53 protein-coding genes and 2 pseudogenes (1 of these 55 only partly in view) are annotated in these 56,790 nt (G+C 70.6%); 39 read left to right on the forward strand and 16 right to left on the reverse strand.

Annotated features, from left to right (window positions below; translation table 11 throughout):
• The 4 genes and pseudogenes from EOT10_RS38175 to EOT10_RS38195 form a co-directional block, all read right to left on the reverse strand.
• Positions 1-401: pseudogene (locus tag EOT10_RS38175) on the reverse strand (hypothetical protein); the annotation flags it as partial.
• Positions 392-1,738, reverse strand: a complete 1,347-nt coding sequence (locus tag EOT10_RS38180; RefSeq protein WP_127832979.1) for a DUF58 domain-containing protein — start codon at positions 1,736-1,738, stop codon at positions 392-394. The gene EOT10_RS38180 and the pseudogene EOT10_RS38175, both read right to left, overlap by 10 nt.
• A 188-nt stretch (positions 1,739-1,926) precedes the next feature.
• The gene (locus EOT10_RS38190; protein ID WP_431313366.1) at positions 1,927-2,982 is read right to left on the reverse strand and encodes an AAA family ATPase; all 1,056 of its coding nucleotides are present in this window, start codon (positions 2,980-2,982) and stop codon (positions 1,927-1,929) included.
• 281 nt (positions 2,983-3,263) lie between these two features.
• The gene (locus EOT10_RS38195) at positions 3,264-3,875 is read right to left on the reverse strand and encodes a beta-class carbonic anhydrase (protein WP_189492661.1); all 612 of its coding nucleotides are present in this window, start codon (positions 3,873-3,875) and stop codon (positions 3,264-3,266) included.
• 284 nt (positions 3,876-4,159) lie between these two features.
• On the opposite strand from EOT10_RS38195, the gene rsmH reads away from it, so the two are divergent.
• The 16 genes from rsmH (at position 4,160) to EOT10_RS38275 (ending at position 21,998) form a co-directional block, all read left to right on the forward strand.
• The gene (rsmH, locus tag EOT10_RS38200; protein WP_127832982.1) at positions 4,160-5,119 is read left to right on the forward strand and encodes a 16S rRNA (cytosine(1402)-N(4))-methyltransferase RsmH; all 960 of its coding nucleotides are present in this window, start codon (positions 4,160-4,162) and stop codon (positions 5,117-5,119) included.
• A 25-nt stretch (positions 5,120-5,144) separates the two neighbouring features.
• Positions 5,145-5,702: a cell division protein FtsL gene (ftsL, locus tag EOT10_RS38205; RefSeq protein ID WP_127832983.1), complete on the forward strand. Its 558-nt coding sequence runs from the start codon at positions 5,145-5,147 to the stop codon at positions 5,700-5,702.
• A 4-nt stretch (positions 5,703-5,706) separates the two neighbouring features.
• On the forward strand, positions 5,707-7,698 hold the full coding sequence (locus tag EOT10_RS38210) for a peptidoglycan D,D-transpeptidase FtsI family protein (RefSeq protein ID WP_127832984.1): 1,992 nt from the start codon (positions 5,707-5,709) through the stop codon (positions 7,696-7,698).
• A 31-nt stretch (positions 7,699-7,729) separates the two neighbouring features.
• A complete protein-coding gene (locus tag EOT10_RS38215; protein ID WP_127832985.1) occupies positions 7,730-9,394 on the forward strand; it encodes a UDP-N-acetylmuramoyl-L-alanyl-D-glutamate--2,6-diaminopimelate ligase in 1,665 nt (554 codons plus the stop codon).
• 4 nt (positions 9,395-9,398) lie between these two features.
• A complete protein-coding gene (locus EOT10_RS38220; RefSeq protein WP_127832986.1) occupies positions 9,399-10,814 on the forward strand; it encodes a UDP-N-acetylmuramoyl-tripeptide--D-alanyl-D-alanine ligase in 1,416 nt (471 codons plus the stop codon).
• Entirely contained in the window at positions 10,811-11,884 is a 1,074-nt protein-coding gene (mraY, locus tag EOT10_RS38225) for a phospho-N-acetylmuramoyl-pentapeptide-transferase (RefSeq protein WP_127832987.1), read from the forward strand. The genes EOT10_RS38220 and mraY overlap by 4 nt, the downstream gene beginning before the upstream one ends.
• Positions 11,866-13,305 (forward strand): UDP-N-acetylmuramoyl-L-alanine--D-glutamate ligase, encoded by a 1,440-nt coding sequence (gene murD, locus EOT10_RS38230; protein WP_127832988.1) that lies wholly within the window; start codon positions 11,866-11,868, stop codon positions 13,303-13,305. The genes mraY and murD overlap by 19 nt, the downstream gene beginning before the upstream one ends.
• Before the next feature lie 86 nt (positions 13,306-13,391).
• Positions 13,392-14,708, forward strand: a complete 1,317-nt coding sequence (gene ftsW / locus EOT10_RS38235) for a putative lipid II flippase FtsW (RefSeq protein ID WP_127832989.1) — start codon at positions 13,392-13,394, stop codon at positions 14,706-14,708.
• Positions 14,709-14,714: 6 nt separating this feature from the next.
• Positions 14,715-15,803: an undecaprenyldiphospho-muramoylpentapeptide beta-N-acetylglucosaminyltransferase gene (murG, locus tag EOT10_RS38240; protein ID WP_127832990.1), complete on the forward strand. Its 1,089-nt coding sequence runs from the start codon at positions 14,715-14,717 to the stop codon at positions 15,801-15,803.
• Between the two features lie 53 nt (positions 15,804-15,856).
• On the forward strand, positions 15,857-16,663 hold the full coding sequence (locus EOT10_RS38245) for a cell division protein FtsQ/DivIB (RefSeq protein WP_127832991.1): 807 nt from the start codon (positions 15,857-15,859) through the stop codon (positions 16,661-16,663).
• A gap of 285 nt (positions 16,664-16,948) precedes the next feature.
• Positions 16,949-18,160, forward strand: a complete 1,212-nt coding sequence (gene ftsZ / locus EOT10_RS38250; protein ID WP_127832992.1) for a cell division protein FtsZ — start codon at positions 16,949-16,951, stop codon at positions 18,158-18,160.
• Positions 18,161-18,169: 9 nt separating this feature from the next.
• Positions 18,170-18,901, forward strand: a complete 732-nt coding sequence (gene pgeF, locus EOT10_RS38255) for a peptidoglycan editing factor PgeF (protein ID WP_127832993.1) — start codon at positions 18,170-18,172, stop codon at positions 18,899-18,901.
• A 6-nt stretch (positions 18,902-18,907) separates the two neighbouring features.
• Entirely contained in the window at positions 18,908-19,627 is a 720-nt protein-coding gene (locus EOT10_RS38260; protein WP_127832994.1) for a YggS family pyridoxal phosphate-dependent enzyme, read from the forward strand.
• 127 nt (positions 19,628-19,754) lie between these two features.
• Entirely contained in the window at positions 19,755-20,393 is a 639-nt protein-coding gene (locus EOT10_RS38265) for a cell division protein SepF (RefSeq protein ID WP_127832995.1), read from the forward strand.
• 74 nt (positions 20,394-20,467) lie between these two features.
• On the forward strand, positions 20,468-20,752 hold the full coding sequence (locus tag EOT10_RS38270; RefSeq protein WP_127832996.1) for a YggT family protein: 285 nt from the start codon (positions 20,468-20,470) through the stop codon (positions 20,750-20,752).
• 46 nt (positions 20,753-20,798) lie between these two features.
• Positions 20,799-21,998: a DivIVA domain-containing protein gene (locus EOT10_RS38275; RefSeq protein ID WP_127832997.1), complete on the forward strand. Its 1,200-nt coding sequence runs from the start codon at positions 20,799-20,801 to the stop codon at positions 21,996-21,998.
• 239 nt (positions 21,999-22,237) lie between these two features.
• Here the strand turns inward: EOT10_RS38275 and ileS are convergent, their stop codons facing one another.
• Positions 22,238-25,366, reverse strand: a complete 3,129-nt coding sequence (gene ileS, locus EOT10_RS38280; RefSeq protein ID WP_127832998.1) for an isoleucine--tRNA ligase — start codon at positions 25,364-25,366, stop codon at positions 22,238-22,240.
• A 382-nt stretch (positions 25,367-25,748) separates the two neighbouring features.
• A complete protein-coding gene (locus tag EOT10_RS38290) occupies positions 25,749-25,940 on the reverse strand; it encodes a DUF1059 domain-containing protein (protein ID WP_127833062.1) in 192 nt (63 codons plus the stop codon).
• A 250-nt stretch (positions 25,941-26,190) separates the two neighbouring features.
• Here EOT10_RS38290 and EOT10_RS38295 point away from each other — a divergent pair, with 250 nt between their 5' ends.
• The 6 genes from EOT10_RS38295 to EOT10_RS38320 all read left to right on the forward strand — a co-directional run bounded on the left by EOT10_RS38295 (position 26,191) and on the right by EOT10_RS38320 (position 31,903).
• Positions 26,191-27,366, forward strand: a complete 1,176-nt coding sequence (locus tag EOT10_RS38295; RefSeq protein WP_127832999.1) for a TraR/DksA family transcriptional regulator — start codon at positions 26,191-26,193, stop codon at positions 27,364-27,366.
• Positions 27,367-27,514: 148 nt separating this feature from the next.
• Positions 27,515-28,105, forward strand: coding sequence for a signal peptidase II (lspA, locus tag EOT10_RS38300; RefSeq protein ID WP_127833000.1), 591 nt, complete (start codon positions 27,515-27,517; stop codon positions 28,103-28,105).
• Between the two features lie 40 nt (positions 28,106-28,145).
• Positions 28,146-29,087, forward strand: coding sequence for an RluA family pseudouridine synthase (locus EOT10_RS38305; RefSeq protein WP_127833001.1), 942 nt, complete (start codon positions 28,146-28,148; stop codon positions 29,085-29,087).
• A gap of 2 nt (positions 29,088-29,089) precedes the next feature.
• Positions 29,090-29,587, forward strand: coding sequence for a GNAT family N-acetyltransferase (locus tag EOT10_RS38310; RefSeq protein ID WP_127833002.1), 498 nt, complete (start codon positions 29,090-29,092; stop codon positions 29,585-29,587).
• A gap of 121 nt (positions 29,588-29,708) precedes the next feature.
• A complete protein-coding gene (locus tag EOT10_RS38315) occupies positions 29,709-31,298 on the forward strand; it encodes a Na+/H+ antiporter (protein WP_127833003.1) in 1,590 nt (529 codons plus the stop codon).
• A 35-nt stretch (positions 31,299-31,333) separates the two neighbouring features.
• Positions 31,334-31,903 (forward strand): dienelactone hydrolase family protein, encoded by a 570-nt coding sequence (locus EOT10_RS38320; RefSeq protein WP_127833004.1) that lies wholly within the window; start codon positions 31,334-31,336, stop codon positions 31,901-31,903.
• Positions 31,904-31,906: 3 nt separating this feature from the next.
• Here the strand turns inward: EOT10_RS38320 and EOT10_RS38325 are convergent, their stop codons facing one another.
• The 4 genes from EOT10_RS38325 to EOT10_RS38340 all read right to left on the reverse strand — a co-directional run bounded on the left by EOT10_RS38325 (position 31,907) and on the right by EOT10_RS38340 (position 36,268).
• On the reverse strand, positions 31,907-32,905 hold the full coding sequence (locus EOT10_RS38325; protein ID WP_127833005.1) for a zinc metalloprotease: 999 nt from the start codon (positions 32,903-32,905) through the stop codon (positions 31,907-31,909).
• A gap of 376 nt (positions 32,906-33,281) precedes the next feature.
• Positions 33,282-34,100 (reverse strand): thioredoxin domain-containing protein, encoded by an 819-nt coding sequence (locus EOT10_RS38330; RefSeq protein WP_127833006.1) that lies wholly within the window; start codon positions 34,098-34,100, stop codon positions 33,282-33,284.
• 60 nt (positions 34,101-34,160) lie between these two features.
• The gene (locus EOT10_RS38335; protein WP_127833007.1) at positions 34,161-34,847 is read right to left on the reverse strand and encodes a hypothetical protein; all 687 of its coding nucleotides are present in this window, start codon (positions 34,845-34,847) and stop codon (positions 34,161-34,163) included.
• Positions 34,848-34,942: 95 nt separating this feature from the next.
• On the reverse strand, positions 34,943-36,268 hold the full coding sequence (locus EOT10_RS38340; protein WP_127833008.1) for a DUF2252 domain-containing protein: 1,326 nt from the start codon (positions 36,266-36,268) through the stop codon (positions 34,943-34,945).
• Positions 36,269-36,474: 206 nt separating this feature from the next.
• On the opposite strand from EOT10_RS38340, the gene dnaE reads away from it, so the two are divergent.
• Positions 36,475-40,017, forward strand: a complete 3,543-nt coding sequence (dnaE, locus tag EOT10_RS38345; RefSeq protein ID WP_127833009.1) for a DNA polymerase III subunit alpha — start codon at positions 36,475-36,477, stop codon at positions 40,015-40,017.
• A 103-nt stretch (positions 40,018-40,120) separates the two neighbouring features.
• On the opposite strand, the gene EOT10_RS38350 is transcribed toward dnaE, so the two are convergent.
• On the reverse strand, positions 40,121-40,300 hold the full coding sequence (locus EOT10_RS38350) for a hypothetical protein (RefSeq protein WP_127833010.1): 180 nt from the start codon (positions 40,298-40,300) through the stop codon (positions 40,121-40,123).
• A 265-nt stretch (positions 40,301-40,565) separates the two neighbouring features.
• On the opposite strand from EOT10_RS38350, the gene EOT10_RS38355 reads away from it, so the two are divergent.
• From EOT10_RS38355 to EOT10_RS38370, 4 genes are all read left to right on the forward strand, one after another.
• Positions 40,566-41,888: an NYN domain-containing protein gene (locus EOT10_RS38355; protein ID WP_127833063.1), complete on the forward strand. Its 1,323-nt coding sequence runs from the start codon at positions 40,566-40,568 to the stop codon at positions 41,886-41,888.
• 380 nt (positions 41,889-42,268) lie between these two features.
• A complete protein-coding gene (locus EOT10_RS38360; RefSeq protein WP_127833064.1) occupies positions 42,269-43,240 on the forward strand; it encodes an ABC transporter ATP-binding protein in 972 nt (323 codons plus the stop codon).
• A 22-nt stretch (positions 43,241-43,262) separates the two neighbouring features.
• Entirely contained in the window at positions 43,263-44,087 is an 825-nt protein-coding gene (locus EOT10_RS38365; protein ID WP_127833011.1) for an ABC transporter permease, read from the forward strand.
• 34 nt (positions 44,088-44,121) lie between these two features.
• Complete coding sequence (locus EOT10_RS38370; RefSeq protein ID WP_127833012.1) at positions 44,122-44,748, forward strand: DUF2567 domain-containing protein; 627 nt, start codon at positions 44,122-44,124, stop codon at positions 44,746-44,748.
• 6 nt (positions 44,749-44,754) lie between these two features.
• Here EOT10_RS38370 and ybaK read toward each other — a convergent pair whose 3' ends face one another.
• From ybaK to EOT10_RS38390, 4 genes are all read right to left on the reverse strand, one after another.
• Positions 44,755-45,258, reverse strand: coding sequence for a Cys-tRNA(Pro) deacylase (gene ybaK / locus EOT10_RS38375; RefSeq protein ID WP_127833013.1), 504 nt, complete (start codon positions 45,256-45,258; stop codon positions 44,755-44,757).
• Positions 45,259-45,294: 36 nt separating this feature from the next.
• Positions 45,295-46,068 (reverse strand): LON peptidase substrate-binding domain-containing protein, encoded by a 774-nt coding sequence (locus EOT10_RS38380; RefSeq protein WP_127833014.1) that lies wholly within the window; start codon positions 46,066-46,068, stop codon positions 45,295-45,297.
• An 11-nt stretch (positions 46,069-46,079) separates the two neighbouring features.
• Complete coding sequence (locus EOT10_RS38385) at positions 46,080-47,075, reverse strand: hypothetical protein (RefSeq protein WP_189492671.1); 996 nt, start codon at positions 47,073-47,075, stop codon at positions 46,080-46,082.
• Between the two features lie 140 nt (positions 47,076-47,215).
• Positions 47,216-48,796: an oxidoreductase gene (locus tag EOT10_RS38390; protein WP_127833016.1), complete on the reverse strand. Its 1,581-nt coding sequence runs from the start codon at positions 48,794-48,796 to the stop codon at positions 47,216-47,218.
• Between the two features lie 216 nt (positions 48,797-49,012).
• Between EOT10_RS38390 and hisD the strand changes: the two genes are divergently transcribed.
• From hisD to EOT10_RS38430, 10 genes and pseudogenes are all read left to right on the forward strand, one after another.
• Positions 49,013-50,335 (forward strand): histidinol dehydrogenase, encoded by a 1,323-nt coding sequence (hisD, locus tag EOT10_RS38395; protein ID WP_127833017.1) that lies wholly within the window; start codon positions 49,013-49,015, stop codon positions 50,333-50,335.
• Positions 50,332-51,438, forward strand: coding sequence for a histidinol-phosphate transaminase (locus EOT10_RS38400; RefSeq protein WP_223281464.1), 1,107 nt, complete (start codon positions 50,332-50,334; stop codon positions 51,436-51,438). The genes hisD and EOT10_RS38400 overlap by 4 nt, the downstream gene beginning before the upstream one ends.
• Positions 51,435-52,028: an imidazoleglycerol-phosphate dehydratase HisB gene (gene hisB / locus EOT10_RS38405; RefSeq protein WP_127833019.1), complete on the forward strand. Its 594-nt coding sequence runs from the start codon at positions 51,435-51,437 to the stop codon at positions 52,026-52,028. Before EOT10_RS38400 ends, hisB begins: the two co-directional genes overlap by 4 nt.
• Before the next feature lie 4 nt (positions 52,029-52,032).
• Positions 52,033-52,197 (forward strand): hypothetical protein, encoded by a 165-nt coding sequence (locus EOT10_RS41575; RefSeq protein WP_189492667.1) that lies wholly within the window; start codon positions 52,033-52,035, stop codon positions 52,195-52,197.
• Positions 52,198-52,216: 19 nt separating this feature from the next.
• The gene (gene hisH, locus EOT10_RS38410) at positions 52,217-52,861 is read left to right on the forward strand and encodes an imidazole glycerol phosphate synthase subunit HisH (protein ID WP_127833020.1); all 645 of its coding nucleotides are present in this window, start codon (positions 52,217-52,219) and stop codon (positions 52,859-52,861) included.
• Entirely contained in the window at positions 52,861-53,592 is a 732-nt protein-coding gene (gene priA, locus EOT10_RS38415) for a bifunctional 1-(5-phosphoribosyl)-5-((5-phosphoribosylamino)methylideneamino)imidazole-4-carboxamide isomerase/phosphoribosylanthranilate isomerase PriA (RefSeq protein ID WP_127833021.1), read from the forward strand. Before hisH ends, priA begins: the two co-directional genes overlap by 1 nt.
• Positions 53,589-53,999 (forward strand): RidA family protein, encoded by a 411-nt coding sequence (locus EOT10_RS38420; RefSeq protein WP_127833022.1) that lies wholly within the window; start codon positions 53,589-53,591, stop codon positions 53,997-53,999. Before priA ends, EOT10_RS38420 begins: the two co-directional genes overlap by 4 nt.
• Positions 53,996-54,751, forward strand: coding sequence for an imidazole glycerol phosphate synthase subunit HisF (gene hisF / locus EOT10_RS38425; protein ID WP_127833023.1), 756 nt, complete (start codon positions 53,996-53,998; stop codon positions 54,749-54,751). Before EOT10_RS38420 ends, hisF begins: the two co-directional genes overlap by 4 nt.
• A 63-nt stretch (positions 54,752-54,814) precedes the next feature.
• On the forward strand, positions 54,815-54,973 hold the full coding sequence (locus EOT10_RS41580) for a hypothetical protein (RefSeq protein ID WP_189492676.1): 159 nt from the start codon (positions 54,815-54,817) through the stop codon (positions 54,971-54,973).
• A pseudogene (locus EOT10_RS38430) lies at positions 54,901-55,466 on the forward strand (MFS transporter); the annotation flags it as partial. The gene EOT10_RS41580 and the pseudogene EOT10_RS38430, both read left to right, overlap by 73 nt.
• Before the next feature lie 74 nt (positions 55,467-55,540).
• Here the strand turns inward: EOT10_RS38430 and EOT10_RS38435 are convergent.
• Positions 55,541-56,176, reverse strand: a complete 636-nt coding sequence (locus EOT10_RS38435) for a TIGR03085 family metal-binding protein (RefSeq protein WP_127833024.1) — start codon at positions 56,174-56,176, stop codon at positions 55,541-55,543.
• An 83-nt stretch (positions 56,177-56,259) separates the two neighbouring features.
• On the opposite strand from EOT10_RS38435, the gene hisI reads away from it, so the two are divergent.
• Both hisI and EOT10_RS38445 read left to right on the forward strand, forming a co-directional pair.
• Positions 56,260-56,634 (forward strand): phosphoribosyl-AMP cyclohydrolase, encoded by a 375-nt coding sequence (gene hisI, locus EOT10_RS38440; RefSeq protein WP_127833025.1) that lies wholly within the window; start codon positions 56,260-56,262, stop codon positions 56,632-56,634.
• A 74-nt stretch (positions 56,635-56,708) separates the two neighbouring features.
• Positions 56,709-56,790: the start of an anthranilate synthase component I gene (locus tag EOT10_RS38445; RefSeq protein WP_127833026.1), read on the forward strand. It continues 1,400 nt past the right edge of the window; 82 of the gene's 1,482 nt are visible here — the first part of the coding sequence; its start codon is at positions 56,709-56,711; its stop codon lies off the right edge, out of view.

The following is a 56,790-nucleotide window of genomic DNA, read 5'->3' on the forward strand; positions in this document are numbered from 1 at the left end:
TGGGTGGGCACGACTGCCCAGGGACCCGCGCCCCGCTCACGGCCCGCGCTCGTGCCCGCGCCGGCGCGGTGCCCCGCGGCCGGGTCAGCGTCCACGGCCACATCGGCGGCGACGCCTACGTGGGTGGCCACGCCCGCCCAGGGACCCGCGCCCCGCTCATGGCCTGCGCACGCGCCCGCGCCCGCCCCAGCGCGGTGTCCCGCGCCCGGGGCATCGTCCACAGGCACGCCGGCGGCTACGGCCACATCGGCGGCGACGGCCACGCGGGCGGCCGCCCCGGCGCCCGCGCCCCGGTGGTCGCCCGCGTTCCGGTCGCCGCCCGTGCCCCGGTCGCCGTCCGTGCCCACCGCCACGCCCGCCCTGGTGCCCTCGCGCTCGGCGTCCCGGTCTCTCAACTCCACCCCGGCGCCCCCGGCCCGCTCCCCGTGCCGTCGGCTGTTCGGTGGTGGTCGGCGTTCTGCCACAGGGTGGTCAGGGACGCGCCGGGTGGGACCGCCAGGGCCGACCAGCCCGCCTCGCGCAGCATCCGCAGGCGCTCCTCGCCGCGTTCCGAGGGGGCGCCGAAGGCCCACGTCTCCCTGTCGAGCACGAAGGCCACCGCACCGCCGCTGCGCTGCCGCATCTTCGCGGCGACCGCCGTCTGCTCCTCGTCGAGGTCGCCGAAGAAGGCCACCAGAAGCCCTTCGTTGCCGCCGCGGAGCACGTCGTACGCGCGCGAGAGCCCCGGGCCGTCCGAGTGGTCCACGACCGCGAGGGTGTCCATCATCAGTCCGGCCGCGTCCGCAGACTCCTGGCTCGCGCCCGCGAAACCGTCGGCCCCCTCGCCCGGCACCGAGTTCCCCGTGTCGGTCAACAGGCGTACGGAGAAGCCCCGTTCGAGCATGTGGAACAGTGCCGACGCCGTGCCCGAGACGGCCCACTCGAAGGCCGAGTCGGGGCCCGCGCCCTGGAAGGCGGCGCGCCGGGTGTCGAGGAGCACCGTGCAGCGGGCCCGCTGCGGCTGCTCCTCGCGGCGCACCATCAGCTCGCCGTAGCGCGCGGTCGAGCGCCAGTGCACGCGGCGCAGGTCGTCGCCGTACCGGTACCCGCGCGGGATCACGTCGTCCTCGCCGGCCAGGGCGAGCGAGCGGTTCCGCCCGTCGCCGTACCCCTTGGCCTCGCCGGTCAGGCGCACCGCGGGCAGCGCCTCCACGCGCGGGACGACCGTGAGGGTGTCGTACGCGGCGAAGGAGCGGGTCAGCTCGCACATGCCGAAGGGGTCCGTCAGACGCAGCTGGAGCGGGCCGAGAGGATAGCGGCCGCGCAGGTCGGAGCGCACCCGGTACGACACCTCCCGGCGGCCGCCTGCCTCCACCCGGTCGAGGACGAAGCGGGGGCGCGGCCCGAGTACGTACGGCACCCGGTCCTGGAGCATGAGCAGGCCCGTGGGGAGCCGCGAGACGTTGTCCATCCGCAGCTGGACGCGGGCCTCGCTGCCGGCGGGCACGCGCGCGGGGGAGAGGCGCCGGCTGGCCGTGACCCGGTAGCGGGTGCGGTAGAGGACGAACGTGCAGACCAGCGGCAGTACGGCGAGCAGCAGCCCGACCCGCAGCAGATCGCTCTGCCCGAGGACGTACGCGCAGATAGCCGCCGCGACCCCGGCCGCCAGGAACGAGCGTCCCCGGGTGGTGAGCCCCGAGAGCGCGACCCGGAGGCCGCCCTTGTCACCGCCCCCGAAGCCACCCCCGGCGCCACCCAAGCCACTCCCGGAGCTGCCCCCGGCGCCACCCAAGCCACCCCCGGAGCTGCCCCCGGAGCCCCCTCCGAAGCCACCCAGGCCACCCCCGAAGCCACCCAAGCCGCCCCCAGGGACGCCCCCGAAGCCACCCCCAGGGCCGCCCCCCAAGCCACCCCCGAAGCCGCCCCCGAAGCCACCCCCGGAGGACATCACACCCTCCGGGCGCCGGGCGGCTGCTGGCCGTACATCGGGGATCCGTGGCCGGAGGCGGACGGCACCGCCGTGTGCTGGAGGATCTCCAGGACGACCTGCTCGGACGTGCGCCGGTTCAACTGGGCCTGCGCCGTGGGCAGCAGACGGTGCGCGAGGACCTGCACGGCGAGTGCCTGCACGTCGTCGGGCAGCGCGTACTCGCGCCCGCTGAGTGCCGCGGACGCCTTCGCCGCGCGCAGCAGATGCAGCGTGGCGCGCGGCGAGGCGCCGAGTCTGAGGTCGGGGTGGCTGCGCGTGGCGGCGACCAGGTCGACCGCGTACCGCCGCACCGAGTCGGCCACATGGACCGCGCGGACCGCGTCGACGAGCTTCACGATGTCGTGCGCGTGCGCCACCGGCTGGAGGTCGTCGAGGGGCGAGGCCCCGCCGTGGATGTCGAGCATCTGCAGCTCGGCCTCCGGGCTCGGGTAGCCGATCGACACCCGGGCCATGAAGCGGTCGCGCTGCGCCTCGGGCAGCGGGTACGTGCCCTCCATCTCGACCGGGTTCTGCGTGGCCACCACCATGAAGGGGCTGGGCAGCTCGTACGTCTGTCCGTCGATGGTGACCTGGCGCTCCTCCATGGACTCCAGGAGCGCGGACTGGGTCTTCGGGGACGCGCGGTTGATCTCGTCGCCGATCACGATCTGCGCGAAGATCGCGCCCGGCTTGAACTCGAAGTCCCGGCGCTGCTGGTCCCAGATGGAGACACCGGTGATGTCGGAGGGCAGCAGATCGGGCGTGAACTGGATGCGGCGCACCGAGCAGTCGATCGACTTGGCGAGCGCCTTCGCCAGCATGGTCTTCCCGACGCCCGGCACGTCCTCGATGAGCAGATGCCCCTCGGCCAGGAGCACCGTCAGCGCGAGCCGTACGACCTCCGGCTTGCCCTCGATCACACCCTCCACCGACCTGCGGACACGCTCCACAGTGGTGGTCAGATCATCCCCCACTCTCGACTGCGCTCGAGCGGAGGCACCCCCATGGCTCGCTCGATCGTCATAGGTCGTCACCCGGCCCTCCTCGGCCCGTACTTTCCGGGCCGACGCCTGCTTGCTGCGGACCGGCCCACCCCGAAACACGGACACCGCGCGCGACGGGTTCCGCCGTCGCGCGAGGTGCCACTCCGCATTCTTGTTGCCGTTACCGGTTCGTGTCACTCGACTGTGGACAACTGTCAGCGATATGTCGGGTCTTACGGCCTTTTGTTACGCACGTCAGGCTGTTACAGCGTCAGGCGTGCGTCACGCACGGCAGGCACGCGTCACCCGCGTCAGGGCACGCGTCACCCGCGTCAGGCGGGATCGATCTCCCGAAGCAGGCCGGTCGTCACGTCGAAGACGAATCCGCGCACATCCTCGGTGTGCAGCATGAACGGGGAGGTCCGGACGCGCTGCATCGACTGGCGCACGTCCTGGTCGACGTCGCGGAACGCCTCGACGGCCCAGGCGGGGCGCTGGCCGACCTCCATCTCCAGCTCGTGACGGAACTCCTCGGTGATGCTCTCCAGACCGCAGCCGGTGTGGTGGATGAGGACCACGCTGCGGGTGCCGAGCGCCCGCTGGCTGATGGTGAGCGAGCGGATGACGTCGTCGGTGACGACGCCGCCCGCGTTGCGGATGGTGTGGCAGTCGCCCAGCTCGAGGCCGAGGGCGTCGTGCAGGTCGAGGCGGGCATCCATACAGGCCACGACGGCGACACGCAGGACAGGGCGGGCGTCCATGCCGGGGTCGGCGAACGCGGCGGCGTAGCGCTGGTTCGCCTCGACGAGACGATCGGTCACGGTGCCGTCGACGGTTATGGCGCCTTCGGACTCAGCGGGGCGGGATGCGGAAGTCGTCATAGCTATGACGGTAATGGTCACCGCTGCGACAAGCCCGCTGTGAGAGGGGACAAAGAACGTCATCGGGGCTTGTTGTGAGGTAACCCACAGGGCTCACGTCTCCTCACCCGGCCGGGTGATTTCTCCTGGTCCGCAGCTTCGGACAGAGGCGGCGCGCGACGCGCAGGCCGGTTGGTTGACCGGGCGACACCGTGGACTAAAGTGACGCGGAAACCCCAGGAAACACCGAAGATCCCGGCACTTCACCGGACTCTTCACCACGCGCGCGACGTGCACGCGGGCATCGGCCTCTCCAACCGCTCGCGGCCGGCTGACGCCCCGCACCGCGCCGGAACTGAGAGGGCCCCTTGAGCCAGACCCGACATGTCCCGGTGATGCTCCAGCGCTGCCTGGACCTGTTGGCCCCGGCCCTCGCCGAGCCGGGCGCGGTCGTGGTCGACTGCACGCTCGGCCTCGGCGGGCACAGCGAGGCCCTCCTGTCCACGTTCCCCTCGTGCCGCCTCGTCGCGCTCGACCGCGACAAGGAGGCCCTGCGCCTGTCCGGCGAGCGCCTCGCCCCGTTCGGCGACCGCGCCACCCTCGTGCACGCCGTCTACGACGAGCTGCCCGAGGTCCTCGACCGGCTCGGCATCGCGCGCGTGCAGGGCGTCCTCTTCGACCTGGGCGTCTCCTCCATGCAGCTCGACGAGGCCGACCGCGGCTTCGCCTACGCGCAGGACGCGCCGCTCGACATGCGCATGGACCAGACGACCGGCATGAGCGCCGCCGAGGTCCTCAACACGTACCCCCCGGGCGAGCTGGTCCGGATCCTGCGCGCGTACGGCGAGGAGAAGCAGGCCAAGCGGATCGTGTCGGCGATCGTGCGGGAGCGCGAGAAGGAGCCGTTCAGCAACAGCGCCCGGCTCGTGGAGCTGATCCGCGACGCCCTGCCGCAGGCCGCCAAGCGCACCGGTGGCAACCCCGCCAAGCGCACCTTCCAGGCCCTGCGCATCGAGGTGAACGGCGAGCTCAGCGTCCTGGAGCGGGCGATTCCGGCCGCCGTGGGGGCGCTCGCCGTCGGGGGACGTATCGCCGTCCTCTCCTACCACTCGCTCGAGGACCGGCTCGTCAAGCAGGTCTTCGCGGCCGGCGCCGCGACCACGGCGCCGCCCGGCCTCCCGGTCGTCCCCGAGCGCTACCAGCCACGCCTCAAGCTGCTCACGCGCGGCGCCGAGCTCCCCACCGAGGAAGAGGTCGCCGAGAACCGCCGGGCGGCCCCGGCACGGCTGCGGGGTGCACAGCGCATCCGCGAGGAGGTCTCCGGGTGAGTCCCAGGCGCGCGAGGAGGGGTCGATGAGTCCCAGGGGCGAACTACGGGGGAGGGCCGCGCGACTCGCGCGGCTGCTGCCCTCGGGTCCCGGCGGCGGCAGCCAGGCCGCCCGCACACCGTTCGTGCTCCTCGTCGTGCTGCTGCTCGCCGGCGGCCTGATCACCCTCCTGATGCTCAACTCGGCGCTCAACGAAGGGTCGTTCAGGCTGAACGACCTCAAGAAGCAGACGACCGGCCTCACCGAGGACGAGCAGGCCCTCCAGCGCGACGTCGACGCCTACGCGGCCCCCGACGCCCTCCAGCGCCGCGCCCGCGAGCTCGGCATGGTCCCGGGCGGCGACCCGGCCTTCCTCAACCCGGACGGCACCGTCCGCGGCGTCCCCGGCGAGGCGGCCGCCCCCGTGGTACAGCAGCCCCCGCCCCCGCCCGCCACCACGCCGCCCGCCACCACGCCGCCGGGCCAGAGCGCCTCACCGACGGCCGCGACGAGCCCGTCCGCGACTCCCAAGACCACGCCGAGCCCCTCGGCGACCCCCACGTCCTCGCAGGTGAAACCCGCACCCTCGACCTCCGGCAGGTGACGGAATGAAGGACAGGCAGCCCGAGCCCCCGCGACGCCGGGTCCCAGGCCCTTCGAGGCCCGCGAGGAACGGCCGCCCGGCCGCCCCCCGGCGCCCCGCCCCCGGCCCCGGCGCGCGCCGCCCCCGCCCCGCCCCCGCCAAGGCGCCCGCCGCCCTCCGTCTCGGCAGCCCGCGCCCCCGCCTGCGCATGGTCAGCCTCGGCCTCACCCTCATCCTCATCGCCTTCGTCGTCCGCCTGCTCCAGGTCCAGGCCGTCGACGCCAGCACCTACGCCGCCAGGGCCGAGCAGCACCGGTACGTCGAGCACGTCCTCGCGGCGGAGCGCGGCGGGATCACGGACCGCAGCGGGGTCGCGCTCGCCACCAGCGTGGACGCGTACGACATCACCGCCGACCCCACGATGTTCCGGCCCGCGGACACCGCCCCCACCAAGAGCTCCCCGGCGCCGGTCGTGCCGAACGACGCGCCCGAGCAGGCCGCGGCGCTCCTCGCCCCGATCCTCGGCCTGGACGCCGACGTGGTCGCGAAGAAGCTGAGGACCCCCAAGACGCGCTACGTGCTGTTGGCCCGCCGCCAGACCCCCCAGGTCTGGAAGCAGATCAAGGACCTCAAGACCACGCTCGCGGAGCGGGCCGGCAGGGAGAAGACGGCGAGCGTCATCGCCGGCGTCTTCGCCGACCCCAGCAGCAAGCGCGTGTACCCGAACGGCGATCTGGCCGCCGGGATACTGGGCTGGGTCAACGCCGACGGCAAGGGCGGCGGCGGCGTCGAGCAGCAGCTCAACAAGGACCTGGCGGGCAAGCCCGGCAAGATCAGGTACGCCCAGTCCGGCGGCCGCCAGGTGCCCACGGCCGGCAGTAACGAGCAGCCCGCGGTGCCCGGTTCGGACGTCGAGCTCACCATCGACCGCGACATCCAGTGGGCCGCGCAGAAGGCCATCACCGACCAGGTGAAGAAGTCCGGGGCCGACCGCGGCTATGTGATGGTGCAGGACACCAGGACCGGCGAGGTCCTCGCCATGGCCAACGCGCCCGGCTTCGACCCCAACGACCTCTCCCAGGCCAACTCCACCGCCCTCGGCAACGCCGCGCTCCAGGACGCGTACGAGCCCGGCTCCACCGCGAAGATCATGTCGATGGCCGCCGTCATCGAGGAGCACGCCGCCACCCCCGACACCCACGTCACGGTGCCCAACCGGCTGCACCGCGGCGACCGGCTCTTCCAGGACGACGTCGACCACCCCACCTGGCACCTCACGCTGAACGGCGTGCTCGCCAAGTCCAGCAACATCGGCACCATCCTCGCCACGGGCCAGCTCGGTAAGACCCAGCCCCAGGCCAACCGGGTCCTCTACTCCTATCTGCACAAGTTCGGCATCGGCAGCCCCACCGGCCTCGGCTTCCCCGGCGAGACCTCGGGCATCCTCGCCCCCGCCGCCAAGTGGTCCACCTCGCAGCAGTACACGATCCCTTTCGGCCAGGGCTTCTCCATCAACGCGATGCAGGCGGCGTCCGTCTACTCGACCATCGCCAACGGCGGCGTACGCGTGGAGCCCACGCTCGTACGCGGCACCAAGGGACCCGACGGCAGGTTCACCCCGGCCCCCAGGCCCAAGGAGAACCGGGTCGTCAGCGCCAAGACGGCGAAGACGATCGCCCAGATGCTCGAATCCGTCGTGGACGACGAGGAGGGCACCGGCGCCAAGGCGCGCATCCCCGGCTACCGCGTCGCCGGCAAGACCGGCACTGCCAACCGCGTGGATCCGGCCACCGGCAGGTACAAGGGCTACACCTCGTCGTTCGCCGGATTCGCCCCCGCCGACCAGCCGCGCATCACCGTCTACTGCGCGATCCAGAACGCCACCAAGGGCAGCTACTTCGGCGGACAGATCTGCGGCCCCATCTACAAGCAGGTCATGGAGTTCGCCCTCAAGACGCTCCAGGTGCCGCCCACCGGGGCGGAGCCCGCCCGGCTGCCCGTCAGTTTCCAGCCCTGACCCGAGCCCCGAGAGTGACCAGGTACCGCCCGTGACAACGATCACCCCCGACCCCGGGAACCAGCCCGCGCCACGCCCCTCGCTTCGCTCCATGGGGGGTGCGCCCGGTACGCTCACCGCCGTGCCACACGCTGATCAGTCCCACATCACCCAGAAGGGCGGACCCGTGACCTACCCGGGACCGCCGCGGCCGGTGCAGGTCACCGCGACGCGACTTGCCGACCTCGCCGATCAGCTGGGTGTCCCCGCGCCCCAGGGGTCCGCGGCGGACACGGGGAGCACCGGCATCACGCACGATTCCCGCGCCGTCCGCCCCGGTGACATCTACGCCGCCCTGCCCGGCGCCCGCTTCCACGGTGCCGACTTCGCCGCGCAGGCCGCGAGCCTCGGCGCCGTCGCCGCCCTCACCGACCCGTCCGGCGCCGAGCGTGTCGCGGCGGCGGGCCTGCCCGCCCTCGTGGTGGAGGACCCGCGCGGCAGGATGGGCGAGCTGGCGGCCACGATCTACGGCCACCCCGGCCGCGACCTGCTCCAGATCGGCATCACCGGCACCTCCGGCAAGACCACGACCGCCTACCTCATCGAGGGCGGCCTGCGCACGCTCCACAGCACCGGCCTCATCGGCACCGTCGAGATGCGCATCGGCGACGAGCGCATCAAGTCCGAGCGCACCACCCCCGAGGCCACCGACCTGCAGGCCCTGTTCGCGGTGATGCGCGAGCGCGGCGTGGACGCGGTCGCCATGGAGGTCTCCAGCCACGCCCTCGTGCTCGGCCGCGTCGACGGCTGCGTCTTCGACGTGGCGGTCTTCAACAACCTCAGCCCGGAACACATGGAGTTCCACTCCGACATGGAGGACTACTTCCGGGCCAAGGCGCAGCTGTTCACGAAAGCGCGCAGCAAACAGGGCGTCGTGAACTACGACGACGAGTACGGCCGCCGGCTCGCCGGACAGTCGGAAGTACCCGTCGTCACCTTCTCCGCCGAGGGCCACCCCGACGCCGACTGGCGCGCCGAGGACGTCGAGGTCGGCCCGTTCGACTCCACGTTCGTGGCCGTCGGCCCCAAGGGCGAGCGGATCACCGCCAAGTCCCCCCTCGCCGGCCCGTTCAACGTGGCCAACGCGCTCGCCGCGATCGTCTCCCTCGCCGTCGCGGGCGTCGACCCGCAGACGGCCGCCGACGGCGTCGCCGCCGTACCGGGCGTCCCCGGCCGCCTGGAGCGCGTCGACGCCGGCCAGCCCTACCTCGCGGTCGTCGACTACGCCCACAAGACCGACGCCGTCGAGTCCGTGCTGCGCGCCCTGCGCAAGGTCACCGAGAACAAGCTGCACATCGTGCTCGGCTGCGGCGGCGACCGCGACGTCACCAAGCGCATGCCGATGGGCGCGGCCGCCGCCCGGCTCGCCGACACCGCCGTACTGACGTCGGACAACCCCCGCTCCGAGGACCCCCTCGCGATCCTCGCCACGATGCTCGCGGGCGCCGCCGAGGTGCCGGCCCACGAGCGCGGCGAGGTCCAGGTCTTCGAGGACAGGGCGGCCGCCATCGCCGCCGTCGTCGCCCGCGCACAGCCCGGCGACACCGTCCTCGTCGCCGGAAAGGGCCACGAGCAGGGCCAGGACATCGCCGGGGTGGTGCGTCCCTTCGACGACCGCCTGGTGCTTCGCGAAGCTATCCAGCAAACCCAGGGATGAAGTTGTGATCGCCCTCTCCCTCGCCGAGATCGCCAGAGTCGTCGGCGGGCAGACGTACGACATACCGGATCCGTCGGTCCAGGTGACCGGACCGGTCGTCATCGACTCCCGGAAGGTCACGGACGGCAGCCTGTTCGCCGCCTTCGCCGGCGAGCGCGTCGACGGCCATGACTACGCGGCCGACGTGATCGCCGCCGGAGCCGCGGCCGTGCTCGCCTCGCGCCCGGTGGGGGTGCCCGCCATCGTTGTCGACGACGTGCAGGCCGCCCTCGGCGCGCTGGCGCGTACCGTCGTCGAACGGCTCGGCGCCACCCTCGTCGCCCTCACCGGCTCCGCGGGCAAGACCAGCACCAAGGACCTGATCGCCCAGGTCCTGCGCCGCAAGGCACCCACGGTCTTCACCCCGGGCTCGTTCAACAACGAGATCGGCCTGCCGCTCACCGCGCTCAGCGCCACCGACGAGACCCGCTACCTCGTCCTCGAGATGGGTGCCCGGGGCCTCGGCCACATCCGGTACCTCACGGACCTGACCCCGCCGAAGATCGGCGTCGTCCTCAACGTCGGCACCGCGCACATCGGCGAGTTCGGCGGCCGCGAGCAGATCGCCGAGGCGAAGGGCGAACTCGTCGAGGCGCTGCCCGCGGCGGAGGACGGGGGCACCGCGATCCTCAACGCGGACGACCCCCTGGTCCGCGCGATGACCTCCCGCACGAAGGCGAAGGTGCTGCTCTTCGGAGAGGCCGCCGACGCCGACGTACGTGCCGAGAATGTCCGTCTCACGGAGAACGGACAGCCTTCCTTCAGCCTTCGCACACCCACCGGGTGCAGTGACGTGACCTTGCGCCTGTACGGTGAGCACCACGTGTCGAACGCGCTCGCCGCGGCCGCCGTCGCCCATGACCTTGGCATGTCCGTGGAGGAGATCGCCCTCGCGCTCTCCGAGGCGGGCACCCTGTCCCGCTGGCGTATGGAGGTCACCGAGCGCCCGGACGGCGTGACGGTCGTCAACGACGCCTACAACGCGAACCCCGAGTCCATGCGAGCCGCCCTGCGCGCGCTCGCGGCGATGGGACGGGGACGCCGTACATGGGCGGTGCTCGGTCAGATGGCCGAGCTCGGGGACGAGGCGCTGGCCGAGCACGACGCGGTCGGACGGCTCGCCGTCCGGCTCAACGTCAGCAAGCTCGTGGCAGTCGGGGGCAGGGAAGCTTCCTGGCTGCGACTGGGCGCCTATAACGAGGGTTCGTGGGGTGAGGAGTCGGTGCACGTGTCCGACGCACAGGCGGCTGTCGACCTGTTGCGCAGCGAGCTGCGCCCGGGAGACGTCGTGCTCGTGAAGGCCTCCAGGTCGGTGGGCCTGGAGAGCGTGGCACAGGCGCTGCTCGACAGCGGCATCGACGCCGGGGCTGATGCCCGATGATGAAGCAGATCCTCTTCGCGGGCGTGATCGGGCTCTTCCTGACCCTGATCGGGACGCCCCTGCTGATCAAGCTGCTTGCGCGCAAGGGTTACGGCCAGTACATCCGTGACGACGGCCCGCGCGAGCACCACGCCAAGCGCGGTACGCCGACGATGGGTGGTATCGCCTTCATCCTGGCGACGCTGATCGCGTACTTCATGAGCAAGATCATCACCGGCGCCTCGCCGACCCTCTCGGGTCTGCTGGTGCTCGGCCTGATGAGCGGCATGGGTCTGGTCGGCTTCCTCGACGACTACATCAAGATCGTCAAGCGCCGTTCGCTCGGCCTGCGGGCCAAGGCGAAGATGGCCGGACAGCTGACCGTCGGCATCGCCTTCGCGGTGCTCTCGCTCCAGTTCGCCGACAACCGCGGCAACACCCCGGCCTCCACGAAGCTCTCCTTCGTCCAGGACTTCGGCTGGACGATCGGCCCGGTCCTGTTCGTGGTCTGGGCGCTGTTCATGATCCTCGCGATGTCGAACGGCGTGAACCTCACGGACGGCCTCGACGGCCTCGCCACCGGCGCCTCCGTGATGGTCTTCGGCGCGTACACCTTCATCGGTGTCTGGCAGTTCCAGGAGTCCTGCGCCAACGCGCAGACCCTCACCAACCCCGCCGCCTGTTTCGAGGTCAGAGACCCACTCGACCTAGCGGTGGTCGCGTCCGCCCTGATGGGCGCCTGCTTCGGCTTCCTGTGGTGGAACACCTCACCCGCCAAGATCTTCATGGGTGACACCGGTTCGCTCGCCCTCGGCGGCGCCCTCGTGGGCCTGGCGATCTGCTCCCGCACGGAGTTCCTGCTCGCCCTGCTCGGCGGCCTCTTCGTCCTGATCACCATGTCCGTGGTCATTCAGGTCGGCGCGTTCCGCCTCACCGGCAGGCGCGTCTTCCGGATGGCACCGCTGCATCACCACTTCGAACTCAAGGGGTGGTCCGAAATCCTTGTGGTGGTCCGCTTCTGGATCATCCAGGGCATGTGCGTGATCGTCGGCCTCGGTCTCTTCTACGCGGGATGGGCAGCGGACAAGTGACACCTGTGTCCCCCTGGCAGGGCATGAACATCACCGTCGCCGGTCTCGGCGTGAGCGGCGTCAGCGCCGCCCGCGCCCTGGCCGGCCTCGGCGCTTCGGTCACCGTCGTGGACGGCGGCGACAGCGAGACGCACCGCGCCAAGGCCGCCGAACTCGCCGGAATCGGCGTCGTGGCCCGCCTCGGGGACGCCGAGACCCTCCCCGACGGCACCGAACTCGTCGTCACGTCGCCGGGCTGGAAGCCCTCGTCACCGCTCTTCGCGGCGGCGGCCGAGGCGGGCGTCGACGTCGTCGGGGACGTCGAGATCGCCTGGCGCCTGCGCGGCCCCGACGCCGCGCCCTGGCTCGCGATCACCGGCACCAACGGCAAGACCACGACTACGCAGATGCTTGCGTCGATCCTGCGCGCGGCCGGTCTGCGCACCGCCGCCGTCGGCAACATCGGCACCCCGATCATCGACGTGATCCTCGAAGGCGACGACGCCTACGACGTGCTCGCCGTCGAGCTCTCCTCGTACCAGCTGCACTGGGCGCCGTCCCTGCGCGCCCACTCCGCGGCCGTCCTCAACCTGGCGCCCGACCACCTCGACTGGCACGGCTCCATGGAGGCGTACGCCGCCGACAAGGGCCGTATCTACGAGGGCAATCAGGTCGCCTGCGTCTACAACGTCGCGGACCCGGCGACCGAGGACCTCGTCCGCGAGGCCGACGTCGAAGAGGGCGCGCGCGCCATCGGCTTCACCCTCGGCACCCCCGGCCCCTCCCAACTGGGCGTCGTGGACGGCATCCTGGTCGACCGGGCCTTCGTCGACAACCGCCAGAAGAACGCCCAGGAGCTGGCCGAGGTCGCGGACGTCGACCCGCCCGCCCCGCACAACATCGCCAACGCCCTCGCGGCCGCCGCCCTCGCCCGCGCCTACGGCGTCAAGCCCGCCGCCGTACGCGACGGACTGCGCGCGTTCACCCCCGACGCGCACCGCATCGCGCACGTCGCGGACGTCGACGGGGTCGCGTACATCGACGACTCCAAGGCGACCAACACCCATGCCGCGGAAGCCTCTTTGGCCGCCTACGAGTCGATCGTGTGGATGGCCGGCGGGCTCGCCAAGGGCGCCACGTTCGACGAGCTGGTGAGCAGGTCGGCGAAGCGGCTGCGCGGCGTCGTCCTGTTCGGCCAGGACCGCGCGCTGATCCGCGAAGCCCTGGCGCGACACGCCCCGCAGGTCCCGGTGGTCGACCTCGACCGGACCGACACTGGGGCGATGTCGCAGGCGGTCCGGGAGGCCGCGAGGCTCGCCCGGCCGGGGGACACCGTGCTGATGGCACCGGCCTGCGCGTCGATGGACATGTTCACCAACTACAACAAGCGTGGCGACGCGTTCGCGGAAGCGGTCCGCGAGCTCGGCCGCGCGGGCGTCTGACGGGGCCTTCGGGTGCCCGGTGACGCCGGGCACCCTCGGGAGGGGATCGTGGCAGCGTCATCGTCGTACAGCGGTGGGGTGCGCTGATGCCCGCCGGCAGCGCACGGGCGGCCCGTCGGCCGGCGACGCCGCGCACTCCGAAGAAGAACGCGGCCCGGCCGCCCCGGGTCAGCCCCGCGCGGCGGCTCTGCACCCAGGCCCGCCGCGCCTGGGACCGCCCTCTCACCGCGTACTACCTGATCCTCGGCTCCAGCCTCCTGATCACCGTCCTCGGCCTCGTGATGGTGTACTCCGCCTCGATGATCACGGCGCTGCAGAACGGGCTGCCCAGCTCGTACTACTTCCGCAAGCAGTTCCTCGCGGCGACCATCGGCGGGATCATGATGTGCGCCGCGATGCGCATGCCCGTGAAGCTGCACCGCGCGCTCGCCTACCCGCTGCTCGCCGTCAGCGTCTTCCTGATGGTCCTCGTGCAGGTGCCGGGGATAGGAGTCTCCATCGGGGGCAACCAGAACTGGATCTCGCTGGGCGGCCCCTTCATGCTCCAGCCCAGCGAGTTCGGGAAGCTGGCCCTCGTCCTGTGGGGCGCCGACCTGATGGCGCGCAAACACGACAAGCGGCTGCTCACCCAGTGGAAACACATGCTGGTGCCGCTCGTCCCGGTGGCGTTCCTGCTGCTCGGACTCATCATGCTCGGCGGCGACATGGGCACCGCGATCCTTCTCACAGCGATCCTCTTCGGCCTGCTCTGGCTGGCCGGGGCGCCCACGCGGCTGTTCGCCGGTGTGCTCTCCGTCGCGGGCACCATCGGCTTCTTCCTGATCAGAACCAGCCCGAACCGCATGGCCCGCATGTCCTGCCTCGGCTCCACCGACGCGGGCCCGGACGACATCTGCTGGCAGGGACTGCACGGCATCTACGCCCTCGCCTCGGGCGGATTCTTCGGATCCGGGCTCGGCGCGAGTGTGGAAAAATGGGGCCAACTCCCCGAAGCGCACACCGACTTCATCTTCGCCATCACCGGTGAGGAACTGGGCCTGGCGGGGACGCTGTCGGTGCTCGCCCTGTACGCGGCTCTAGGCTATGCGGGTATCCGCGTGGCCGGACGCACGGAGGACCCCTTCGTGAGGTACGCCGCGGGTGGCGTGACCACCTGGATCACGGCCCAGGCCGTGGTCAACCTCGGTGCGGTGCTCGGTCTCCTGCCGATCGCCGGTGTCCCGCTCCCGCTGTTCTCGTACGGGGGGTCGGCGTTGCTTCCGACCATGTTCGCCGTGGGACTTCTGATCGCCTTCGCGCGGGACGAACCCGCGGCGCGGGCGGCCCTGGCCATGCGGCAGCCTCGGATGAGATGGAACACGATGCGACGGCGCGCCTCGGCGCGTACGTCCGGAGAGCGGTGAATTTCGGTGCATGTCGTACTCGCCGGCGGGGGGACCGCCGGCCACATCGAGCCCGCGCTCGCCCTCGCGGACGCCCTGCGCAGGCAGGACCCGACCGTGGGCATCACGGCCCTCGGTACGGAGAAGGGGCTCGAGACGCGGCTCGTACCCGAGCGCGGATACGAACTCGCGCTGATCCCCGCCGTACCGCTGCCCCGCAAGCCCACCCCTGAACTGATCACCGTCCCGGGCCGGCTGCGCGGCACCATCAAGGCGGCCGAGCAGATCCTGGAGCGCACCAAGGCGGACTGCGTCGTCGGCTTCGGCGGCTACGTCGCCCTGCCCGGCTACCTCGCCGCCAAGCGCCTCGGGGTGCCGATCGTCGTCCACGAGGCCAACGCCCGTCCCGGACTCGCCAACAAGATCGGCTCCCGGTACGCGGCGGGCGTCGCCGTCTCCACGCCCGACAGCAAGCTGCGCGGCTCCCGCTACATCGGCATCCCGCTGCGCCGCACCATCGCCACCCTCGACCGGGCCCGCGTACGGCCCGAGGCGCGCGCCGCCTTCGGCCTCGACGCGAACCTGCCGACGCTGCTCGTCTCCGGCGGCTCACAGGGCGCCCGCCGCCTCAACGAGGTCGTCCAGCGAGTCGCCCCGCTGCTCCAGCGGTCCGGCATCCAGATCCTGCACGTCGTCGGCCCGAAGAACGAACTGCCGCACGTCCAGCAGATGCCGGGGATGCCCCCGTACATCCCGGTACCGTACGTGGACCGGATGGACCTCGCGTACGCCGCGGCCGACATGATGCTCTGCCGCGCGGGCGCGATGACCGTCGCCGAACTCTCCGCCGTCGGGCTCCCCGCCGCCTACGTCCCGCTGCCCATCGGCAACGGCGAACAGCGGCTGAACGCCCAGCCGGTGGTCAAGGCCGGCGGCGGCCTCCTCGTCGACGACGCGGAACTGACGCCCGAGTGGATCACGGGCAACGTCCTGCCCGTGCTCGGCGACCCGCACCGGCTGTACGAGATGTCCCGCGCGGCCTCCGAGTTCGGCCGCCGGGACGCCGACGAGCTGCTCGTCGGCATGGTGTACGAGGCGATCCAGTCCCGCCGTTAGCCCCTGTGGCTTCACGGCGCGGCAGTGACAGAAGGCAGGAGTGTGGCCGGGCGATGACGGTGGACGCCAGCGAGCGGAAGAAGTCGAAGTCCGGCCCGCCCCGGCCCCCTAGGGGCCGTCGCCTCCGGCTGCCGCGCCCGCTCACTCTGATCCTCTCCGGGATCGCCCTTCTCCTGCTCGGCGCGGGCACCGTCTGGCTCCTGTACGGCTCGCAGTGGCTGCGGGCGGAGCGCGTCACGACCTCGGGGACCGAGGTGCTGACACCGGCTCAGGTGCGCGCGGCGGCGGCCGTTCCTGTCGGCGCACCGATGATTTCCGTCGACACGGATGCCATTGCGGACCGACTTCGCCGGAAATTGCCCCGTATCGACTCGGTTGATGTCGCGCGTTCCTGGCTGCACGGAATCGCATTGAAAGTGACCGAGCGCAAGCCGGTGCTCATTGTCAAAAACGGCGAAAGCGTCTCGAATTCGGGCAAGTTCGTCGAAGTGGACGCCAAGGGTGTCCGATTCGCCACCGTGTCGAAGGCGCCGCAGGGCGTTCCCCGACTGGAATTGACGCCGGATCAGTCGGGCGCCGCCGCAAGCCTGCGGCGCTTCGGAACCGACGCCCTGGTGCGCGAGGCGGTCCGGGTCGCGGGCGACCTGCCCCGGGCCGTGGCCCGCGACACCCGCGCCATCAAGGTCCGTTCGTACGACTCCGTCTCGCTGGACCTGAGCGGCGGCCGGACCGTCGCGTGGGGAAGCGGTGAGAAGGGCGGCACGAAGGCGACCACACTCGTCGCCCTGATGAAAGCCGCCCCGAAGGCGCGGCACTTCGACGTGAGCGTCCCCACCGCCCCTGCATCATCAGGGAGTTGACGCGCATCAGCGCAGGCCAGCACCCTGGTTGGGCACCGCTATGGCTGATCACATAGGGTGAAAAGAAAAACGGGAGGTTCGGCGTGTTCGTTGAACGCGCGCCACTTGTCGACTTAGTGTCCTGTTCGGAAGAGTCCAGGGAACAGACACACTGGTAACCCTAAACTTCAGCGTTAGGGTTCGGGTCGGCAGACAAGTAGTCCGGGCCGCCCCAATTCGGCATCAGTCGTCGCACCGTACCCATGCGAGGCGACGACACGTAACTCGAGGCGAGAGGCCTTCGACGTGGCAGCACCGCAGAACTACCTCGCAGTCATCAAAGTCATCGGTGTCGGCGGCGGTGGTGTCAATGCCATCAACCGGATGATCGAGGTCGGTCTCAAGGGCGTCGAGTTCATCGCCATCAACACCGACGCGCAAGCCCTGTTGATGAGCGACGCGGACGTCAAGCTCGACGTCGGCCGTGAACTCACCCGCGGACTCGGCGCCGGAGCCAATCCGGCCGTCGGACGCAAGGCGGCGGAAGACCACCGCGAGGAGATCGAGGAGGTCCTCAAGGGGGCCGACATGGTCTTCGTCACCGCCGGCGAAGGCGGCGGCACCGGCACCGGCGGCGCACCTGTCGTCGCCAACATCGCGCGCTCGCTGGGCGCCCTGACGATCGGTGTGGTCACCCGGCCGTTCACCTTCGAGGGCCGGCGCCGCGCGAACCAGGCGGAGGACGGCATCGCCGAGCTCCGCGAAGAGGTCGACACCCTCATCGTCATCCCCAACGACCGGCTCCTGTCCATCTCGGACCGGCAGGTCTCCGTCCTCGACGCCTTCAAGTCGGCGGACCAGGTCCTGCTCTCCGGTGTCCAGGGCATCACCGACCTGATCACCACGCCCGGCCTGATCAACCTCGACTTCGCCGACGTCAAGTCGGTCATGTCCGAGGCCGGTTCGGCCCTCATGGGCATCGGCTCGGCCCGCGGCGACGACCGCGCGGTGGCCGCCGCGGAGATGGCGATCTCCTCGCCGCTCCTCGAGGCGTCCATCGACGGCGCCCGTGGCGTGCTGCTCTCCATCTCCGGCGGCTCCGACCTCGGTCTCTTCGAGATCAACGAGGCGGCACAGCTGGTGAGTGAGGCCGCGCACCCCGAGGCCAACATCATCTTCGGTGCCGTCATCGACGACGCCCTGGGCGACGAGGTGCGGGTCACGGTCATCGCGGCCGGCTTCGACGGCGGACAGCCGCCGTCCAAGCGGGACAACGTCATCGGCGGCGCGACCGCCAAGCGCGAGGAGCCGGCGCCGCGAGCCCCGGAGGCCCGCCCGACGTTCGGCAGCCTCGGCAGCGTCACCCCGCGCGAAGAGCCGCAGATCCCGGAGCCCGTCGAGGTCGCCCCGGTGAACGAGATCCCGTCCACCCCGGTCGCCCCGCCGCACGTTCCGCCGGCCCGTCCCTACCAGGACAGCCAGGCCGAAGAGCTCGACGTGCCGGACTTCCTGAAGTGACCTCCTGAAGTGATAGGACAGCGCGACCACGTCAGCGGCGCCCACTTCGCCTTCACCGACCGGTGGGGCGGGGTGAGCGCCGCTCCGTACGAGGAGCTCAACCTCGGCGGCGCGGTCGGTGACGACCCGGCCGCCGTCCACGCCAACCGCCGGCTCGCGGCGGAGTCCCTCGGTCTCGACCCGGCCCACGTGGTCTGGATGAACCAGGTGCACGGCCCCGACGTCGCGGTGGTCGACGGGCCTTGGGATCCGGCCGCCGGCATCCCGTCCGTCGACGGACTCGTCACCGCGCGGCGCGGACTCGCTCTCGCGGTGCTCACCGCGGACTGCACCCCGGTCCTGCTCGCCGACCCCGTCGCGGGAGTCGTCGCCGCCGCCCACGCCGGACGCCCCGGCATGGTCGCCGGAGTCGTTCCCGCCACGGTCGGGGCGATGGTGAAGCTCGGCGCCGACCCCGCCCGGATCGTGGCCCGTACCGGACCCGCCGTGTGCGGGAAGTGCTACGAGGTCCCGGACGGGATGCGCGCCGAGGTGGCCGCCGCGGAACCCGCGGCGTACGCCGAAACCAGCTGGGGCACCCCCGCCGTCGACGTGACCGCCGGAGTGCACGACCAGTTGGAGCGGCTCGGGGTGAAGGACCGGCGGCAGTCGCCGGTGTGCACCCTGGAGTCGCACGACCACTTCTCGTACCGCCGCGACCGCACCACCGGTCGGCTCGCAGGCTATGTCTGGCTGGACTGATGGGACATGACGGACCGTAAGGCTCAACTCGCAGCAAATCTGGCGCAGGTGGAGGACCGTATCGCTTCGGCGTGCGTGGCCGCCGGCCGTGAGCGCGAGGAAGTGACCCTGATCGTGGTCACCAAGACGTATCCCGCGAGCGATGTGCGGATCTTGTCGGAACTCGGTGTGCGTGATGTCGCCGAGAACCGCGACCAGGACGCGGCGCCGAAGGCGGCGGAATGCGCGGATCTGCCGCTCCGGTGGCACTTTGTCGGTCAGTTGCAGACCAACAAGGTGCGCTCCGTGGTCGGTTATGCCGATCTCGTGCAATCCGTCGACCGGTCGAAACTTGTCACGTCACTGTCGGCGGCGGCGGTGCGGGCCGAGCGTGAGGTCGGCTGCCTGATCCAGGTCGCGCTCGACGCCGAGGAGAACGGGCGGGGTGAGCGCGGTGGCGTCGGACCGGGCGGGATCGAGGAGTTGGCCGCACTCGTGGCGGACGCCCCCGGGCTGCGTATCGACGGACTGATGACGGTCGCGCCGCTCACCGGCCCGTACGCGGGCCGCCAACGGGCGGCGTTCGAGCGGCTGATGGATTTGTCGACTGACCTGCGCCGGGCTCATCCGGCTGCGAACATGGTGTCAGCAGGGATGAGTGCGGACCTCGAAGAGGCCGTGGCGGCCGGAGCGACACATGTGCGCGTCGGTACGGCGGTACTCGGAGTCCGACCCAGGCTCGGGTAACGTCGCCAAGAAGTCGGACCACAGCAGAAAATATGGTCATTCTCGCTGATGGGCGGGGAGATCGCGTGGATCGCAGGCACTTTGGTTGACGTCAGCCGATCCACCACAGAGCGGAGGACTCAGAGCAATGGCCGGCGCGATGCGCAAGATGGCGGTCTACCTCGGCCTCGTGGAGGACGATGGGTACGACGGCCGCGGGTTCGACCCCGACGACGACTTCGAGCCCGAGCTGGACCCCGAACCCGAGCGGGACCGCAGGCGGCACGAATCGTCGCATCAGTCGCACAACACTCATCAGCCACATCAGTCCCAACGGGACGAATCGGTACGAGTAGTACAGCCCCCCGCCCAGCGTGAACCGGCGCCGCTGCCCGCGGAATCCGGACGTCCGGCGCGAATCGCCCCCGTGGCATCCATCACACCTGAACGCCAGAGCCTGGAGAAGAACGCACCGGTGATCATGCCCAAGGTTGTGTCCGAGCGGGAGCCCTACCGCATCACGACGCTGCACCCGCGGACGTACAACGAGGCCCGTACCATCGGGGAACACTTCCGTGAGGGCACTCCGGTGATCATGAATCTGACGGAGATGGACGACACCGACGCGAAGCGACTTGTCGACTTTGCCGCCGGTCTCGTCTTCGGGCTTCACGGCAGCATTGAGCGGGTGACGCAGAAGGTGTTCCTGTTGTCGCCTGCTAACGTCGATGTCACGGCGGAGGACAAGGCCCGCATCGCAGAGGGCGGGTTCTTCAACCAGAGCTGAGACGCAGCACCGGTGAAGTGCCGGTGCAGTACTGGTCACGAGGCACGAGACACAGGGGAGAGGGAACCGCGGACATGCGCGTGTTTTTGGATGTTGTCTACATCGCGCTGATGTGCTTCCTCATCGTGCTGATTTTCCGGCTGGTCATGGACTACGTCTTCCAGTTCGCCCGCTCGTGGCAGCCCGGCAAGGCGATGGTGGTCGTACTTGAGGCCACCTACACTGTCACCGATCCACCGCTCAAGCTTCTGCGGCGGTTCATTCCGCCGCTGCGTCTCGGGGGCGTGGCGCTCGACCTGTCCTTCTTCGTACTGATGATCATCGTCTACATCCTGATCTCCGTCGTGAGCCGGCTGTGAACGATACGGTCTTGCCGAATGCCGACGACTACGTTGAGGTGAAGAGATGCCGTTGACCCCCGAGGACGTGCGGAACAAGCAGTTCACGACCGTCCGCCTCCGAGAAGGCTATGACGAGGACGAGGTCGATGCCTTCCTCGACGAGGTCGAAGGCGAACTGACTCGCCTTCTCCGAGAGAACGAGGACCTGCGCGCGAAGCTCGCCGCAGCCACGCGCGCCGCCGCGCAGAACCAGCAGCAGGGCGGCATGCGCAAGCCTCCGGAACCCCAGGACCAGCGCGGTCCGGGCGCTCCGGTGCCCGCCGCAATATCGGGCCCGCAGCCGGTGCAGCCGCAGCAGCAGATGGGTGGCCCCATGGGCGGCCCGCCGCAGCTGCCGAGCGGAGCGCCCCAGCTGCCCGCAGGCCCCGGCGGACACGGTCCGCAGGGTCCCGGTCCGCAGGGTCCCGGCCCGATGGGCCAGGGTCCGATGGGCCAGGGTCACCCGGGTCAGAACCAGCTCGGTCCGGGCCAGGGTCAGATGGGCCAGGGTCAGATGGGCCAGGGCCAGATGCAGCCGCAGCAGATGGGCGGCCCGATGGGCGGTCCCATGGGTGGCCCCATGGGCGGTCACGGTCCGCAGATGCCGCAGCCCGGTCAGGGCCCCGGTGGCGACAGCGCCGCCCGTGTCCTGTCTCTCGCGCAGCAGACCGCCGACCAGGCGATCGCGGAGGCCCGTTCCGAGGCCAACAAGATCGTCGGCGAGGCCCGCAGCCGCGCCGAGGGTCTCGAGCGTGACGCCCGTGCCAAGGCCGACGCCCTGGAGCGGGACGCGCAGGAGAAGCACCGCGTCGCGATGGGCTCCCTGGAGTCCGCCCGCGCCACGCTCGAGCGCAAGGTCGAGGACCTGCGCGGCTTCGAGCGCGAGTACCGCACGCGCCTGAAGTCGTACCTCGAGTCGCAGCTGCGTCAGCTGGAGACCCAGGCCGACGACTCGCTGGCTCCCCCGCGGACCCCGGCGACCGCGTCGCTGCCGCCGTCCCCCGCGCCTTCCATGGCGTCGGCCGGTGCGGGTGCCCCGTCCTACGGCGGCAACCAGACCATGGGCGGCAACCAGCCGGCGGCCGGTCCGTCCTACGGCGGCCAGCAGCAGATGTCGCCGGCGATGACCCAGCCGATGGCGCCGGTGCGGCCGCAGGGTCCCGCGCCGATGCAGCAGGCCCCGTCGCCGATGCGCGGGTTCCTCATCGACGAGGACGACAACTGACGGGCATGACCACGCCTTAGGCGTCGGCAGCGTTCAGGGCAGGGCCCCCGGATCTCCGGGGGCCCTGCCCTTTTGCGTGGGGCGAAGTGTGAGGCGAACTGCGGGGCGGAGTGTGGGGGGGCGAGCTGCGGGGAGTGGCGCCGGGTCGGTGCAGAAACGTTCATCTGTACGGAGGGACGAAACGCCGAAGGCCCGGTCCCGCCAAGATTCTTTGGCGGGACCGGGCCTTGTGACGTTGGTTACGCCTTGCGGAGGCGGAACGTCAGGGCGAGCGGCTCGTCCGTGAACGTGTCGCCGTAGCTGTCGTCCGCCTCGCCCTGGGCGAAGTCCGTGGCGAGGACCTCGTCCGCGATCAGCGTGGCGTGCTCGGCGAGGGCCGAGACGACCGCCGGCTCCGTGGACGCCCAGCGCAGCGCGATCCGGTCCGCGACGTCCAGACCGCTGTTCTTACGGGCCTCCTGGATCAGGCGGATCGCGTCACGGGCCAGACCCGCCTGACGCAGCTCCTCCGTGATCTCCAGGTCGAGCGCGACCGTCGCGCCGGAGTCCGAGGCGACGGACCAGCCCTCGCGCGGGGTCTCCGTGATGATGACCTCGTCGGGCGCCAGCGTGACCTTCTCGCCGTCGACCTCGACCGACGCCGTGCCCTCGCGCAGGGCCAGGGAGAGCGCGGCCGCGTCGGCCTCGGCGACGGCCTTGGCGACTGCCTGTACGCCCTTGCCGAACCGCTTGCCGAGGGCCCGGAAGTTGGCCTTGGCCGTCGTGTCGACCAGCGAGCCGCCGACCTCGGAGAGCGACGCCAGCGAGGAGACGTTGAGCTCCTCGGTGATCTGGGCGTGCAGCTCCGGGTTGAGCGTCTCGAAGCCCGCCGCCGCGACCAGGGCGCGGGACAGCGGCTGACGCGTCTTGACGCCCGACTCCGCGCGCGTGGCGCGGCCCAGCTCGACGAGACGGCGCACGAGGACCATCTGCCGCGACAGCTCCGGGTCGATGGCGTCGAGGTCGGCCTCCGGCCACGAGGACAGGTGGACCGACTCGGGCGCGTCCGGCGCGACCGGGACGACCAGGTCCTGCCAGACCCGCTCCGTGATGAACGGCGTCAGCGGCGCCATCAGGCGCGTGACCGTCTCCACGACCTCGTGCAGGGTGCGCAGGGCCGCCTTGTCGCCCTGCCAGAAGCGGCGGCGCGAGCGGCGCACGTACCAGTTCGACAGGTCGTCGACGAACGAGGAGAGCAGCTTGCCGGCGCGCTGGGTGTCGTACGCCTCCAGAGCCTTCGTCACCTGGTCGGTGAGCGCGTGCAGTTCGGAGAGCAGCCAGCGGTCGAGCAGGGTGCGGTCGGCGGGCGCCGGGTCCGCCTCGCTCGGCGACCAGTCCGACGTCCGGGCGTACAGGGCCTGGAAGGCGACCGTGTTCCAGTACGTCAGGAGCGTCTTGCGGACGACCTCCTGGATCGTGCCGTGGCCGACGCGGCGCGCGGCCCACGGGGAGCCGCCGGCGGCCATGAACCAGCGCACCGCGTCCGCGCCGTGCTGGTCCATCAGCGGGATCGGCTGCAGGATGTTGCCCAGGTGCTTGGACATCTTGCGGCCGTCCTCGGCGAGGATGTGGCCGAGGCACACGACGTTCTCGTAGCTCGACTTGTCGAAGACGAGCGTGCCGACCGCCATGAGCGTGTAGAACCACCCACGCGTCTGGTCGATGGCCTCCGAGATGAACTGCGCCGGGTACCGGCTCTCGAAGAGCTCCTTGTTCTTGTACGGGTAGCCCCACTGCGCGAACGGCATCGAACCCGAGTCGTACCAGGCGTCGATGACCTCGGGCACGCGCGTGGCGGTCTTCGCGCACTGCGGGCACGCGAAGGTGACGTCGTCGATGAACGGGCGGTGCGGGTCGAGGTCCGACTGGTCGGTGCCGGTCAGCTCGCCGAGCTCGGCCAGCGAGCCGACACAGGTGAGATGGTCGTCCTCGCAGCGCCACAGCGGCAGCGGGGTGCCCCAGTAACGGCTGCGGGACAGCGCCCAGTCGATGTTGTTGTTCAGCCAGTCGCCGAAGCGGCCGTGCTTCACGTTCTCCGGGAACCAGTTGGTGTTCTCGTTCTCCTGGAGCAGGCGGTCCTTGATCTCCGTCGTGCGGATGTACCAGGACGGCTGCGCGTAGTAGAGCAGCGCCGTGTGGCAGCGCCAGCAGTGCGGATAGCTGTGCTCGTACGGGACGTGACGGAAGAGCAGGCCGCGGTCCTTGAGGTCCTCGGTGAGCTTTTCGTCCGCCTTCTTGAAGAAGACGCCGCCGACGAGCGGGACCTCCTCCTCGAAGGTGCCGTCGGGACGGACCGGGTTCACGACCGGCAGACCGTACGCCTTGCAGACCTTGAGGTCGTCCTCACCGAACGCGGGGGACTGGTGGACGAGGCCGGTGCCGTCCTCGGTCGTGACGTACTCGGCGTTCACCACGTAGTGGGCGGGTTCCGGGAACTCGACGAGCTCGAACGGGCGTTGGTAGTTCCAGCGCTCCATCTCGGCGCCGGTGAAGGACGCGCCGGTCGTCTCCCAGCCCTCACCGAGGGCCTTCTCGACGAGCGGCTCGGCGACGACGACCTTCTCCTCGCCGTTCGTCGCGACGACGTACCGGACGTCGGGGTGCGCGGCGACCGCGGTGTTCGAGACGAGCGTCCAGGGGGTGGTCGTCCACACGAGGAGCGCGGCCTCGCCGGCCAGCGGACCGGAGGTGAGCGGGAAGCGGACGTAGACCGAGGGGTCGACGACCGTCTCGTAGCCCTGCGCCAGCTCGTGGTCCGACAGGCCCGTGCCGCAGCGCGGGCACCAGGGGGCGACGCGGTGGTCCTGGGTCAGCAGGCCCTTGTTGAAGATCTCCTTCAGCGACCACCAGACCGACTCGATGTACTCGGGGTCCATCGTGCGGTACGGGTCGTTGAGGTCGGTCCAGTAACCCATGCGGGTCGTGAGCTCTTCGAAGGCGTCGGTGTGCCGGGTCACGGACTCGCGGCACTTGGCGTTGAACTCGGCGATGCCGAACGCCTCGATGTCCTTCTTGCCGTTGAAGCCGAGCTCCTTCTCGACGGCGAGCTCCACGGGCAGGCCGTGGCAGTCCCAGCCGGCCTTGCGGGCCACGTGGTAGCCGCGCATGGTGCGGAAGCGCGGGAAGACGTCCTTGAAGACGCGGGCCTCGATGTGGTGGGCGCCCGGCATGCCGTTGGCCGTGGGCGGGCCTTCATAGAACACCCACTCGGGGCGTCCTTCGGACTGCTCCAAGCTCTTGGCAAAGATCTTCTGCTCGCGCCAGAACTCGAGCACGGCGTGCTCGAGGGCGGGCAGGTCGACCTGGGCGGGCACCTGGCGGTACGTCATCGATCTTCCTCCGGCGGACACTGTTTCTTCCGTCTCCGTCGGAGGGACGAGAGCTTCGTCTGTGACCTACGCCGTGTACGGCGCGCTCCCGCGGTACCACCCTCCTTGGCCCTCCGGTGCGTCTGCTGCTCCGGTGAGCCCCCTCATTGGGGTCGCGATGCCGGTTCTACTCGCCCCGCGTGCGGGGATTTCTTCCGGCGGCTCCGGGGTGATCTTCACGTCGCGCTCGCCCCCGGGCTTCCACCGTCCCCGGGTCGCTCTGGGCTGCGTACGCCGCTACTCGGCCCCATCCATGCTGCTCGCTCCGCCCAGTGTACGGGGCCTGGGTGGACGCGGCCGACCGGTTTAGCGGCGGGCTGGAGAAGGGCCGAGGCGGTGGTCCTCAGGCGTGCGCGGGGATCTCGTCCTTGAGCATGCCCCGGATCTGGCTCCGCAGCTCAGGGCCGTCGGTGTGCCCGTGGACGGATACGGCGTGCTCGGCGGCGGCGCGGACCACCTCTTCCTCTTCGCCGGTGATGGCGAGGGTGCAGTTGGTCTCGCTCGGGAAATCACGGCAGTCGGCGACTTTTCGCATCGTCATGCACCTTCTCTGCTCCGCCCCCATTTTATGACCCGAATGGCGACACGGGGCCCGGCGGATCCTGGCGCGGGGGTCCCGGCGGATTACCGGGCGGGGAGCTGGGCACAACGCTTGCAGGTCCGCCGCGTGGGACGTGCGGGGCGGGCGCATCGGGAGGTGTGCCCCGTTGCCGCGGGTCAGAAGTCGATTTATCGTCCCAGCACGATTCGCGAGCAAGATCACAGTATGTGAAGGGGCCGCGGCCATGGTGGCGAAGAAGAGGGCGCCGGGGGTGCGAGAGGCATCCGCCGGCGTGAAGGCCGCGTTCGACGAGAAGCCCGTCGCCGGACGGGCCGGAAGGAAGAACACCACGACGAAAGCGGCCACGAAGAAGGCGAACGCTGTGGGTACGAAGACGCCGGCTACGAAGACGCCGGCTACGAAGACGGTGGCTACGAAGGCGGCGGCTACGAAGACGGTGGCTACGAAGGCGGCGGCTACGAAGGCGGTGGCTACGAAGACGGCGACTAAGAAGGAGACGAGTAAGAAGGCGACGGCTACGAACGCAACGGTTACGAAGACCACCACTACGAAGGCGACGGCTAAGAAGGCGGCGACCAAGGCCACCGCTAAGAAGGGGGCGACCAAGGCCAGCACCACGAAGGCCACCGCTACGAAGAGTGCCGCCAAGAGTGCGGGTACGAAGAAGGCGGCGAAGGCCGTGAAGGCGGCGCCCGCCAAGGCCACGGCGGAGCCCACGGAGTCCACCCACGCCGCCGAGAAGCGAGCCGCCGACAAGAGCGCCACCGGCAAGAGCGCGGCTGGGAAGGCAGGCACCAAGAAGGCCGCGGTCAAGAAAGCCGCAGGTCACAGGGCTGGGCGCAAGACCGCGGAGAAGAAGGCGGCCGCGTCCGCGGCCGATGGCGCGGCGTCGGCCGCGGAGACGACGGGAGCCACGACTGTGGTTGCGAAGAAGACCCCCGGCACGGCCACGGCGAAGCAGTCCCGCGCGGTGCCGAAGGCGAGGGTCGCGGCCGTGGAGCCGGGCGAGCTCGCGGTACGGCCGGGTGAGGATCCCTGGACCCCGGCGGAGGTCGACGAGGCGCGGGCCGAGCTGCAGAGCGAGGCGCTGCGCCTGAACAGCGAGATCGAGTCGTCGGAGAAGTCGCTCGTCGGGCTCATGAGGGACTCGGGGGACGGGGCCGGCGACGACGAGGCGGACACCGGCAGCAAGAACATCACGCGGGAGCACGAGCTGTCGCTCGCGGCGAACGCCCGCGAGATGCTCCAGCAGACCGAGCGCGCCCTCGAAAGGCTCGACGCGGGGACGTACGGGATCTGCGAGAACTGCGGGAACCCGATCGGCAAGGCGCGGATGCAGGCCTTCCCGCGGGCGACCCTGTGCGTCGAGTGCAAGCAGAAGCAGGAGCGCCGCTACTGACCCCCGGCACGAGGTGCCCGGCGCGGGACGTCCCCCGGCGCGAGACGCCCCCGATGAGAGGTGCCCCGCAGTCGCTCCTGGGCTGCTGGGGGCGCACGTGTGTGCCGTACTCTCGTCCTCAGTCAGGTACCTAGGTTGAGGGACTCACGTGGCAGAGGCGGAGCGCGTCATCGGTACGCCGGACACCCCGGATGCGGGGGCAGACGAGCCGGAGCAGGCTGAGCGGGCCGAGCAGGCCCAGGAGCGGCCCAAGGGCAAGCGGAAGATCGCCGTGCTGTTCGCGGTGGCCGCCTTCGCGTACGCCCTCGACCTGGTCAGCAAGATGATCGTGGTCGCCCGGCTCGAACACCACGAGCCGATCAAGGTCATCGGCGACTGGCTGCGGCTCGAGGCGATCAGGAACCCGGGCGCCGCGTTCGGGGTCGGCGAGGCCTTCACGATCATCTTCACCGTGATCGCCGCGGCCGTCATCGTCGTGATCGCCCGCCTGGCGCGAAAGCTCTACAGCCTGCCCTGGGCGATCGCCCTGGGACTGCTCCTCGGCGGGGCGCTGGGCAATCTCACGGACCGGATCTTCCGTTCGCCCGGCGTCTTCGAAGGTGCTGTGGTCGACTTCATCGCGCCCAAGGGCTTCGCCGTCTTCAACCTCGCGGACTCGGCGATCGTGTGCGGCGGCATCCTGATCGTGCTCCTCTCGTTCAAGGGCCTGGACCCGGACGGAACGGTGCACAAGGACTGACGCGGTCGGGAGTGTCGGCGGGCTCCTGCATACTCAATGGGTGAGCACGATTCCCGAGATCCGAACCCTGCCCGTGCCGGACGGCCTGGAGGGCGAGCGTGTGGACGCCGCCATCTCCCGCATGTTCGGCTTCTCCCGTACCAAGGCGGCCGAGCTGGCCGCGGCGGGAAAGGTCGCGGTGGACGGCTCGGTCGTCGGGAAGTCCGAGCGGGTGCACGGCGGTGCCTGGCTCGAGGTGGAGATGCCGCAGGCGCCCGCCCCGGTGCAGGTCGTCGCCGAGCCCGTCGAGGGCATGGAGATCGTCCATGACGACGACGACATCGTCGTGATCATGAAGCCGGTCGGCGTCGCCGCGCACCCCAGCCCCGGCTGGACCGGAACGACCGTGATCGGCGGCCTCGCCGCCGCCGGGTACCGCATCTCCACGTCGGGCGCCGCCGAGCGCCAGGGCATCGTGCACCGGCTCGACGTCGGCACCTCCGGCCTCATGGTCGTCGCAAAGTCGGAGCGCGCGTACACGTCGCTGAAGCGGCAGTTCAAGGAGCGCATCGTCGACAAGCGCTACAACGCGCTGGTCCAGGGCCACCCGGACCCGATGAGCGGCACGATCGACGCCCCCATCGGCCGCCACCCGAACCTCGACTACAAGTGGGCCGTGACCGCCGAGGGCAAGCCCTCCGTCACGCACTACGACCTCATCGAGGCGTTCCGCGCCGCCAGCCTCCTCGACATCAAGCTGGAGACGGGGCGTACGCACCAGATCCGTGTGCACATGTCGGCCCACCGGCACCCGTGCGTCGGCGACCTGACGTACGGCGCCGACCCCACGCTCGCGAAGCGGCTCGGCCTCACGCGGCAGTGGCTGCACGCCGTGCGGCTCGGCTTCGAGCACCCGGCCGACGGTGACTGGGTGGAGTTCGCCAGCGACTACCCCGAGGACCTGCAGAAGGCGCTGGACCGGGTGCGGGCGGAGAGCGCGTGACCATGCCGTCGCCCTCTTCCGCGTACGCGGTGGGCGTCGCCGACGGCGAGGCCGACCTGGAGGCGTGCTTCGGTGTGCGCCGGGAGGTCTTCGTCGTCGAGCAGCGCGTCCCCGAGGAGCTGGAGTACGACGAGTACGACAGCGGGTACGGCACCGTGCACGTCCTCGCCCGGCGTGCGGACGGTGAACCGCTCGGCACGGGGCGCCTGCTGACCGGCGAGGCCGCCGTCGCGAAGAACGGCGGGGACGCCGGCGTCGGAGCGCTCGGGCGGCTCGCGGTGGCGAAGGCCGCGCGCGGGCTCGGCGTGGGAGTTGCCCTCGTGCGGGCCATCGAGGCCGCCGCCGCGGAGCAGGGTCTCGTCGCCGTGGACCTGCACGCGCAGACGCAGGCGCTGGGGTTCTACGAGCGCCTCGGTTACGTGGCGTACGGGCCGGAGTTTCCCGACGCGGGCATTCCGCACCGGGCCATGCGGAAGACGCTGGCTCAGCAGGAGGCGTAGGCGTAGGCGGGGCGCGCCGGGCTGCCGGTTCCGCCGCAAATCACCACACAGTGCCGCACATGGCAGGCTGGGGACCTGATCGTCCTATGTCCTGATCGCCGACACCCGCCGGAGCGCTCACGTGGATCAGTTGGCCCTGCTGTTCGTGCTGTTGCTCGGGGCCCTGCTGAGCGTGCCGCTCGGTGACCGGCTCGGCCTGCCCGCACCGGTCCTGATGACGCTGCTCGGGATCGTCCTGGCCCTGCTCCCGTTCGTGCCGAACGTCCAGGTCCCGCCCGGCCTGATCCTGCCGACGCTGCTGCCACCGCTGCTCTACGCCGCCGTGAAACGCACGTCCTGGCGTCAGTTCGCCGCGAACAGACGGCCGATCTTCCTGCTCGCCGTGGCCCTCGTCTTCGTCACCACGGCGGCCGTGGCCTTCGTCGCGAGCGCCATCGTGCCCGGCCTGCCCATCGCCGCGGCCGTCGCGCTCGGGGCCCTCGTGGCGCCGCCCGACCCGGTGGCCGCGACCGCCGTGGCCGGTCAACTCGGCCTGCCCCGGCGCCTGGTGTCGACCCTGGAGGGCGAGGGCCTGTTCAACGACGTGACCGCGATCGTGCTCTACCACGTGGCGATCGCCGCCGCCGTCAGCGGCAGCTTCTCCTGGCAGGGCGCCGCGCTCTCCCTCCTGCTGTCCGCGGTCGTCGCGCTCGCCGTCGGCCTCGCGATCGGCTGGGCCGCCAACAAACTCATCGGCGTTCTCGGCGACTCCACCCTCCAGATCGGCCTCACCCTCCTCATGCCGTACGCCTCCTACGTACTGGCGGAGGAACTGCACGGCTCCGGAGTGCTCGCCGTGCTCGTCACGGCGCTCTTCCTCGCCGAGTACGCGTTCGACGCCGATGACGTCCTCACCCGGCTCACCGGGCGCGCCTTCTGGGACATCGTCGACACCCTCGTCACGGGCGTCGCCTTCGGCCTCATCGGCCTCGAACTGCACAACGCCCTCAGGACGGCGGCCGGCCGCTGGGGCGAGCTGCTCGGCTGGGCCGCCGCGGTCGTGGCCGTCGTGATTCTCGTACGCCTGCTGTGGCTGCTGCCCGCGACCTGGCTCACGCGCAGGATGCACGCACGGCGCCACGACCTCGACGAGGACATCCCGGTCTCCTGGCGCGAGGCCGTGATCATGTGGTGGGCCGGAATGCGCGGCGTCGCCTCGGTCGCGCTGGCCCTGGCCATCCCCTTCACCATGGAGGACGGCTCGCCGTTCCCCGACCGCGAAGAGATCATCTTCATCGCGTTCGGCGTCATCATGGCCACCCTTGTCCTCCAGGGCCTGAGCCTGCCCTGGCTGGTGAGGAAGCTGAACGTCAGGGCGGACACCGAGGCGGAGCAGGAGTACGAGAAGCAGCTCGCGATCCGCGCCGCCAAGGCCGCCAAACACCGCCTCAAGGAGATCGAGGAGGTCGAGGAGCTGCCCGACGACCTCTCCGACCAGATGATCCGCCGCGCCTACGACATCGGCCTGCGCATCAACCCCGAGATGGGCAGCGAGGAACGCAAGGAGGCGCACGCCAAACGCGTCTCCCGGATCAAGCGCGTACGCCGCATCCAGAACGAGATGCTGTCCGCCGCCCGCCACGAGGTCCTGGCGGCGCGCAACGAACCGGGCGCCGACCCCGAGATCGTGGACCGCGTGCTGCGGCACCTCGACGTCCGCAGCCTGCGCTGAAGTCCGCCGGTGCGCCGGATGGCACCATGGGATCCATGAACATCATGCTTTTCCACTCGACGTACGGCCTGCGGCCCGCCGTTCTCGACGCGGCCGCCCGGCTGCGCGACGCCGGGCACGAGGTGTGGACCCCGGACCTCTTCGAGGGACGCACCTTCGACACCGTCGAGGAGGGCATGGCCTTCAACGAGGAGATCGGCAAGGACGAACTGCTCAAGCGGGCGATCCTGGCCGCCGCTCCCTACTCCGAGCGCGGGCTCGTCTACGCCGGGTTCTCCCTCGGCGCCTCGGTCGCGCAGACCCTGGCCCTCGGCGACGAGAAGGCGCGCGGCCTGCTGCTCCTGCACGGCACGTCCGACATCGCCGAGAACGCCTCCGTGGACGAGCTGCCCGTACAGCTGCACGTCGCCGAGCCCGACCCGTTCGAGACGGACGACTGGCTGAGCGCCTGGTACCTGCAGATGGGCAAGGCCGGCGCCGACATCGAGGTCTACCGCTACGCGGGCGCCGGGCACCTCTACACCGACCCCGAACTGCCGGACTACGACGCGGAGGCGACCGAGGCCACCTGGCGGGTGGCGCTCGGCTTCCTCGAAACGCTGTAGGCGCTAACCCGCCCGGTACGCGGTCCAGCTGTCCTTCATCCGCTGCACCTGGCCCGCCGTGAACTGCGTCATGCAGGAGTCGTACGTGTAGTCCATGAAGTTGTGGATCGGGTCGACACCCGTCTTGTTGACGCAGGTGTCGCGGCCCGTCGGGCACTGGAACGCGGCGCTCTTCTCGGCCGGGGTGTCGGAGACGTAGTCGCCGTTGCCGCTACAGCCGCCCTGGAAGGTGTGGTACAGCCCCATCCAGTGGCCGATCTCGTGGGTGCCGGTGTCGCCCTCGTTGTAGTTGGTGGCCGAGCCGCCCGGGAGCGAGGTGTCGAGGATGACCACGCCGTCGTCGGACGGGTTCGACTTGTACGAGGACGGGAAGGTCGCCCAGCCGAGCAGGCTCTGCCCGAGGTTGGCCGTGTAGAAGTTCAGGGCGTTCGCGCCGCCCTTGCGGAGGGTGGACTTCATGTCCTTCTCGGCGGCGGAGCCCGGCGTGATGCCGTTGTACCAGGCGGCGTTGTCCGTGTAGTCGGTGCCGGCCAGGGTGAACTGGAAGCCCGAGTCGTTGTTGCCGGCGCCCAGGCCGCTGTAGGCCGCGTTCAGGACGTCGATCTGCTTGGTGATGTCGGTCGCCGAGAGATTGCCGGTCGCGCCGTCGTGGATGACGTGGACGTAGACCGGGATCGTGGTCGACGCGGCCGCGAGGCCCCGGGAGAGCGTGCCGTCGGCGCGCATCTTGTCGAGTCTGCGCCGCATGTCCGTGTCCATGGCCTTGGCCCTGGCCGCGCTGACCTCGTTGGGCTCCTTGGCGTGGTCGGCGCCGGTGGGCTTCTTCTCGCGGGCCACGGCGTTGCCGCTGTCGGCGCACTTCTCCGCGGCGGCCGACGCCTTGGCGACGGCGGCGCTGCCCGACGGGGCGGACAGCGGGGCGATGGCCAGGGTTCCGGCCATCAGCGCGGTGCCGAGAAGGCGGCGGCGCATCAGCGGAGATATTCGGGCAAGCGCGGTCATGCGGACTCCTCGCGGACGGGTGGGGGAGGAACTTCCTCGCCGCCGCGGGGAGATTACGTGGCCATGTCAGGCCGTGAAGAGCGCTGTTCTGGCCCAATCGAACGCCGCCCTTCATCCGGCGAATCGGGGCAACGGGAAGAAATTTTCGTGCGGCGTCCGGAGTTTGAGACGCGGACGTAATGTGCGCGGCTACCGCGGCGGGTGGTGTGTCCGTATTCGATCCGCGGGCAGCGCCACCCGCCGTAGCGGTGTCATCTGTTCTTAACGCGCGTGCGCGTGGCTGGAATTGACCCCTGGGCGAGGACGAGGGCGAGGGCGACAGCAGAGAGCGGGCGAACTCCGGGGAGTTCGCCCGCTCGTCAGCTGTCCGCCGGTGTCAGCCCTTGAGGGCCTTGTCCACGGCCGCGTTCCACTCGGCGACCGTGCTCGGCGCGTTCTGGCCGTCGGAGCCGGTGATCTTCTTGCCGTCGAGGACGAAGGACGGGGTGCCCTGGACGCCGTACTTGTTGTTGTCGAAGTTCGCCGACATGTCCAGCGCCCACTTGTCGTAGGTGCCGTCCTTGACGTCCTTCTGGAAGGCGCTGTTGCCCTTCAGCGCCGGGACGGTGTTCGCGACCTTGATGAGGTACGCGTCGTCCTTGAACTTGTCGGACGTCTCCTCCGGGTGCCACTGCTTGGAGTACAGGGTCTCCTTGAAGTCCCAGAAGGCGTCCTTGGAGACGTTCAGGGCGGCGCCGAGCGCGCTGAGCGCGTTCTTGGAGCCCTCGCCCTGGAGGTTCTTGTCGAGGAAGGTGGCGCCGACGTACTGGATCTTGTACTTGCCGGCGTCCAGGTCCTTCTTCACCGTCGGGCCGACCGTCTGCTCGAAGGCGGCGCAGACGGGGCAGCGCGAGTCCTCGTAGGCGATGATCGTCTTCTTGGCGGAGTCCTTGCCGAGGACGACCGTGCTGCCGTTCGCGCCCGACGTGTTCGCGGGCTTGACCAGCTTGTCGTCCTTCGCGGCCTCCCAGTAGCCGGGCTTGTTGGCCTGCATCACGGCGAAGCCGATGCCGCCGGCGATCGCGAGGACCGCGACGATCGAACCGGCGACGATCACCTGCCGCTTCGTCTTCTCCTTCTTGGCCTGCTTCTCGCGCTCGACGCGAAGCCGCTCGCGGGCCGCCGTCTTCGCCGACTGGCTGTTCCTCTGGCTCATGATCGTTCTCCGTGGGTTCTACGAAAGTCTTCGGGGGGGACTGCTGTGCTGTGCCCGGCCTCAGGCGGCCAGGGCGAGGCACGGCGGCCCGCGCCGTCCCACGGAGTGCACCCACAGGCGCGTGACGGCGGCCCGGACCCGGCGCGCGGGCCGCGGCAGGCGGCCTACGCGCTCCGGGCGGGCGGCCACCGCGGCGAAGGCGATCATCAGCGGGCGGAAGGTGAGCCCGGCGACCGCGCGGAGGAGCTGGGCCAGTGCCCGCTCGCCGCGGCGCAGCCAGGCGGCGGCGAGGAGGCCCACGGCCACATGCGCGCCGAGCAGCAGCCAGGCCGCCGCCGGATCGGCGTGCGCGAGCAGCGCGGCGGTGCGGCCGGTGTCACCGCCGGCCATGCGCGCCAGCGGCGTACCGAAGCTGCCGCCGCACAGGACGTCCAGGCCGACCGCGTGCAGCGGCCCCGCGACGGGCCCGCCCGCCTGGCCGTAACAGACGCGCTGGCCGGTGGTGAACACCGTGTCGGCGGCCAGTTCCAGCGGGACGAGCAGGGCGGCGATGCGGCCGAAGCCCCGCTCGCGCCCCGCGAGCGCGTACGCGAGGACGAAGACGGCGCAGGCCGTGGCCGCCACCGTCGGCACCGGCAGGGGGACCCGGGACAGCAGGACGTGCGACGCGGCGGAGAGCGTCACGACGAGCGCCGTGAAGAGCGCCGCGCGCACGGCTCTGAGCTGGGTCCCGGATATGTCGTCCATCGCGGAGGAGTGTCCCATGCGTTGCTGTAAGGGACCCCTAAAGGGTCGCTGTGCGTTACGGGAGTGTTGTCAGGTCCACGGCTGGACCGGAGGATCTACAGGCCCGGGATCCGGCCGTTGCGGAAGAGGTCCACGAAGATCTGGTGGTCGGCACGCGCGCGTGCGCCGTAGCTGTGGGCGAAGTCGACCAGGAGGCCCGCGAAGCCTTCCTCGTCCGCCGCGATCGCCGCGTCGATGGCCCGCTCCGTGGAGAACGGCACCAGGGACTGGCCGGACAGGTCGTCGGCCGCCGCGTGCATCGTCGCCGTGGCCCGGCCGAGGTCGGCGACGACGGCGGCGATCTCCTCCAGGTCGTCGATGTCCGACCAGTCGAGGTCCACCGCGTACGGCGACACCTCGGCGACCAACTGCCCCGAGCCGTCCAGCTCGGTCCAGCCCAGCCACGGGTCCGCGTGCGCCTGGAGTGCCCGCTGCGAGATGACCGTGCGGTGACCCTCGTGCTCGAAGTAGTCCCGGATCGCCGCGTCCGTGATGTGCCGCGAGACGGCCGGGGTCTGCGCCTGCTTGAGATAGATCACGACATCGTTCTCGAGGGCGTCGCTGTGGCCCTCCAGAAGGATGTTGTACGAGGGCAGGCCCGCGGAGCCGATGCCGATGCCGCGCCGCCCCACCACGTCCTTCACGCGGTACGAGTCCGGGCGCGTCAGGGACGACTCCGGGAGCGTCTCCAGATAGCCGTCGAAGGCCGCCAGGACCTTGTAGCGCGTCGCCGCGTCGAGCTCGATGGTGCCGCCGCCGGACGCGAACCGGCGCTCGAACTCACGAATCTCCGTCATCGAGTCGAGCAGCCCGAAGCGGGTCAGGGAGCGGGCGTCGCGCAGCGCGTCCAGGAGAGGGCCCTCGGCCGTGTCGAGCGTGAAGGGCGGTACCTCGTCGCTCTTGGCGCCCGTCGCAAGCGCGTGGATCCGCTCGCGGTACGCGCCCGCGTACGTGCGCACCAGCTCGGTGATCTGCTCGTCGCTCAGCGCCTTGGAGTAGCCGATCAGCGCCACGGAGGCGGCGAAGCGCTTGAGGTCCCAGGTGAAGGGGCCGACGTACGCCTCGTCGAAGTCGTTCACGTTGAAGATCAGGCGGCCCGTGGAGTCCATGTACGTGCCGAAGTTCTCCGCGTGCAGATCGCCGTGGATCCACACCCGGCCCGTGCGGTCGTCCAGGTACGGGCCGCCGTGCCGCTCCCGCTCCAGGTCCGCGTAGAACAGGCACGCCGTCCCGCGGTAGAACGCGAACGCGGACGACGCCATCTTGCGGAACTTCACCCGGAACGCCGCCGGGTCGGCGGCCAGTAGCTCACCGAACGCGGTGTCGAAAACGCTGAGGATCTGCTCGCCGCGCTGTTCAGCGGTGGGCTGCGGGACCGACATCGCGGGGTGCCTCCTGGTGCGGGGTTGGTGCCGTTACGGCCGTGACATGGGAACAGGTGTGTGTTCCGCCCTGTCCAACGCACGACCGTACCCCCGAGTGCCCGACGGTTGTCAGTGGCCACCCGTAGACTTCCAAGCTGTCCCCCGAGACCGACCGCTGCCCGTCACCGGTCCGTTTCCGTCCGTTCTCGCTGGAGGCTGAAACCGTGTCAAAGCCGCCGTTCACGCACCTGCACGTCCACACCCAGTACTCGCTGCTGGACGGTGCCGCGCGGCTCAAGGACATGTTCAATGCCTGCAATGAAATGGGCATGACGCACATCGCCATGTCCGACCACGGCAACCTCCACGGGGCGTACGACTTCTTCCACTCGGCGAAGAAGGCCGGCGTCGTGCCGATCATCGGCATCGAGGCGTACGTCGCCCCCGAGTCCCGCCGCAACAAGCGCAAGGTCCAGTGGGGTCAGCCGCACCAGAAGCGGGACGACGTCTCCGGTTCCGGTGGTTACACCCACAAGACGATGTGGGCGGCGAACAGCACAGGTCTGTACAACCTGTTCAAGCTGTCCTCGGACGCGTACGCCGAGGGCTGGCTGCAGAAGTGGCCCCGCATGGACAAGGAGACGATCTCCCAGTGGTCGGAGGGGCTCATCGCCTCGACCGGCTGCCCGTCCGGCGAGCTCCAGACGCGTCTGCGCCTCGGCCAGTTCGACGAGGCCCTGAAGTCGGCCGCCGAGTACCAGGACATCTTCGGCAAGGACCGGTACTTCCTGGAGCTGATGGACCACGGCATCGAGATCGAGCGCCGGGTCCGCGACGGGCTCCTGGAGATCGGCAAGAAGCTCGGCATCCCGCCCCTGGTGACGAACGACTCGCACTACACGTACGCCCACGAGGCGACCGCGCACGACGCCCTGCTGTGCATCCAGACCGGCAAGAACCTCTCGGACCCGGACCGCTTCCGCTTCGACGGCACCGGCTACTACCTGAAGACGACCGACGAGATGTACGCCATCGACTCGTCCGACGCCTGGCAGGAGGGCTGCGCCAACACGCTCCTGGTCGCCGAGCAGATCGACACCACGGGCATGTTCGAGAAGCGCGACCTCATGCCGAAGTTCGAGATCCCGGACGGGTTCACCGAGGTCACCTGGTTCCAGGAGGAGGTCCGCCGCGGCATGGAGCGCCGCTACCCCGGCGGCGTCCCCGAGGACCGCCAGAAGCAGGCCGAGTACGAGATGGACATCATCATCCAGATGGGGTTCCCGGGGTACTTCCTCGTGGTCGCCGACTTCATCATGTGGGCGAAGAACAACGGCATCGCGGTGGGCCCCGGCCGAGGCTCCGCGGCCGGTTCGATCGTCGCGTACGCCATGGGCATCACCGACCTCGACCCGATCACGCACGGCCTGATCTTCGAGCGGTTCCTCAACCCCGAGCGCGTCTCCATGCCCGATGTCGACATCGACTTCGACGAGCGCAGGCGCGTCGAGGTGATCCGGTACGTGACCGAGAAGTACGGCGCCGACAAGGTCGCCATGATCGGCACCTACGGCAAGATCAAGGCCAAGAACGCGATCAAGGACTCCGCGCGCGTCCTCGGCTACCCGTACGCGATGGGTGACCGCCTCACCAAGGCGATGCCCGCCGACGTCCTCGGCAAGGGCATCGACCTCAGCGGCATCACCGACCCCTCGCACCCGCGCTACAGCGAGGCGGGCGAGATTCGCTCGATGTACGAGAACGAGCCGGACGTCAAGAAGGTCATCGACACCGCGAAGGGTGTGGAGGGCCTGGTCCGGCAGATGGGCGTGCACGCGGCGGGCGTCATCATGTCCAGCGAGCCGATCGTGGACCACGCCCCGATCTGGGTGCGCCACTCGGACGGCGTGACGATCACGCAGTGGGACTACCCGCAGTGCGAGTCGCTCGGCCTGCTGAAGATGGACTTCCTGGGCCTGCGGAACCTGACCATCATGGACGACGCCGTCAAGATGGTGAAGGCCAACAAGGGCATCGACCTGGAGATGCTCTCGCTGCCCCTGGACGACCCCAAGACGTACGAGATGCTGTGCCGCGGTGACACGCTCGGCGTGTTCCAGTTCGACGGCGGGCCGATGCGCTCCCTGCTCCGCCAGATGCAGCCCGACAACTTCGAGGACATTTCCGCCGTCTCGGCCCTGTACCGGCCGGGCCCGATGGGAATGAACTCGCACACGAACTACGCGGAGCGCAAGAACGGGCGCCAGGAGATCACCCCGATCCACCCTGAGCTCGAAGAGCCCCTGAAGGAGACCCTGGGTCTCACCTACGGCCTCATCGTGTACCAGGAGCAGGTGCAGAAGGCCGCCCAGATCATCGCCGGCTACTCGCTCGGCGAAGCCGACATCCTGCGCCGCGTGATGGGCAAGAAGAAGCCCGAGGAGCTGGAGAAGAACTTCGTCCTCTTCCAGGCCGGCGCAAAGAAGAAGGGCTTCTCCGACGCGGCGATCCAGGCCCTGTGGGACGTCCTGGTGCCGTTCGCCGGATACGCGTTCAACAAGGCGCACTCGTCCGCGTACGGTCTCGTCACCTACTGGACCGCCTACCTCAAGGCGAACTACCCGGCCGAGTACATGGCCGCGCTGCTCACGTCCGTGAAGGACGACAAGGACAAGTCCGCGGTCTATCTCAACGAGTGCCGGCGCATGGGCATCAGGGTGCTGCCCCCGAACGTGAACGAGTCCGAGCAGAACTTCGCCGCCCAGGGCGACGACGTGATCCTCTTCGGCCTCTCGGCGGTCCGTAACGTCGGGACGAACGTCGTCGAGTCGATCATCCGCTCGCGCAAGGCCAAGGGGAAGTACGCCTCGTTCCCCGACTACCTCGACAAGGTCGAGGCCGCCGCGTGCAACAAGCGCACCACGGAGTCGCTGATCAAGGCCGGCGCCTTCGACACGATGGGCCACACCCGCAAGGGCCTCACCGCGCAGTACGAGCCGATGATCGACAACGTGGTCGCGGTCAAGCGCAAGGAGGCCGAGGGCCAGTTCGACCTCTTCGGCGGCATGGGCGACGAGGGCGGCAGCGACGAGCCGGGCTTCGGGCTCGACGTCGAGTTCTCCACGGACGAGTGGGAGAAGACGTATCTCCTCGCCCAGGAGCGGGAGATGCTCGGTCTGTACGTCTCCGACCACCCGCTGTTCGGACTCGAACACGTGCTGTCCGACAAGGCCGACGCCGGCATCGGGCAGCTCACCGGCGGTGACTACTCGGACGGTTCGATCGTCACCATCGGTGGCATCATCTCCGGCCTCCAGCGCAAGATGACCAAGCAGGGCAACGCCTGGGCCATCGCCACCGTCGAGGACCTGGCCGGCTCCATCGAGTGCATGTTCTTCCCAGCGACGTACCAGCTGGTGTCGACCCAACTCGTCGAGGACGCCGTCGTGTTCGTCAAGGGACGCCTCGACAAGCGCGAGGACGTGCCGCGCCTCGTCGCTATGGAACTCATGGTCCCTGATCTGTCGAACGCCGGGACCAACGCGCCGGTGATCATCACTATCCCGACGGTGAAGGTCACCCCGCCCATGGTCAGCCGGCTCGGTGAGATCCTCGGTCACCACAAGGGCAACAGCGAGGTGCGGATCAAGCTTCAGGGTGCCCGCAAGACGACCGTCCTGCGGCTCGACCGGCACCGGGTGCAGCCCGATCCCGCGCTCTTCGGGGATCTGAAGGTGCTGCTGGGGCCGTCTTGTCTGGCGGGTTGAGTGGGTTGGCGCGCGGTGTGACGGCATGAGTGAAGGGGCGCTCCCGGTTCCGGGAGCGCCCCTTCATGCTGTGCCCAAAGGGCCACTCGCCTTGTGGAAGGCGTCAGTTGTGGCCGAAGCGACGCTGGTGCTTACGGGCAACATCCGCCGGGCTGCCTTGAGCCTGCGCCTGCATCGCCGACTGCGCTTCCATCGCGGCCGACTTGGCCTGCTCGGTGGCTCGCTCGGACGTGGAGGCGCTGCTGCGCTGGTCGCCCTGCTTGCGGTTCTTGTTCTTGGCCATGGTGATCTGCCTCCTGAGGGGGATCTAGGGGCCAGGGCCGGATTCAGATTCACATATGCTGACGAAGAGCGCATGTCAGAGAATTACCGTGCGTGATAAGGGCTGTCGGAGTGTTGTGCCGCCGATCCGCCACGCCGAAGATCGAGTTCGGGCCGTTAACCCCCGCGTGGTCGGGCAGACTCGAAGGAAACCCGAAGCGAACCCGCGACCGTCGACACCGTGGGGCCTCCGGACGCCGGTATTTCAGCGAAAGAGGGTGGATCGCGTGGACCGTTGCATCGTCCTGGTGGATGCCGGGTACCTGCTGGGGGCCGCCGCGAGTCTCCTCGCGGGGGAGCCGTCCCGGTCCCGGATCACCGTCGATCATGTCGCACTCATCCAAGGGCTCCGTGAGCGCGCCGAATCCGATACCGAGCGGCCGCTTCTGCGTATCTACTGGTTCGACGGAGCGCCGGACCGGGTGCCTCAGCCTGAGCATCGGCGGTTGCGTGTGATGCCGCGCGTGACCGTGCGGCTCGGTGCCCTGACCCGTAGTGACGGGCGGTGGGCACAGAAAGGTGTCGACGCGGCCATGCACGCCGAGTTGACCGAGCTCGCCCGTAACCGTGCGTGCTCCGACATCGTGCTGGTGACCGGGGACGGTGATCTGCTGCCCGGCATGATGGCCGCGAAGGAGCACGGGGTCGCCGTGCATCTGTGGGCCGTGCAGGCCGCCGACGGTGACTACAACCAGTCCGAGGACCTTGTCGCCGAGGCGGACGAGCGGCGCGTGCTCGACCGGACCTGGATCACCAAGGCCGTACGGGCCAAGGACCTCGGCGGGATCTGTGCGCCGCAGCCCGCTCCGCGGCCCGAGATCGCGGCCATTCTGTCCGCGCCGTTGCCCGAGTCCGCGCTTGCCTCCGCGGCGGGGCGTGCCGCGGATCTGTCTGGTGGGCAGGGGGCCGGGGTTGGGGCCGGTGCGGGGGCTGGTGCCGGGGGTTCCGGTGCGGGGGTGCGGGGTGGCGTTGATCATGAGGGGGCCGGGCGTGACGGTGGTGGGGGCGAGGACGAGCGGGGTGCGGGGAAGGGTGTTCCCACTCCCAAGGATCTTGCCGCGCTGAAGGGGCCGGGGGGCGCGCCCGGGCTTGGTGGGCATCCTTCCGTTCAGCCCGGGCAGCATCCCGCCAACGCGACGCTGCGGTGGTCGTCCGACAAGGGGTGGGTCGAGCGGCCCGGCGTCGCGGGGGAGTCGGCGGAGGCGGCGTCCTTGCCGACGCTGGCGCAGCTGACCACCGCCGAGCAGCGGTGGGCCGACCGCGAGGAGGACATCACCACCGTCGGTGGTGACCCCTTCGAGGTGGGGCAGGTGTTCGCCCGGCGGTGGATGGAGCGGCTGGGGGACCAGGTGCAGTTGCAGAAGCTGTCCACCATGTATCCGCGCGTGCCGCATCGCATCGACGGGGAGCTGCTGCGGTATGCCGCCCGGTTCGGGCTGCTCGCCCACAAGGACGATCAGATCGACGAGCACGATCGGTATGCGATCCGGGCCGGGTTCTGGCGTGAGGTCGATGTGCGGGTTTCCGCGGAGCGGGTTTCCGCGGAGTAGGGCGGCCGCCGTTTTTCGGGTGGGTTCGCTGCGGTGCGGTCGTTGTCGTAGGTGCGGGGCCGTGCCGGTATGTCCGTCCTCGCCAGCACTGTCGTGTCGTCGCCTGGGTGTGGGCGTCACTGGTGGGTACCGGCTCCGGGCGGACAAACCGGCACGGCCCCTCCTGTTCGTTGGCGGCCCCTCCGGCTGCGGCTTCGGCTTCGGGTGTGGGTGTGGGTGTGGCTGCCGGTGCGTCGGGGGCGGGCCGGTTCTGGTTTCGTGGTTGTTGGTCGTCCGGGTTTCGGTGGGTTGTTCCTACCCGGGGGGCGGGTGGCAGGTCGGACCCCGTACTCTCGTCCTTCGTGAGTACGCGCACGGCACAGACGGCCCCCGGTGATGTGGTGTGTGTCGTGCGGGACCTCGTGCGGACGTATCCCGCCACCCGTGGGCGTCGTGGAGCGCCCGGCAGCGCTGAGATCCGAGCCACCGACGGGGTGTCCCTCGATATTTGGCGCGGGGAGATTTTTGGGCTCCTCGGGCCCAACGGTGCCGGCAAGTCCACGCTCGTGCGGCAGCTCACCGGGTTGATGCGGCCCGACAGCGGGTCTGTGGAGATTCTGGGGCACGACATCGTGCGGTACCCGGAGCGGGCCTCTCGGATTCTGGCGTATCTGGGGCAGGAGTCGACCGCTCTCGATGAGTTGACTGTTTCGCTTGCCGTGGAGACCACCGCGCGGTTGCGCGGGCTCGGTCTGCGGAGCGCTCGGGGTGAGCGGGACGCTGTGGTGGAGGAGCTGGGGCTCGGGGCCATTGCGTCGCGGCCTTTGAAGAAGCTTTCCGGGGGGCAGCGGCGGCTTGCCTGTTTTGCGGCGGCGCTGGCCGGGGAGCGGCCGCTTCTTGTGCTGGACGAGCCCACTACGGGGATGGATCCCGTCGCCCGGCGGGCCGTGTGGGGTGCCGTCGACCGGCGGCGGGCCGAGCGGGGGGCGACTGTCGTGCTGGTCACCCATAACGTCATCGAGGCCGAGACCGTGCTGGATCGGGTGGCTGTTCTTGATCGTGGGCGCGTGATTGCTTGTGACACGCCTGCCGGGCTCAAAGAGAAGGTCGCCGGCGAGGTGCGGGTCGAGCTCGTGTGGCGGGAGCGGGCGCCTGTGGAGGTGGCGGCTGTCGCCGCGCTGCGTGCCGGTGCGGTCGAGTCGGGGCGGCGGTGGTCGCTGCGCCTCCGGCCTGATGAGGCCCGTGCCGCCGTTGCCGCGGTGACCGGCGGGCCCGCGTTCGCCGCTCTGGACGATTTCTCGCTCACCACGCCGAGCCTGGAAGATGTGTATCTGGCTCTCGGCGGCAGCGCCAAGGGGCTGGTGAAGTCGTGAACGTAGACAGGAGTCAGGCACCGTGAGTGTCGTACCCGCTGAAGTCCTGCAGGGCGGTGCCCGGGCGGGCCGGGGCGGGCTGACCGTCGAGGGCGGCGAGCTGGCCCCTCGGGCGCGGCTGCTGCCGTCCCTCGCGGCCGTGTACCGCGCGCAGCTCTCGCGGGCGCGCGTGGCCCGGATCCCGTTGCTCTTCGTCGCCACCTTCCAGTCCGTCGGGATCATGATCCTGATGCGGGGCGTGGTGGACGGGGGGCGCGAGGCTCAGGCTGTGGTCGCCGGGTCGAGTGTGTTGGTTGTCGCGTTTGTAGCTCTTAATCTGCTTGCTCAGTATTTCGGGCAGTTGCGGGCCTCTGGTGGGCTCGATCATTACGCGACCCTGCCTGTGCCGCCCGCTGCGGTGGTGCTGGGGGCCGCCGGTGCGTACGCCTCGTTCACCGTGCCGGGGACCGTGGTGACGGCTGTTGTCGGGTGTGTGATGTTCCAGCTGCCGGTTGCGCATCTGTGGGTGCTTGCCGCTGTCATTCCGCTTGCCGGGGCTGCGCTCTCCGGGCTCGGTGCCGCGCTCGGGTTGCTTGCGCCGCGGCCTGAACTGGCCACCTTGTTGGGGCAGTTGGGTATGTCCGCGGCGCTCTTGTTGGGGGTTCTGCCCGCCGATCGGATGCCGGGGGTCATTCAGTACGCGCGCGATCTGCTGCCGTCCACTTATGGAGTGGAGGCTTTTGCGCGGACGTTCGGCGCGCGTCCGGACTGGGGGGGCGTGCTCCTCGATCTGGGTGTCTGCGGCGTCGTCGGTGTCGCCTCGCTGGCGCTGGCGACCTGGGCTTATCGCCGGGCGGCCGTCCGGTGACGCGCGTGTCACCGTGGCCTGGCACGATGGCAGTGTGACCGCACCGCTGACGCCACGACCCCAGCCCTCGAACGATGCTTGGCAGGCTCCGGACCCGTCCGGGTCCTTGCCCCCTCACACGCAGGAGGACGGCCCAGGGATGAGGACCGAACTGCGGGAAGCCGCCGTCGTCACGGTGGGAGTGGCCCTGTGCGGGCTGCTCCTGGGCGCGCTGTGGCTGTGGCTCGCGCCGCACGTGCCGCTCATCGCCGACGCCCAGGCCGTCTATCTCAAGGACACTGAGGGTGAGCAGGCCGTCGGCGTCGACGGGACGTTCACGCTGCTCGGCCTCGCGTTCGGTGCCGTCAGCGCGGTTGTGGTGTTTCTGTGGCGCAGGCGAGGTGGAGTGCCGCTCGTCGTCGCCCTGGCCGTCGGCGGACTGCTCGGCGGGCTCCTCGCCTGGCGGTTCGGGGTCTGGCTCGGCCCCACGCAGGACGTGGCCGCCCACGCCAAGGCGGTCGGCAAGGGCGTCACGTTCGACGCGCCGCTCGAACTCAAGGCGAAGGGCGCGCTCCTCGCCTGGCCGCTGGCCGCGCTGATCGTCCACCTCGGACTGACCGGCCTTTTCGGGCCCCGCGACCCCGACCCGTACTTCGACAGCCCCTACCCGCCGGCTCCCTGAGTCCTTTCAGGCGCGGCCGATGGGGGCGAGGACCGCTGAGGTGAGCTGCGCCAGGTCGGCCGGGGCGAGCTCCACCTCCAGGCCGCGGCGGCCCGCCGACACGCAGATCGTGTCGTGGGCTTTCGCCGACTCGTCCAGGACCGTGCGGAGCTTCTTGCGCTGGCCCAGTGGGGAGATGCCACCCCGCACATAGCCCGTGGTGCGCTCCGCCGCCGCCGGGTCGGCCATGGCGGCCCGCTTGCCGCCGACAGCGGTGGCCAGGGCCTTCAGGTCGAGCTGGCCCGCCACCGGCACAACAGCGACGGTCAGCTCACCGTCCACGTCGGCGACGAGCGTCTTGAACACCCGGTCGGGCGACACGCCCATCGCCTCCGCCGCCTCGTCCCCGTACGAGGGATGGGCCGGGTCGTGCTCGTAGGTGTGGGTCGTGAACGGCGTGCCCGCCGCGGTGAGTGCCACCGTGGCGGGGGTGCCGCCGGACTGCTGTTGTTTCTTGGTCTTCTTTGCCAACTTCCTTATGCCTTACGTCAGTTGAGAGCGGCCCGGTCAGTTCAGGCTGGTCGCCTGGCGGGTCAGGTCGCCGGCGGGGAGTGAGGGCAGGTTACGGATGATCGCCGTCTCGCTGCGAAGGAGTTTCAGCTCGTCACGCAGGCGCGACGCCGTGTCCGGGGCCTGGAGCAGGCGCTGCTTGGTGGGGACGTCGAGTACGGCCGCCGCGGCCACCAGGTACGACACCACGGACGGGTCGTCCGGCAGTTCGGCGCCCGTCGCCAGGGTGCGCTCACGGGCGCCCGCGAGCCGCTTCTGGTAGGAGCGGAAGGCGCGCAGGACCCCTTCGGCCAGGGCGCCCGCCTCGTCGCCGGGCTCCTCGGGCAGCTCCTCGACCTCGGCCGTGAGATAGGCGCCCGACGCGTCGACCGAGTGGATCTTCACGCGGGTCGTGCCGGTGGCGAGGACCTCGAAGCTGCCGTCGGCGCGCTCCCGGATCGTCGCGGCGTCGGCGATGCAGCCCACCGTGTGCAGGGCCTTGACCGGGTCGTCGCCGAAGCCGGCCGCGGGACCCGCCTCGGCGGCGGTCTTCGCCGCCTGGTCCGGCATGCCGGGGGCGCTGGGCGCGACCTCGTGGCCGTCGCGGATCGCCACGACGGCGAACCTGCGCGGCTCGTCGGAGTCGCCGGACGCCTCGGAACCCCCGGAGGAGGTCTTCAGCAGGTCGCGCATCATGGCGCGATAGCGCTCCTCGAACACGTTCAGCGGGAGCACTAGCCCCGGGAACAGCACCGAGTTGAGCGGAAAGAGCGGAAGCCGGACGGTGGTCACGACGGTCAAGCCTAATGGGAGCCGGAGGCGCGGGGTCCGCGACCGGCCCTGCGGCCGCCGAGCGGCAGGCCCGCGGCGACCTCGATCCGTACGCCGTCGCGCAGTTCCAGGAACTGGCCGAGCGGGTCGTCCGAGATCCGGTCCCAGGGGAACGAGGTCGCGTACGGGCCGGTCAGGCGCAGTTGTTCGAGGGCGTCGGTCCAGCGTTCCAGGCGGACCAGGACGTACGTGAGGAGGTTGCGGACCTCGGCCGGCCAGGGGTCGGCGGCGGTGTACTCGTGGGACAGGGCGATCGCCAGGTCGGCCGCCGCGTCCAGGCGCTCGCGGGGCACCGTCGCGGCCGGCCCCGGGCCCGCCTCGCTCGTCAGGTACGCGAACGCCGCCCGCACCGGGAGCGCCTGCACCAGGGACCCCGGCAGCGCGTCCTGCGCCGCACGCTCGGCGAAGTCGAAGCACTCGCGGTGCGAGCCGTACCAGGCGGCCGACAGGTACTGCAGGGCCGACACATGGCAGCCGTAGTGGTGCGGGGAGCGGCGGACGGCCTCGGCCCACAGCTTCTCGAAGACGGTGTGCGGGGCGTTCGTGCCGCGCGCCTGGTCGAGGGCGACGCGCCACGGCACCGGGTCGCCGGGGTCGCCCTCGGCGGCGGCGGTGATCAGCGGGGTCACCTCGCGCAGGAGCTCGGCGCGGGCGGGGGAGTCCCAGCCGCGGGCGACCTCCAGCTCGGCCTTGACGAGGAGGGCGTCCGGGTCGTGGGGCGCCGCGAACCGCCAGTCGTCGAACCATTCGCCGCGCGAGCGTGCGAAGGCGGCGAGCCGGGTGACGTAGCGGTCGCGGTTCTCCCACTCGCCCGCCTCGCGCGTGGAGGCGAGCAGCTTGGCGGCCGCCTCGTACTCGCCCCGGCCCGCGGCGACGAGCGCGGGCGCGAGACGGTCGTCGGGGACGTCCAGGAGGATGTCGTCGTCGGCGGGCAGGCCGGCCGCGAGACCCGGGGTGTGGCGGACCATCCGCGCGGTGCGGATGAGGGCGCGCAGCAGTGCCAAGGTGTGGACCCCGCTAGTCGCTCAGTTTGATGGTTGCGCTGGGATGACGGCTGAAATGCGCCCATGGTTGCCCGGGGTCCGGCAAAAAATGCGAGGCTGCCCGGTCAGCCTCTGCGCAGCAGTCGGGTGGCCCCCGCCGCCACCGTCGTGGCGAGGATCCAGCCGAGCAGGATCAGCACGGTCGCCGCCCACTGCCAGCCGCCCCGCAGCTTCCAGAAGCCGTCCTGGCCCAGGTCGATGACGGGCAGGATGAGGTCGAGGGAGAACAGCGCGGGACTCCAGTTCGGGGCCTCACCCGGTTTGACGGGTGGATGCGACGCGTGGGAGAAGGCGAGGGTGCCCGCCGCCCACAGGACCGCCATCCACACGGCTGCCCGGCCCGGCCGGTACCCGTAGGCGACCGTCCAGTCCTGGATGTAGCCCCAGATCTTCGCGGCCGGCGGCAGCGTCTCGCGGCGGCGGCGCTGCTTGGCGAGCAGGACCTCGCGCGCGTCGGCGTCCTCGCCGCTGTTGCGCAGCACGGTCGCGAGCCGCTCGTACGGCTCGGGGCTGTACTCCGGTGTCGCGGCCGACAGCCATTCCAGACGGCGGGCAAGCGGGAAGGGGCCGCTGGGGATCAGGTTCTCGTACGTGAAGCCGCCCACGCGCAGGCCGCCGGGGCCCGGCCAGCTCACCGCCCGGTCGATGAGGTTGACGACCTTCGCGCCGGACAGGACGATCCGCCCGCGCTCCGGCCGCTCGCACAGGAAGCGCAGTTCGGGCGTCTGGATGCGGCGCAGCGACACCTCCTGGTCGTTCTCCAGGTGGAACCGCGCCTGGTCGAGGTCCACCGCGTCGCCGAACCGGCCGTCGTCGAGCCGCACGCCGCCCTGGCACTCGAAGCGCTGCACACGGGTGCCGCGGGCCGGCGTGGAGCCGCTGGTCTGGAGCGGATTGCCGACCCCGGCGGGCGTCAGGTAGAGGGTGCGCTCGACGGTCAGCTGCGGCGCGTTGAGCGCGCGGCGCCCGTACGCGTTGGAGAGCCGGCTGCCGCGCAGGCTGAGCGAGACGCCGACCGTCGCGCCGCGCAGGCTGAGCTCTCCGTGCGTCTCCAGCATCTCGGCCTGGAGGTCCTGGCCCACCGACATGCCGTCCGCCATGATCGACTTGCCGCGCCGGTCGCGGTACACGACGGCCTGGTTGAGCAGCAGGTCCGTGCCGATGTGCGCGTCGGTGAGGCGCACGCCGTTGTGGAAGCGGCAGCGCGGCAGATGCAGATCGCCCTCCGTGTGGACGCGGGCGGCCTCCAGGCGGGGGACCGAGCAGTCGACCAGGCGCAGCGTGGTGAACCGCGCCTCGGGCATGAGGATCTCCTTCTCGAAGCGGCACTGCTTCATCTCGACGTACGGCACGACCCCGCCGCCCGCCACGTCGAGGACGTCGATGATCTGCACGCCCTGGAGCTTGAGCGACGAGACCCGGCCCGACAGCGCGGGCGGACCGTCCAGGAGCAGCCAGGCCACGATCCGCGCCCGCACGCTGCGTTCGGGTCCCCAGGCGTGGCCGCCGTGGGGGTCGTCCACGTCCGGGTCGCCCGAGCGCAGGTCGTAGACGCTGCCGTTGCGGAACGCCTGCCACATGCCGATCTCGGCGCCCGTGAGACCGTCCGGCGGGTCACCGATGCCGGTACCGGTACCGTCGACCACGACTCGTCTTCCTCCCCGTAGACCCACGGATTCGCACGGAGCCCGCCCGTCCCGGGACCGCTCCGCTACTCGTGAGTTTCGTACAACCGTTCATGCCCGCTGAGTGACGGCCTGAACGCTACTGGTGAAGGTCGTCCTCCGGTCCCGGGCGGTGATCCGTATCAGCCATTGATACGGGCGTCAGTGGCTGATGCGGCGTCTGCGAGAATTGGGCATGTGATCTCCCGAATCGATCTGCGCGGCGACGCCCTCCCCGAGGGTCCCGCCCTGCGCGACCTGCTGCCCCGAGCCGACTTCGACGTTCAGGCCGCCCTGGAGAAGGTGCGTCCGATCTGCGAGGCCGTGCATCATCGTGGCGACGCGGCACTGATCGACTACGCGGAGAAATTCGACGGCGTGAAGCTGGAATCCGTACGGGTTCCCGCCAAGGCGCTCCAGGACGCCCTGGAGCAGCTGGACCCCGCCGTCCGCGCGGCCCTGGAGGAGTCGATCCGCCGCGCCCGCATCGTCCACCGCGAGCAGCGCCGCACCACCCACACCACCCAGGTCGTCCCCGGCGGCTCGGTCACCGAGAAGTGGGTGCCGGTCGACCGCGTCGGCCTGTACGCGCCGGGCGGCCGCTCCGTCTACCCGTCCTCCGTGATCATGAACGTGGTGCCCGCGCAGGAGGCCGGCGTCGAGTCGATCGCCCTCGCCTCGCCGGCCCAGGCGGAGTTCGGCGGCCTGCCGCACCCGACGATCCTGGCCGCGTGCGCCCTCCTCGGCGTCGACGAGGTGTACGCCGCCGGCGGCGCCACCGCCGTCGCGATGTTCGCGTACGGCACCGAGTCCTGCGCCCCGGCCAACATGGTCACCGGGCCCGGCAACATCTGGGTCGCCGCCGCCAAGCGCTACTTCACCGGCCTCATCGGCATCGACGCCGAGGCCGGACCCACCGAGATCGCGGTCCTCGCGGACTCCACCGCCGACCCGGCGCACGTCGCGTCCGACCTGATCAGCCAGGCCGAGCACGACCCGCTCGCCGCCGCCGTCCTCGTCACCGACTCCCCGGAGCTCGCCGACGCGGTCGAGAAGGAGCTGGAGCCGCAGATCGCGGCCACCAAGCACATCGACGACCGCATCGTCCCGGCCCTGAGCGGCAAGCAGTCCGCGATCGTCCTGGTCGACGGCATCGACGAGGGCCTGCGCGTCGTCAACGCGTACGGCGCCGAGCACCTGGAGATCCAGACCGCCGACGCCACCGCCGTCGCCGAGCGCGTGCGGAACGCGGGCGCGGTCTTCGTCGGCCCGTGGGCGCCCGTCTCCCTCGGCGACTACGCCGCGGGCTCGAACCACGTCCTGCCCACCGGCGGCTGCGCCTGCCACTCCTCGGGCCTGTCGGTCCAGTCCTTCCTGCGCGGCATCCACATCGTGGACTACACGCGCGACGCCCTCGCCGACGTCGCCCACCACGTGGTCACGCTCGCCGAGGCGGAGGACCTGCCCGCGCACGGCGCGGCGATCAAGGCAAGGTTCGAATGGAAGGTTCCGGGACAGTGACCGGCATCGACGATCTGCCCGTACGGGACGAGCTGCGCGGCAAGTCCCCGTACGGCGCACCCCAGCTCGACGTCCCCGTCCGGCTGAACACGAACGAGAACCCCTACCCGCTGCCCGAGCCCCTCGTCGAGCGGATCGCGGAGCGGGTGCGCGAGGCCGCCCGCGACCTCAACCGCTACCCCGACCGGGACGCGGTCCAGCTGCGCACCGAACTCGCCGCCTACCTCACCCGCACCGGCGGCCACCGCGTCGGCATCGAGAACGTGTGGGCCGCCAACGGCTCGAACGAGGTCATCCAGCAGCTGCTGCAGACCTTCGGCGGACCGGGCCGCACCGCCATCGGCTTCGAGCCCTCGTACTCGATGCACGCCCTCATCGCGCGCGGCACCGGCACCGGCTGGATCTCCGGACCCCGCAACGAGGACTTCACCATCGACGTGGAAGCGTCCGTGAAGGCCATCGCGGAGAACGCGCCGGACGTCGTCTTCATCACGACGCCCAACAACCCCACCGGCAGCGCGGTCCCCGCCGAGACGGTCCTCGCCCTGTACGAGGCCGCTCAGGCGGCGAAGCCCTCCATGGTGATCGTGGACGAGGCCTACATCGAGTTCAGCCACGGCGACTCCCTGCTGCCGCTGCTCGAAGGACGGCCGAACCTGGTCGTCTCGCGCACGATGTCGAAGGCGTTCGGCGCGGCGGGCCTGCGCCTCGGCTACCTGGCCGCCCACCCCGCCGTCGTGGACGCCGTCCAGCTGGTGCGCCTGCCGTACCACCTGTCGGCGATCACCCAGGCCACGGCGCTCGCCGCCCTGGAGCACACCGACACCCTGCTCGGCTACGTCGAGCAGCTCAAGGACGAGCGCGACCGCCTGGTGACGGAGCTGCGCGCGGCCGGCTACGAAGTGACCGAATCGGACGCCAACTTCGTGCAGTTCGGCCGCTTCGAGAACGCGCAGGCGGTGTGGCAGCAGATCCTCGACCGGGGTGTTCTCGTCCGGGACAACGGTGTGCCCGGCTGGCTGCGCGTGAGCGCCGGAACCCCCGCCGAAAACGACGCGTTCCTCGATGCGGTACGCGAACTCAAGAAGGAGCAGCGCGTATGAGCCGCGTAGGCAGGGTGGAACGCACCACCAAGGAGACCTCGGTCCTCGTCGAGATCGACCTCGACGGCACCGGCCGGGTCGAGGTGTCGACCGGTGTCGGCTTCTACGACCACATGCTCGACCAGCTCGGCCGCCACGGCCTCTTCGACCTCACGGTCAAGACCGAGGGCGACCTGCACATCGACACGCACCACACCATCGAGGACACCGCCCTCGCGCTCGGCGCCGCCTTCAAGCAGGCCCTCGGTGACAAGGTCGGGATCTACCGCTTCGGCAACTGCACGGTCCCGCTGGACGAGTCGCTCGCCCAGGTGACGGTCGACCTCTCCGGCCGCCCGTACCTCGTGCACACCGAGCCCGAGAACATGGCCCCCATGATCGGCTCGTACGACACGACGATGACCCGGCACATCCTGGAGTCGTTCGTCGCGCAGGCCCAGATCGCGCTGCACGTCCACGTCCCGTACGGGCGCAACGCGCACCACATCGTGGAGTGCCAGTTCAAGGCGCTGGCCCGCGCGCTGCGGTACGCGTCCGAGCGCGACCCGCGCGCGGCAGGCATCCTTCCGTCCACGAAGGGCGCCCTGTAACCCCATGAACGGCCTCAACACCATCCTCATCCTGGTCGGTCTCTTCCTGATCGGCGGAGTGATCTCCTTCGTCAAGCAGGGCATGCCCAGGAGCCTGATCGTGCTGCTCTCCGCGGGCGCGGCCATGTGCCTGGTCGCGGGTGTCCTGCGGCTCTCCTACTGGAACTGAGGAACGGGGAGCACCAGACATGACTTCAGCCAGCAAGAAGGTCGTCGTCTTCGACTACGGGTTCGGCAACGTCCGCTCCGCCGAGCGGGCCCTGGCCCGTGCCGGCGCGGACGTCGAGATCACCCGGGACTTCGACGCCGCGATGAACGCCGACGGGCTCCTCGTCCCCGGCGTCGGCGCGTTCGCCGCCTGCATGAAGGGCCTCAAGGAGGCGCGCGGCGACTGGATCGTCGACCGCCGCCTGTCGGGCGGACGCCCCGTGATGGGCATCTGCGTCGGCATGCAGATCCTCTTCGCGCGCGGCATCGAGCACGGCGTCGAGGCCGAGGGCCTCGACGAGTGGCCCGGCACCGTCGAGCCCCTCAAGGCCGAGATCGTCCCGCACATGGGCTGGAACACGGTCCGCCCGCCCGAGGACAGCGAACTCTTCGCCGGGCTCGACAGCGACGCCCGGTTCTACTTCGTGCACTCCTACGCCGTGCAGCAGTGGGACTTCGAGGTCGGCAACGTCCACATGCGCCCGCCGAAGGTCACCTGGGCCACGCACGGCGAGCCGTTCGTCGCCGCCGTAGAGAACGGCGCACTGTGGGCGACGCAGTTCCACCCCGAGAAGTCCGGCGACGCCGGCGCCCAGCTCCTCACCAACTGGATCGGAACCCTCTGATGTCCCGCACGCTCGAACTCCTCCCCGCCGTCGACGTCCGTGACGGCCAGGCCGTACGTCTCGTGCACGGCGAGTCCGGCACCGAGACCTCCTACGGTTCCCCGCTGGAGGCCGCTCTCGCCTGGCAGCGCTCCGGCGCCGAGTGGCTGCACCTCGTCGACCTGGACGCCGCGTTCGGGACCGGTGACAACCGCGCCCTGATCGCCGAGGTCGCCGGCGCCATGGACATCAAGGTGGAGCTGTCCGGCGGCATCCGTGACGACGACACGCTCGCCGCCGCCCTCGCCACCGGCTGCACCCGCGTCAACCTCGGCACCGCCGCCCTGGAGACCCCCGAGTGGGTCGCCAAGGTCATCGCCGAGCACGGCGACAAGATCGCGGTCGGCCTCGACGTGCGCGGCACCACGCTGCGCGGCCGCGGCTGGACCCGCGACGGCGGCGACCTCTACGAGACCCTGGAGCGCCTCAACTCCGAGGGCTGCGCCCGCTACGTCGTCACCGACATCGCCAAGGACGGCACGCTCCAGGGCCCGAACCTGGAGCTCCTGAAGAACGTCTGCGCGGCCACCGACCGACCGGTCGTGGCGTCGGGCGGTGTGTCGTCCCTGGACGACCTGCGTGCCATCTCCGAGCTCGTCCCGCTGGGCGTCGAGGGCTCGATCGTCGGCAAGGCGCTGTACGCGAAGGCCTTCACGCTCGAAGAGGCCCTCGCCGCGGTGGCCTCGTCATGAGCGATGCCGTCCGCAGGGTGAACTCGGGCGGGCCGTGGGAGGAAGCCATCGGCTACTCCCGCGCCGTCGAGCTGCCCAACGGCCTTGTCCTGGTGGCCGGTTGCACGTCGATCGTGAACGGCGTCATCGACGCGGGCACGCCCTACGAGCAGACCGTCAACGCCTTCCAGGTCGCCTTCGACGCGCTGAAGACCCTGGGCCTCGGCCCCGAGCACGTGGTCCGCACCCGTATGTACGTCACCCACGCGCGCGACACGGACGAGGTGGGCCGCGCCCACAAGGAACTCTTCGACGCCGTCCGCCCGGCCGCATCCATGATCATCGTCTCCGGCTTCATCGACCCGAGCCTGGTCGTCGAGGTCGAGGTGGAGGCGTACCGGTCCGATTCAGGAGCATCCTCAGCATGACCCTCGCCGTCCGAGTCATCCCCTGCCTGGACGTGGACAACGGCCGGGTCGTCAAGGGCGTCAACTTCCAGAACCTGCGCGACGCGGGCGACCCCGTCGAGATGGCCAAGGTGTATGACGCCGAGGGCGCCGACGAGCTGACGTTCCTCGACATCACGGCGTCCTCCGGGAACCGCGAGACGACCTACGACGTGGTGCGCCGCACCGCCGAGCAGGTCTTCATCCCGCTCACCGTCGGCGGCGGCGTCCGCACGGCGGAGGACGTGGACAAGCTGCTGCGGGCCGGCGCGGACAAGGTGGGCGTGAACACGGCCGCCATCGCCCGCCCCGACCTGATCCGCGAGATCGCCGAGCGCTTCGGCCGCCAGGTCCTCGTCCTGTCCGTCGACGCCCGCCGCACCCCGTCCGGCACCTTCGAGGTCACCACGCACGGCGGCCGCAAGTCCGCCGGCATCGACGCCGTCGAATGGGCGCACCAGGCGGCCGAGTTGGGCGCCGGCGAGATCCTCCTCAACTCGATGGACGCCGACGGCACGAAGGACGGCTACGACATCGAGATGATCGAGGCTGTCCGGGGGCACGTGTCCGTCCCGGTGATCGCGTCCGGCGGCGCGGGCCGCCTGGAGCACTTCCCGCCCGCGATCGCCGCGGGCGCCGACGCGGTGCTCGCCGCGTCCGTCTTCCACTTCGGCGATCTGCGGATCGGCGAGGTCAAGGGGACGCTGCGCGAGGCGGGTTACCCCGTGCGCTGACGCCCGCGCGTTTCTTCTCCCGGCCCCGGCCACCCTGCGGAGGGTGGCCGGGGCCTTTTGCCCATGGCGGTGAGCGCGGCGCCCCGGGCCCTGCTGATGCTCGGCGGGGGAGTGATCGCCGACCGGCTCGGGCCGCGCCGGATCGTCATCGCCGGCGACGGGTCCTCGCCCCGCTGGTCGTCGTCATCGCCCTCAGCGACCTCGGCTTCGTCGGCCCCCTGAACGTCGGCCCGACCCTCCTCGCCGACCAGCGGGGCTGGGCGCCTCCGGGATGGGCTCGGTGCTCGCCGGGGTCGGTGTGGGCGCGGGCGCCGCGTCGGTGCTGCTCGCCGTGCGTGGCCGGGTGCCGCGCGCGGGACTCGTCCTGTCCCTGGCCATGGGCGACGGCGCCGTCGCGATCGGCGCGCTCGCCTTCGTACCGCACCTCGTCGCCGCCGCCGTCGCGCTGGTCATCGGGCTGCTCGCCGGACTCAGCAGTGCCCTGTGCGGGGCTCTCACGCAGACGCACGCCGACCCGGCCCACCTCGGCAGGGTCACCGCCGTCACCAGCCTGTCCAGCCTCGGCCTCGTCCCGCTCACCATGCCGCTGACCGGCGCGGCCGTCGGGCTCTGGGGCACCGGGCCCGTCTTCGTCGCCAGCGCCGCGGTGTGCGCTCTCGCGGGGGTTTACGGGCTGTGCCGGGCGCGTCTGCGGCGGGCGGACCCCCTCCATTGAGCGGCGAGCCGGTGGGGGCTTGTCGCGCAGTTCCCCGCGCCCCTTACGGGGCGCGATTGCGGGGCGCGAACCGGTCAGATGCCCAGTTGCTTCGCCTCGTGCAGCTTTCCGATCGCGTCCTTGTCGCCGTCCGTCTCCACCCGCGCCGCGTCCTGCCGGCCGAACGCGAAGAGCAGCAGTTCGGAGGGCTCGCCGGTCACCGTCACCACGGGCGTACCCCGGTGCGCGACCACCGTCCGGCCGTCCGGGCGGCGCAGCACCAGGCCGACCGGCGACCTGCGGCCGAGGACCCTGGCCATCCGTTCGAGGCGTGACCACAGCACGTCCGAGAAGACCGGGTCGAGCTCACGCGGTGTCCAGTCGGGCTGCGCGCGGCGCACGTCCTCCGTGTGGACGTAGAACTCGACCGCGTTCGACGCCTCGTCGATCTGCTTGAGGGCGAACGGGGAGAACCGCGGAGGGCCCGTCCTGATCAGCTGGATCAGCTCCTCGAAGGGCTTCTCGGCGAACTCCGCCTGCACCCGCTCCAGACGCGGCGCCAGCTGCTTGATCAGGATCCCGCCCGCCGCGTCCGCGCGGCGCTCGCGCACCACCACGTGCGCCGCGAGATCGCGGGCGTTCCAGTCGTCGCAGAGGGTCGGCGCATCGGGGCCCGACGCCTCCAACAGGTCGGCGAGAAGAAGTCGTTCACGCTTGGCATGGGTCGACATACGGTCAGCCTACGACCGCCCGACCGGTCCGCACAGTGGACTCGCGATCGGACTAACACCCCTGGCGCGGCACAATGGACCCCATGACCAGCACGCCCCCGCCCAGCAACCTGGACCCCGCCGTCGCCGCCCGCCTCAAGCGCAGCGCCGACGGACTGGTCCCCGCGATCGCCCAGCAGTACGACACCGGAGAGGTGCTCATGCTCGGCTGGATGGACGACGAGGCGCTGCACCGCACGCTGACGACGGGCCGCTGCACGTACTGGTCCCGCAGCCGTCAGGAGTACTGGGTCAAGGGCGACACCTCCGGCCACTTCCAGCACGTGAAGTCCGTCGCCCTCGACTGCGACGCGGACACGCTGCTCGTGAAGGTCGACCAGGTGGGCGCCGCCTGCCACACCGGCGACCGCACCTGCTTCGACGCCGGCGAGCTGACGGTGTCCACCGCGGGGGCCTGACCCGCGCGGACGCCGCCCGTTCCACGGACAGGGCGGCGCACCGGACCCGCGCCGACACGCCCTAAGCTCCTCCCATGGATCTCGAGACCTTCCGCAAGCTCGCGACCGACCGCCGAGTGATCCCCGTCAGCCGCAAGCTCCTCGCGGACGGCGACA

Source organism: Streptomyces antnestii, from assembly GCF_004005495.1.
GTDB lineage: Bacteria > Actinomycetota > Actinomycetes > Streptomycetales > Streptomycetaceae > Streptomyces > Streptomyces antnestii.

Excerpts from the sequence above, each read along its gene's own strand:
- EOT10_RS38420 (WP_127833022.1), top strand. The coding sequence starts at position 53,589 with ATGAGCGATGCCGTCCGCAGGGTGAACTCGGGCGGGCCGTGGGAGGAA.
- hisF (WP_127833023.1), top strand. The coding sequence starts at position 53,996 with ATGACCCTCGCCGTCCGAGTCATCCCCTGCCTGGACGTGGACAACGGC.
- EOT10_RS38335 (WP_127833007.1), bottom strand. The coding sequence starts at position 34,847 with ATGGACGACATATCCGGGACCCAGCTCAGAGCCGTGCGCGCGGCGCTC.
- EOT10_RS38265 (WP_127832995.1), top strand. The coding sequence starts at position 19,755 with ATGGCCGGCGCGATGCGCAAGATGGCGGTCTACCTCGGCCTCGTGGAG.
- murD (WP_127832988.1), top strand. The coding sequence starts at position 11,866 with ATGGGCAGCGGACAAGTGACACCTGTGTCCCCCTGGCAGGGCATGAAC.
- EOT10_RS38330 (WP_127833006.1), bottom strand. The coding sequence starts at position 34,100 with ATGAGCCAGAGGAACAGCCAGTCGGCGAAGACGGCGGCCCGCGAGCGG.
- priA (WP_127833021.1), top strand. The coding sequence starts at position 52,861 with ATGTCCCGCACGCTCGAACTCCTCCCCGCCGTCGACGTCCGTGACGGC.
- EOT10_RS38310 (WP_127833002.1), top strand. The coding sequence starts at position 29,090 with ATGCCGTCGCCCTCTTCCGCGTACGCGGTGGGCGTCGCCGACGGCGAG.
- EOT10_RS38320 (WP_127833004.1), top strand. The coding sequence starts at position 31,334 with ATGAACATCATGCTTTTCCACTCGACGTACGGCCTGCGGCCCGCCGTT.
- EOT10_RS38260 (WP_127832994.1), top strand. The coding sequence starts at position 18,908 with ATGACGGACCGTAAGGCTCAACTCGCAGCAAATCTGGCGCAGGTGGAG.
- EOT10_RS38340 (WP_127833008.1), bottom strand. The coding sequence starts at position 36,268 with ATGTCGGTCCCGCAGCCCACCGCTGAACAGCGCGGCGAGCAGATCCTC.
- ftsW (WP_127832989.1), top strand. The coding sequence starts at position 13,392 with ATGCCCGCCGGCAGCGCACGGGCGGCCCGTCGGCCGGCGACGCCGCGC.
- ileS (WP_127832998.1), bottom strand. The coding sequence starts at position 25,366 with ATGACGTACCGCCAGGTGCCCGCCCAGGTCGACCTGCCCGCCCTCGAG.
- EOT10_RS38435 (WP_127833024.1), bottom strand. The coding sequence starts at position 56,176 with ATGTCGACCCATGCCAAGCGTGAACGACTTCTTCTCGCCGACCTGTTG.
- EOT10_RS41575 (WP_189492667.1), top strand. The coding sequence starts at position 52,033 with ATGAACGGCCTCAACACCATCCTCATCCTGGTCGGTCTCTTCCTGATC.
- hisI (WP_127833025.1), top strand. The coding sequence starts at position 56,260 with ATGACCAGCACGCCCCCGCCCAGCAACCTGGACCCCGCCGTCGCCGCC.
- hisB (WP_127833019.1), top strand. The coding sequence starts at position 51,435 with ATGAGCCGCGTAGGCAGGGTGGAACGCACCACCAAGGAGACCTCGGTC.
- EOT10_RS38245 (WP_127832991.1), top strand. The coding sequence starts at position 15,857 with ATGACGGTGGACGCCAGCGAGCGGAAGAAGTCGAAGTCCGGCCCGCCC.
- EOT10_RS38385 (WP_189492671.1), bottom strand. The coding sequence starts at position 47,075 with ATGGTCCGCCACACCCCGGGTCTCGCGGCCGGCCTGCCCGCCGACGAC.
- EOT10_RS38290 (WP_127833062.1), bottom strand. The coding sequence starts at position 25,940 with ATGCGAAAAGTCGCCGACTGCCGTGATTTCCCGAGCGAGACCAACTGC.
- EOT10_RS38270 (WP_127832996.1), top strand. The coding sequence starts at position 20,468 with ATGCGCGTGTTTTTGGATGTTGTCTACATCGCGCTGATGTGCTTCCTC.
- EOT10_RS41580 (WP_189492676.1), top strand. The coding sequence starts at position 54,815 with ATGGCGGTGAGCGCGGCGCCCCGGGCCCTGCTGATGCTCGGCGGGGGA.
- mraY (WP_127832987.1), top strand. The coding sequence starts at position 10,811 with ATGATGAAGCAGATCCTCTTCGCGGGCGTGATCGGGCTCTTCCTGACC.
- hisH (WP_127833020.1), top strand. The coding sequence starts at position 52,217 with ATGACTTCAGCCAGCAAGAAGGTCGTCGTCTTCGACTACGGGTTCGGC.
- ftsL (WP_127832983.1), top strand. The coding sequence starts at position 5,145 with ATGAGTCCCAGGGGCGAACTACGGGGGAGGGCCGCGCGACTCGCGCGG.
- EOT10_RS38275 (WP_127832997.1), top strand. The coding sequence starts at position 20,799 with ATGCCGTTGACCCCCGAGGACGTGCGGAACAAGCAGTTCACGACCGTC.
- EOT10_RS38350 (WP_127833010.1), bottom strand. The coding sequence starts at position 40,300 with ATGGCCAAGAACAAGAACCGCAAGCAGGGCGACCAGCGCAGCAGCGCC.
- EOT10_RS38295 (WP_127832999.1), top strand. The coding sequence starts at position 26,191 with ATGGTGGCGAAGAAGAGGGCGCCGGGGGTGCGAGAGGCATCCGCCGGC.
- EOT10_RS38325 (WP_127833005.1), bottom strand. The coding sequence starts at position 32,905 with ATGACCGCGCTTGCCCGAATATCTCCGCTGATGCGCCGCCGCCTTCTC.
- EOT10_RS38210 (WP_127832984.1), top strand. The coding sequence starts at position 5,707 with ATGAAGGACAGGCAGCCCGAGCCCCCGCGACGCCGGGTCCCAGGCCCT.
- EOT10_RS38195 (WP_189492661.1), bottom strand. The coding sequence starts at position 3,875 with ATGACGTTCTTTGTCCCCTCTCACAGCGGGCTTGTCGCAGCGGTGACC.